The 56,753-nt window shown below is 73.5% G+C and carries 46 protein-coding genes (1 of these 46 running past the window's edge); 18 read left to right on the top strand and 28 right to left on the bottom strand.

Annotated elements, in window-relative coordinates:
* Positions 1-531: 531 nt before the first annotated feature.
* Both ACWCXC_RS32300 and ptsP read left to right on the top strand, forming a co-directional pair.
* Complete coding sequence (locus ACWCXC_RS32300) at positions 532-981, top strand: PTS sugar transporter subunit IIA (RefSeq protein ID WP_450683930.1); 450 nt, start codon at positions 532-534, stop codon at positions 979-981.
* A 76-nt stretch (positions 982-1,057) separates the two neighbouring features.
* Positions 1,058-2,728: a phosphoenolpyruvate--protein phosphotransferase gene (ptsP, locus tag ACWCXC_RS32305; RefSeq protein ID WP_450683929.1), complete on the top strand. Its 1,671-nt coding sequence runs from the start codon at positions 1,058-1,060 to the stop codon at positions 2,726-2,728.
* An 88-nt stretch (positions 2,729-2,816) separates the two neighbouring features.
* Here the strand turns inward: ptsP and ACWCXC_RS32310 are convergent, their stop codons facing one another.
* Both ACWCXC_RS32310 and ACWCXC_RS32315 read right to left on the bottom strand, forming a co-directional pair.
* On the bottom strand, positions 2,817-3,734 hold the full coding sequence (locus ACWCXC_RS32310) for a hypothetical protein (protein ID WP_450891378.1): 918 nt from the start codon (positions 3,732-3,734) through the stop codon (positions 2,817-2,819).
* Positions 3,735-3,801: 67 nt separating this feature from the next.
* Positions 3,802-5,778, bottom strand: a complete 1,977-nt coding sequence (locus ACWCXC_RS32315) for an acetoacetate--CoA ligase (RefSeq protein WP_450891356.1) — start codon at positions 5,776-5,778, stop codon at positions 3,802-3,804.
* Between the two features lie 251 nt (positions 5,779-6,029).
* On the opposite strand from ACWCXC_RS32315, the gene ACWCXC_RS32320 reads away from it, so the two are divergent.
* On the top strand, positions 6,030-8,381 hold the full coding sequence (locus ACWCXC_RS32320) for a glycoside hydrolase family 31 protein (RefSeq protein WP_450891357.1): 2,352 nt from the start codon (positions 6,030-6,032) through the stop codon (positions 8,379-8,381).
* 171 nt (positions 8,382-8,552) lie between these two features.
* Here ACWCXC_RS32320 and ACWCXC_RS32325 read toward each other — a convergent pair whose 3' ends face one another.
* Complete coding sequence (locus tag ACWCXC_RS32325; RefSeq protein WP_450891358.1) at positions 8,553-9,062, bottom strand: NUDIX domain-containing protein; 510 nt, start codon at positions 9,060-9,062, stop codon at positions 8,553-8,555.
* Positions 9,063-9,167: 105 nt separating this feature from the next.
* Here ACWCXC_RS32325 and ACWCXC_RS32330 point away from each other — a divergent pair, with 105 nt between their 5' ends.
* From ACWCXC_RS32330 to ACWCXC_RS32345, 4 genes are all read left to right on the top strand, one after another.
* Positions 9,168-9,974 (top strand): M15 family metallopeptidase, encoded by an 807-nt coding sequence (locus ACWCXC_RS32330; RefSeq protein ID WP_450891359.1) that lies wholly within the window; start codon positions 9,168-9,170, stop codon positions 9,972-9,974.
* A 121-nt stretch (positions 9,975-10,095) separates the two neighbouring features.
* On the top strand, positions 10,096-10,443 hold the full coding sequence (locus ACWCXC_RS32335; protein ID WP_450683924.1) for an Mpo1-like protein: 348 nt from the start codon (positions 10,096-10,098) through the stop codon (positions 10,441-10,443).
* Between the two features lie 48 nt (positions 10,444-10,491).
* A complete protein-coding gene (locus ACWCXC_RS32340; protein WP_450891360.1) occupies positions 10,492-10,956 on the top strand; it encodes a Zn-ribbon domain-containing OB-fold protein in 465 nt (154 codons plus the stop codon).
* Positions 10,953-12,143 (top strand): lipid-transfer protein, encoded by a 1,191-nt coding sequence (locus tag ACWCXC_RS32345; RefSeq protein ID WP_450891361.1) that lies wholly within the window; start codon positions 10,953-10,955, stop codon positions 12,141-12,143. Before ACWCXC_RS32340 ends, ACWCXC_RS32345 begins: the two co-directional genes overlap by 4 nt.
* Before the next feature lie 19 nt (positions 12,144-12,162).
* Here the strand turns inward: ACWCXC_RS32345 and ACWCXC_RS32350 are convergent, their stop codons facing one another.
* The 4 genes from ACWCXC_RS32350 to ACWCXC_RS32365 are packed head-to-tail and all read right to left on the bottom strand — an operon-like array spanning position 12,163 to position 16,443.
* On the bottom strand, positions 12,163-12,768 hold the full coding sequence (locus tag ACWCXC_RS32350) for a GTP-binding protein (RefSeq protein WP_450683921.1): 606 nt from the start codon (positions 12,766-12,768) through the stop codon (positions 12,163-12,165).
* Positions 12,749-13,171 carry a DUF742 domain-containing protein gene (locus tag ACWCXC_RS32355; RefSeq protein WP_383650974.1) on the bottom strand — a complete coding sequence of 141 codons (423 nt, stop codon included), beginning with the start codon at positions 13,169-13,171 and terminating at the stop codon, positions 12,749-12,751. Before ACWCXC_RS32355 ends, ACWCXC_RS32350 begins: the two co-directional genes overlap by 20 nt.
* Positions 13,172-13,180: 9 nt before the next feature.
* Positions 13,181-13,624: a roadblock/LC7 domain-containing protein gene (locus ACWCXC_RS32360; protein ID WP_450683920.1), complete on the bottom strand. Its 444-nt coding sequence runs from the start codon at positions 13,622-13,624 to the stop codon at positions 13,181-13,183.
* A complete protein-coding gene (locus ACWCXC_RS32365; RefSeq protein WP_450891362.1) occupies positions 13,621-16,443 on the bottom strand; it encodes a nitrate- and nitrite sensing domain-containing protein in 2,823 nt (940 codons plus the stop codon). The genes ACWCXC_RS32360 and ACWCXC_RS32365 overlap by 4 nt, the downstream gene beginning before the upstream one ends.
* A gap of 549 nt (positions 16,444-16,992) precedes the next feature.
* On the opposite strand from ACWCXC_RS32365, the gene ACWCXC_RS32370 reads away from it, so the two are divergent.
* Positions 16,993-17,340, top strand: a complete 348-nt coding sequence (locus ACWCXC_RS32370) for a hypothetical protein (RefSeq protein WP_450891379.1) — start codon at positions 16,993-16,995, stop codon at positions 17,338-17,340.
* A gap of 100 nt (positions 17,341-17,440) precedes the next feature.
* On the opposite strand, the gene ACWCXC_RS32375 is transcribed toward ACWCXC_RS32370, so the two are convergent.
* The 6 genes from ACWCXC_RS32375 to ACWCXC_RS32400 form a co-directional block, all read right to left on the bottom strand.
* Complete coding sequence (locus tag ACWCXC_RS32375; protein WP_450891363.1) at positions 17,441-22,177, bottom strand: hypothetical protein; 4,737 nt, start codon at positions 22,175-22,177, stop codon at positions 17,441-17,443.
* Positions 22,178-22,237: 60 nt separating this feature from the next.
* A complete protein-coding gene (locus tag ACWCXC_RS32380) occupies positions 22,238-23,167 on the bottom strand; it encodes a hypothetical protein (protein WP_450683917.1) in 930 nt (309 codons plus the stop codon).
* An 85-nt stretch (positions 23,168-23,252) separates the two neighbouring features.
* Positions 23,253-24,779, bottom strand: coding sequence for a hypothetical protein (locus ACWCXC_RS32385; RefSeq protein ID WP_450683916.1), 1,527 nt, complete (start codon positions 24,777-24,779; stop codon positions 23,253-23,255).
* Positions 24,780-24,873: 94 nt separating this feature from the next.
* Positions 24,874-28,530 carry a hydantoinase B/oxoprolinase family protein gene (locus ACWCXC_RS32390; protein WP_450891364.1) on the bottom strand — a complete coding sequence of 1,219 codons (3,657 nt, stop codon included), beginning with the start codon at positions 28,528-28,530 and terminating at the stop codon, positions 24,874-24,876.
* A gap of 150 nt (positions 28,531-28,680) precedes the next feature.
* Positions 28,681-30,102, bottom strand: a complete 1,422-nt coding sequence (locus tag ACWCXC_RS32395) for a HEAT repeat domain-containing protein (RefSeq protein WP_450891365.1) — start codon at positions 30,100-30,102, stop codon at positions 28,681-28,683.
* Positions 30,103-30,322: 220 nt separating this feature from the next.
* Entirely contained in the window at positions 30,323-30,715 is a 393-nt protein-coding gene (locus ACWCXC_RS32400) for an ankyrin repeat domain-containing protein (protein ID WP_450683913.1), read from the bottom strand.
* A gap of 298 nt (positions 30,716-31,013) precedes the next feature.
* On the opposite strand from ACWCXC_RS32400, the gene ACWCXC_RS32405 reads away from it, so the two are divergent.
* Positions 31,014-31,208, top strand: a complete 195-nt coding sequence (locus ACWCXC_RS32405; RefSeq protein ID WP_018103962.1) for a hypothetical protein — start codon at positions 31,014-31,016, stop codon at positions 31,206-31,208.
* A gap of 37 nt (positions 31,209-31,245) precedes the next feature.
* Positions 31,246-32,838, top strand: coding sequence for a hypothetical protein (locus ACWCXC_RS32410; protein ID WP_450683912.1), 1,593 nt, complete (start codon positions 31,246-31,248; stop codon positions 32,836-32,838).
* A 68-nt stretch (positions 32,839-32,906) separates the two neighbouring features.
* Here the strand turns inward: ACWCXC_RS32410 and ACWCXC_RS32415 are convergent, their stop codons facing one another.
* Complete coding sequence (locus tag ACWCXC_RS32415) at positions 32,907-34,406, bottom strand: SCO1417 family MocR-like transcription factor (RefSeq protein ID WP_450683911.1); 1,500 nt, start codon at positions 34,404-34,406, stop codon at positions 32,907-32,909.
* Between the two features lie 100 nt (positions 34,407-34,506).
* Between ACWCXC_RS32415 and yczE the strand changes: the two genes are divergently transcribed.
* The 4 genes from yczE (at position 34,507) to ACWCXC_RS32435 (ending at position 38,008) form a co-directional block, all read left to right on the top strand.
* The gene (gene yczE / locus ACWCXC_RS32420; RefSeq protein ID WP_450683910.1) at positions 34,507-35,169 is read left to right on the top strand and encodes a membrane protein YczE; all 663 of its coding nucleotides are present in this window, start codon (positions 34,507-34,509) and stop codon (positions 35,167-35,169) included.
* Positions 35,166-35,930 (top strand): glycerophosphodiester phosphodiesterase family protein, encoded by a 765-nt coding sequence (locus ACWCXC_RS32425; protein ID WP_450683909.1) that lies wholly within the window; start codon positions 35,166-35,168, stop codon positions 35,928-35,930. Before yczE ends, ACWCXC_RS32425 begins: the two co-directional genes overlap by 4 nt.
* A 45-nt stretch (positions 35,931-35,975) precedes the next feature.
* Entirely contained in the window at positions 35,976-37,358 is a 1,383-nt protein-coding gene (locus tag ACWCXC_RS32430; RefSeq protein WP_450891366.1) for an MFS transporter, read from the top strand.
* Between the two features lie 275 nt (positions 37,359-37,633).
* On the top strand, positions 37,634-38,008 hold the full coding sequence (locus ACWCXC_RS32435; RefSeq protein WP_003959706.1) for an RNA polymerase-binding protein RbpA: 375 nt from the start codon (positions 37,634-37,636) through the stop codon (positions 38,006-38,008).
* A 105-nt stretch (positions 38,009-38,113) separates the two neighbouring features.
* Here the strand turns inward: ACWCXC_RS32435 and fxsA are convergent, their stop codons facing one another.
* The 4 genes from fxsA to ACWCXC_RS32455 all read right to left on the bottom strand — a co-directional run bounded on the left by fxsA (position 38,114) and on the right by ACWCXC_RS32455 (position 42,209).
* On the bottom strand, positions 38,114-38,692 hold the full coding sequence (gene fxsA / locus ACWCXC_RS32440; RefSeq protein WP_450683907.1) for an FxsA family membrane protein: 579 nt from the start codon (positions 38,690-38,692) through the stop codon (positions 38,114-38,116).
* 63 nt (positions 38,693-38,755) lie between these two features.
* Positions 38,756-39,523, bottom strand: coding sequence for a polyprenol monophosphomannose synthase (locus ACWCXC_RS32445; protein ID WP_450683906.1), 768 nt, complete (start codon positions 39,521-39,523; stop codon positions 38,756-38,758).
* Positions 39,524-40,049: 526 nt separating this feature from the next.
* Positions 40,050-41,690, bottom strand: a complete 1,641-nt coding sequence (locus ACWCXC_RS32450; protein WP_450891367.1) for an amidohydrolase — start codon at positions 41,688-41,690, stop codon at positions 40,050-40,052.
* Between the two features lie 78 nt (positions 41,691-41,768).
* Positions 41,769-42,209 carry an Lrp/AsnC family transcriptional regulator gene (locus tag ACWCXC_RS32455; RefSeq protein ID WP_450891368.1) on the bottom strand — a complete coding sequence of 147 codons (441 nt, stop codon included), beginning with the start codon at positions 42,207-42,209 and terminating at the stop codon, positions 41,769-41,771.
* Between the two features lie 202 nt (positions 42,210-42,411).
* Here ACWCXC_RS32455 and ACWCXC_RS32460 point away from each other — a divergent pair, with 202 nt between their 5' ends.
* The gene (locus tag ACWCXC_RS32460) at positions 42,412-42,810 is read left to right on the top strand and encodes a hypothetical protein (protein WP_450683904.1); all 399 of its coding nucleotides are present in this window, start codon (positions 42,412-42,414) and stop codon (positions 42,808-42,810) included.
* 447 nt (positions 42,811-43,257) lie between these two features.
* On the opposite strand, the gene ACWCXC_RS32465 is transcribed toward ACWCXC_RS32460, so the two are convergent.
* Positions 43,258-44,430 carry an acyl-CoA dehydrogenase family protein gene (locus ACWCXC_RS32465; protein WP_450683903.1) on the bottom strand — a complete coding sequence of 391 codons (1,173 nt, stop codon included), beginning with the start codon at positions 44,428-44,430 and terminating at the stop codon, positions 43,258-43,260.
* A 382-nt stretch (positions 44,431-44,812) separates the two neighbouring features.
* Here ACWCXC_RS32465 and ACWCXC_RS32470 point away from each other — a divergent pair, with 382 nt between their 5' ends.
* Positions 44,813-46,075, top strand: coding sequence for a glycoside hydrolase family 18 protein (locus ACWCXC_RS32470; RefSeq protein WP_450891369.1), 1,263 nt, complete (start codon positions 44,813-44,815; stop codon positions 46,073-46,075).
* A 69-nt stretch (positions 46,076-46,144) separates the two neighbouring features.
* On the opposite strand, the gene ACWCXC_RS32475 is transcribed toward ACWCXC_RS32470, so the two are convergent.
* Both ACWCXC_RS32475 and ACWCXC_RS32480 read right to left on the bottom strand, forming a co-directional pair.
* Entirely contained in the window at positions 46,145-46,297 is a 153-nt protein-coding gene (locus ACWCXC_RS32475) for an SCO1431 family membrane protein (protein WP_450683901.1), read from the bottom strand.
* A gap of 114 nt (positions 46,298-46,411) precedes the next feature.
* Positions 46,412-47,773 (bottom strand): peptidase C39 family protein, encoded by a 1,362-nt coding sequence (locus ACWCXC_RS32480; RefSeq protein ID WP_450683900.1) that lies wholly within the window; start codon positions 47,771-47,773, stop codon positions 46,412-46,414.
* Positions 47,774-47,944: 171 nt separating this feature from the next.
* Between ACWCXC_RS32480 and ACWCXC_RS32485 the strand changes: the two genes are divergently transcribed.
* Entirely contained in the window at positions 47,945-48,574 is a 630-nt protein-coding gene (locus ACWCXC_RS32485; protein ID WP_450683899.1) for a hypothetical protein, read from the top strand.
* Between the two features lie 359 nt (positions 48,575-48,933).
* Positions 48,934-50,850 carry an AAA family ATPase gene (locus ACWCXC_RS32490; protein WP_450683898.1) on the top strand — a complete coding sequence of 639 codons (1,917 nt, stop codon included), beginning with the start codon at positions 48,934-48,936 and terminating at the stop codon, positions 50,848-50,850.
* Between the two features lie 62 nt (positions 50,851-50,912).
* Here ACWCXC_RS32490 and ACWCXC_RS32495 read toward each other — a convergent pair whose 3' ends face one another.
* The 7 genes from ACWCXC_RS32495 to ACWCXC_RS32525 form a co-directional block, all read right to left on the bottom strand.
* On the bottom strand, positions 50,913-52,052 hold the full coding sequence (locus tag ACWCXC_RS32495; protein ID WP_450891370.1) for a hemolysin family protein: 1,140 nt from the start codon (positions 52,050-52,052) through the stop codon (positions 50,913-50,915).
* The gene (locus ACWCXC_RS32500; RefSeq protein ID WP_450891371.1) at positions 52,049-53,413 is read right to left on the bottom strand and encodes a hemolysin family protein; all 1,365 of its coding nucleotides are present in this window, start codon (positions 53,411-53,413) and stop codon (positions 52,049-52,051) included. The genes ACWCXC_RS32495 and ACWCXC_RS32500 overlap by 4 nt, the downstream gene beginning before the upstream one ends.
* Positions 53,414-53,599: 186 nt before the next feature.
* Positions 53,600-54,052 carry a PH domain-containing protein gene (locus ACWCXC_RS32505; protein WP_450891372.1) on the bottom strand — a complete coding sequence of 151 codons (453 nt, stop codon included), beginning with the start codon at positions 54,050-54,052 and terminating at the stop codon, positions 53,600-53,602.
* Positions 54,053-54,074: 22 nt separating this feature from the next.
* Complete coding sequence (gene hisG, locus ACWCXC_RS32510; RefSeq protein WP_450683894.1) at positions 54,075-54,923, bottom strand: ATP phosphoribosyltransferase; 849 nt, start codon at positions 54,921-54,923, stop codon at positions 54,075-54,077.
* Positions 54,924-54,982: 59 nt separating this feature from the next.
* The gene (locus tag ACWCXC_RS32515) at positions 54,983-55,255 is read right to left on the bottom strand and encodes a phosphoribosyl-ATP diphosphatase (RefSeq protein WP_018524273.1); all 273 of its coding nucleotides are present in this window, start codon (positions 55,253-55,255) and stop codon (positions 54,983-54,985) included.
* A gap of 35 nt (positions 55,256-55,290) precedes the next feature.
* Positions 55,291-55,776, bottom strand: coding sequence for a 6,7-dimethyl-8-ribityllumazine synthase (gene ribH, locus ACWCXC_RS32520; RefSeq protein ID WP_360857857.1), 486 nt, complete (start codon positions 55,774-55,776; stop codon positions 55,291-55,293).
* 40 nt (positions 55,777-55,816) lie between these two features.
* Positions 55,817-56,753, bottom strand: partial view of a bifunctional 3,4-dihydroxy-2-butanone-4-phosphate synthase/GTP cyclohydrolase II gene (locus ACWCXC_RS32525; protein ID WP_450683893.1) — the 3' portion only. 362 nt of this gene lie beyond the right edge of the window; only the last 937 of its 1,299 coding nucleotides appear in the window; its start codon lies beyond the right edge, outside the window — the gene reads right to left on this strand; the stop codon is at positions 55,817-55,819.

The following is a 56,753-nucleotide window of genomic DNA, read 5'->3' on the forward strand; positions in this document are numbered from 1 at the left end:
CGGGGTATCAACATATCTGGCGTTGACTTTTGGCACGCTGTTGAGTTCTCAAGGAACGGACGCTTCCTTTGTACTCACCCCTGCGGGCTTTCCTCTGGGCGCTTCCCTTCGGTCTTGCGTTTCTGACTCTATCAGACTCTTTCGTGTCCGATTCCCGGTCGAAGCGGGTTCTACTTTTGCCTTTCAGGAATTTGCTTTCGCGCTTTCCCTTTCGGCTCGACCGACTGTATCAGGCTCTTCCGGGCCCTCCGACCAACCCCCCGCAGACATGCGTCTGCCCGATTTCGGGTTAGGGTTTGGACTCAATCGGTGCCGCCGACCCCCGACTCAAAGTCGCGTTGGGGCCAGGCAGGAGTACGACAGTACAGGGCGCCGGGAGTCGAGGCAAATCGTTTCCGGTGCACCCCTAGGTCCTCGAACCGCCATGAGTCAGGCGGAACCGGGACTTCTTATGACTTACGCTGCTGAGCAGTAAGGCCGTCCTCCACCAGTCGCGGCGGCGCCAACGAAGCTCCACTCTGGGAGGCCCCCATGACCACTGTGACGTCCCCTCTTGCCGGACGTGCCATCGGGCTCGCTGCCGTACCGGACCCGGTCTTCTCCGGAGCGATGGTCGGTCCCGGGACCGCGATCGACCCCGTGCGCGAGCGTTCCGAAGCCGTCTCGCCCGTCGACGGCATCGTCGTCTCCCTCCACCCGCACGCCTTCGTGGTCGTGGACAGTGAGGGACACGGAGTCCTGACCCACCTCGGCATCGACACGGTCCAGCTCAACGGCGAGGGCTTCGAGCTGCTCGTGAACAAGGGGGACACCGTCACCCGCGGCCAGGCGGTCGTCCGCTGGGACCCGGCGGCCGTCGAGGAGGCCGGCAAGTCCCCGATCTGCCCCGTCGTGGCCCTGGAGGCCACCGCCGACTCCCTCTCCGGCGTCGTCGAGGACGGCGAGCTCAAGGTCGGCGACTCCCTGTTCGCCTGGCAGTGACACGTTCGGCGCAGTGACAGCCGACTGGATATCCATCGCGGGGGCAGGGGCCGCCGCACGACCGGAGACGGGTGAAATGCAGACAACGCTGCGAGGCGTAGGCGTCAGCCACGGTGTGGCGATCGGCGAGGTACGGCACATGGGCACGGCTGTGCTCGAACCGCCGGCCAAGCAGATCCCCGCCGAGGAGGCCGAGCGCGAACAGGGCCGGGCCCGGCAGGCCGTGGAGGCCGTGGCCGCCGACCTGATCGCGCGCGGCAACCTCGCCGGGGGCGAGGCCCAGCACGTGCTGGAGGCCCAGGCCATGATGGCCCAGGACCCCGAGCTGATGGCGGACGTGGACCGGCGCATCGCCGTCGGGAGCACCGCCGAGCGGGGTGTGTACGACGCGTTCGCCTCGTACCGGGCGCTGCTCGCCGGGGCCGGGGAGTACCTGGCCGGGCGGGTCGCGGACCTGGACGACGTGCGGAACCGTATCGTCGCCCGGCTGCTCGGGGTGCCGATGCCCGGGGTGCCCGACAGCGACGAGCCCTATGTACTGATCGCGCGTGACCTGGCTCCGGCCGACACCGCGCTGCTCGACCCCGCGCTGGTGCTCGGCTTCGTCACGGAGGAGGGCGGGCCCACCAGCCACAGCGCCATCCTGGCCCGCGCGCTCGGGGTGCCCGCGGTCGTGGCGCTGCCCGGCGCCGGCGAGCTGGCCGAGGGCACCGTCGTCGCCGTGGACGGCAGCACCGGCGAGATCTTCATCGAGCCGAGCGCCGAGAAGCGCGCGGAGATGGAGGCGTCCGCCGCTGCCCGCAAGGCGGCGCTGTCCGCGTCCACGGGACCGGGCGCGACCTCCGACGGGCACAAGGTGCCGCTGCTGGCCAACGTCGGCGGGCCCGGCGATGTCCCGGCGGCGGTCGAGGCGGGCGCGGAGGGCGTCGGCCTGTTCCGCACCGAGTTCCTGTTCCTGGACGACAGCAAGCAGGCGCCGTCCGAGGAGAAGCAGGTCGCCGCCTACCGAGCGGTGCTGGAGGCATTCCCCGAGGGCCGGGTCGTGGTGCGAGTGCTGGACGCCGGTGCGGACAAGCCGCTGGAGTTCCTGACCCCGGCCGACGAGCCGAACCCGGCGCTGGGCGTGCGGGGTCTGCGCAGCCTGCTGGACCACCCTGATGTGCTGCGCACGCAGCTGACGGCGCTGTCCAAGGCCGCCGAGGGGCTTCCGGTGCACCTGGAGGTCATGGCGCCGATGGTCGCCGACCGTGCCGACGCGAAGGCCTTCGCGGACGCGTGCCGCGCGGCCGGGCTGCAGGCCAAGTTCGGGGCCATGGTCGAGATCCCGTCGGCGGCCCTGCGGGCCCGTTCGGTGCTGAAGGAGGTGGAGTTCCTGTCGCTCGGGACCAACGACCTGGCGCAGTACACCTTCGCCGCCGACCGTCAGGTGGGCGCGGTCTCCCGGCTCCAGGACCCGTGGCAGCCCGCGCTGCTGGACCTGGTCGCGTTCTCCGCCGAGGCCGCCAGGGCCGAGGGCAAGAGCTGTGGTGTGTGTGGTGAGGCCGCCTCCGATCCGCTGCTCGCCTGTGTGCTGACCGGGCTGGGTGTGACGTCGCTGTCGATGGGCGCCGCGTCCATCCCGTATGTGCGGGCGACGCTGGCCAAGTACACGCTCGCCCAGTGCGAGCGGGCCGCTTCGGCCGCGCGCGCCGCGGACTCCGCCGAGGAGGCGCGGGTCGCCGCGCAGGCGGTGCTCTCGGGCGAGTAGGACCGCCCGTTCCGGTCCGCGGGTCCCGCGGCCGGTGCGAGGGGAAGGGGCTTCCCGCCGATGGTGGCGGGGAGCCCCTTCCGTCGTCTCAGCGGTGTGCCTCCGGTTCGTCGGCTCCGATGTCGAATCCCGCGCAGTACTCCACGCCGGGCTCGGGGGAGACGGGTTCGCCGGTCTCGGCGTCGGTGCAGTAGGCGCTGAAGACCTCGCCGGCGGTGAGCGGGTGGAGGGCTCCGCCCGAGAGCCGCCAGCCGTGGACCCGGTCGGGGCCGTCCGGGGTGCTGGTCCGCAGGACCACTCCCCCGTGGCGGTCGAGTCCGATGCCGACGGCCAGGACCGTCACGAACTCGGCGCCCTCGGCCGTGTCGAGCTGGGCGGGGCCGGTGGTGTCGCGGGCGGTGTGCAGCGCGGCCAGCAGTTGTTCGTTGTCGGTGGGCGTGCTGCACACCAGGTGGTGGGTGCCGGGACCGGCCGCCGCGAGCAGCCGGAGCAGCAGATGGGAGGCGCGGTCGAAGGCCGCGCGGCCGATGTCCTGGCCGCAGTCGGCGCAGTCCCCCAGTCCGGCGAGGAGCACGGTGGCGTACTCCCAGGTGGCGCGGCGGGCGGCCCGGGAGACGAGCAGGGGGATCAGGGCGTCGAGTGGCTGTCCGGTGTAGGCGACGGTGGCGCCGCAGGCGGCGATCTCCGCGGTGAACCTGCTGCGGCCCATCGGGGTGTCGGGTGCGATGCCCGACTCGGTGCAGTACCGCGCGTACTCCTCGGGGTCGAAGAGGGCGACGGTGGTGTGCGTGCCCTGGGCGGCGAAGGTCTTGAGCAGGCTCTCCACCTGCTGCAGATAGACGGCGTGGTCGTCGAAGGTGAAGCTGCGGTAGCGCCGCATCGCCGCGAAGTCCTGCTCGTCGGCCAGCAGGCCGATGGTGCGTGGTGCTTCGCGGCGCAGCGTGCGTCGCAGGGTGGTGCCGGTCCGGCCCCGGGTGGTGGGCCGCTTATTCCTGGTCTGCGCCATGATGTCCCCCAGTACGCTGTCCAACTGTGCTCACTCAGCGTAACCACGGGCACTGACAGTGGTGGTTTCAGCGGCGGTCGCGGGCCAGCTTCTCGTAGAAGTGGAGGAGTTCCAGGTTGTCGATCGAGCCGGGGTTGACGGCCTTGGCCAGGGCCGTTCCCTGGAGCAGGCGTTTGACCGGAACCTCGATGCGCTTGCCGGTGAGGGTGTGCGGAATGCCCGGGACCTCGATGACCTCGTCGGGGACGTGGCGCGGGGAGAGGTTCTCGCGGATGGTCCGCTTGATGCTGTCGCGCAGGGCGTCGTCGAGCGTGGCGCCCTCGGCGAGGTGGACGAACAGCGGCATCCAGTAGCCGCCGTCGGGCTCCTCCAGGCCGATGACGAGGGATTCGCGGATCTCCGGCAGGCGCTCGACGGCCTCGTAGATGTCGGCGGAGCCCATGCGGACGCCCTGACGGTTCAGGGTGGAGTCGGAGCGGCCGTGGATGACGACGGAGCCCCGGTCGGTGATCGTGATCCAGTCGCCGTGCCGCCATACGCCGGGGTACATGTCGAAGTAGCTGTCGTGGTAGCGGCTGCCGTCGGGGTCGTTCCAGAAGCGGACCGGCATGGAGGGCATGGGCTGGGTGACGACGAGTTCGCCGACCTCGCCGGTGAGGGGTTCACCGGCCGGGTCCCAGGACTGGAGGTTCGTGCCGAGGCAGGGGGCCTGGAGTTCGCCGATGTGGACGGGGAGGGTGGGGACGGCTCCGGCGAAGCAGCTGCAGACGTCGGTGCCGCCGCTCACGGAGGCGATCCAGAGGTCGTCGGCGACCTCGTCGTGGAGCCAGCGGAAGCCGTCGGGCGGCAGCGGCGAGCCGGTCGTGGCGACGCACTGCACGCGCGAGAGGTCGAGGTCGCGGCCGGGGTGGATGCCCGCCTTGCGGCAGGCCATGACGTAGGCGGCGGAGGTGCCGAAGAGGGTGGCGCCGGTCTGTTCGGCTACGCGCCACTGGGCGCTGATGTCCGGGTGTCCGGGGCTTCCGTCGTACAGCACGAGGGTGGTGCCGGTGAGGAGGCCGGAGACGAGGAAGTTCCACATCATCCAGCCGGTGGAGGTGTACCAGAAGAAGCGGTCCTCGGGGCCGAGGTCGCAGTGGAGGCCGATCTGCTTGAAGTGTTCGAGGAGGATGCCGCCCTGGGACTGGACGATGGCCTTGGGCAGGCCGGTCGTGCCGGAGGAGTAGAGGACCCAGAGCGGGTGGTCGAAGGGAACCTGTTCGAAGAGCGGCTCGGTGGCGGCGGAGGTGAGGGCGGACCACTCCAGGGTGCCTTCGGGGGCCTCGGTGCCGAGCAGCGGGATGTGGACGACGGCGCGCAGCGTGGGCAGTTCGCGGCGCAGTTCCGCGACGGTGTCGGCGCGGTGGTGTTCCTTGCCGCCGTAGCGGTAGCCGTCGACGGCGAACAGGACGACGGGTTCGACCTGCTGGAAGCGGTCGAGGACGCTGCGGGCGCCGAAGTCGGGGGCGCAGGAGGTCCAGACGGCGCCGACGGCGGCGGTGGCGAGGAAGGCGACGACGGCCTGCGGGATGTTGGGGAGGTAGCCGCTGACCCGGTCGCCGGGGGTGACGCCGAGGGCGCGGAGTTCGGCGGCGAGGGAGCCGACCTGGTGGCGCAGCCGCGACCAGGAGACCGGGACCTGGGTGTGGGTCTCGTCGACGTGGAGCAGGGCGGGGGCGTCGGCCCGCAGCGGGTCCTCGGCGGTGCGCAGGGCGTGTTCGGCGTAGTTGAGGGTGGCTCCGGGGAACCACTGGGCGCCGGGCATGGTCCGGTCGCCGATGACCGTCTCGTACGGGGTGGAGAAGCGCACGTCGAACCATTCGGCGACGGCTTTCCAGAAGGTGTCGAGTTCCTCGACGGACCAGCGGTGCAGGCTCGCGTAGCCGCCGTCGGCCGGGGCTCCGTGGTGCTCGGCCGCCCAGCTCTGGAAGCGGGTGACGGCCGCGGCCGCGATGCGGTCCGGGCCGGGCTGCCACAGAGGGGCTTCGTCGGCTGCTGAGGTCATGGGGCTGCTCCCTGACGGTACGGGTACGCGGAGTGTGCGTCTGTCGCGCGCACGGGCCGGGGTGTGCGCGTGAGGCGGCTTCACGGACGATGCCATGTGATCGTCCTTCGCACCAGGGCCGCCGGACCGTGACCGCGTGTCCCGGTGTGCGGCCCCGGGCACGTGCCGGGTGGTGGTGACCTGCCGGACGGCGGGTGAACGGAAGTTGAACAGAACCCGCTCCCGGATCACCGGGTGGCAGGGTGAGCCGCATGGACGGTCGTGACCTGGTGCGCTCGGTGAAATTGGTCGGTTCGAGGCGGGGGCTGCGCACGGTGCGCTCGGCGTGGCGGCGGGCCCGGACGGACGCGCGGGCGCTGCCCGCGCGGGGGCCGGAGCGGGCCCGGGTGCCGGGCGGCGTCGTGGACGCGGAGCCGGGGCCCGGGGGCGGCACGGTGCGGTTCGCCCGGTCGGAGCTGCGGATCCGGGTGGCGGTGGGCGGGGCGGTGTTCTGGGGCTGGGACGGGGCGGAGCCGCTGCCGTCGTACGCGCTGCCGGACGAGGCCCCGGAGGCCGATCCGCGCGCGGTGCTGGAGCCCGACAAGGACGGCGGCTGGCAGGTGGTGTCGGAGCGGCTGACGGTGGCGGTGTCGCGGCACGGCGCGGTGGAGCTGCGCACGCCGGGCGGGGTGGTGCTGCGGCGGGAGCTGCCGCCGCGGTGGTGGGAGCCGGTGGCGGGTGGCCCGGCGCGGTGGGTGCAGCGGTCGGAGGTTCCGGCGGACGCGCGGTTCTTCGGGCTGGGCGGGCGCGCTTCGGGGCCCCGGCTCGGGGACGGGGTGTACACGCTGTGGAACACCGATCCGGGCGGGCGGTTCGGGCCGGAGGACGATCCGCTGTATCTGACGATGCCGGTGCAGGTGGTGGTCTCGGACGCGGGGACGCATCTGGCGTTCCACGACAATCCGTGGGCGGGCCGGGTGACCTTGCGCGAGGGCGAGGAGGGGGCGGGTTCGGGGCACGACCGGCCGGGCGCGTCCGAGGTCCGTATGGAGGGCGGGCCGCTGCGCTGCTGGGTGGTGGCGGGCACGCCGGCCCGGGTGCTCCAGGGGTGGACGGCGCTGACGGGCGCGCCGGCGGTGCCGCCGTCGTGGGCGCTGGGTCCGCAGCACGCGCGGTGGGGGTTCGGGAGCGAGCGGGAGGTGCGCCGGGTCGCGGCCGGCTACCGCGAGCGGGGGCTGCCGTTGTCGGGGCTGCATCTGGACATCGACCACTTCGACGGGCACCGGGTGTTCACGGTGGACCGGGGGCGGTTCCCCGATCTGCCGGGGCTGGCGAAGGAGTTGCGCGAGGACGGGGTGCGGCTGGTGTCGATCGTGGATCCGGCGGTGACGGCGACGCCGGGCGATCCGGTGTTCGATTCCGGTGCGGCGGTCGGTACGGCGGGGGCGTTCGTGCGCGACGCGCGGGGGCGCAGGGTGCGCGGGGAGGTGTGGCCGGGTGAGTGCGTCTATCCGGACTTCACGGATCCGCAGGTGCGCGCGTGGTGGGGCGGGTGGTACGAGGAGCGGCTGGCGCAGGGGTTCTCCGGTGTCTGGCACGACATGAACGAGCCGGTGTCGTTCGCCGCGTTCGGGGAGGCGACGCTGCCCCGGTCCGCGCGGCACGTCCTGGAGGGGCGGGGCGGCGACCACCGCGAGGCGCACAACGTGTACGGCCTGGCCATGGCCCGCGCCGGGTACGAGGCACTGGCCCGGCTGCGTCCCGCCGAGCGGCCGTTCCTGTTCTCGCGTTCGGGGTGGGCGGGGATGCAGCGGTACGGGGGCACCTGGTCCGGTGATGTGGCGACGGGGTGGCCGGGGCTGCGGGCCTCGCTGGCGCTGGTGCTGGGCCTGGGGCTGTGCGGGGTTCCGTATTCCGGGCCGGACGTGGGCGGTTTCGACGGTTCGCCGTCGCCGGAGCTGTATCTGCGCTGGTTCCAGCTGGGGGCGTACCTCCCGCTGTTCCGCACGCACGCGGCGATCGACGCGGGGCGCCGGGAGCCGTGGGAGTTCGGTCCGCTGGTCCTGGAGGGGGCGCGGGCGGTGCTGGCGGAGCGGGAGCGGCTGCGTCCGTACTGGACGACGCTGGCCCGGCTGGCGTGGCTGACGGGCTCCCCGTACGTGCGTCCGCTGTGGTGGTCGACGCCGGGCGACCGCCTGCTGCGGGAGTGCGGCGACGCGTTCCTGCTGGGCGAGGCGCTGCTGGTGGCGCCGGTGCTGGAGCCGGGGGTGTCGAGGCGGCCGGTGCGGCTGCCGCCGGGGCGGTGGTACGACACGGTGAGCGGCGCGGTGTACGAGGGGCCGGGGCGGGTGGAGGTCGAGGCGCCGCTGACGCGGGTGCCGGTGCTGGCGCGGGCGGGTGCGGTGCTCGCGGTGCGGGGCGCGGACGGCGGGACGGAACTGGAGGTGTGGGCGCCGGCGCGAGGGCGTACGGGAGGTGGTTCGGTGGTGCGCGACGCGGGCGACGGCTGGGAGACGGCGGTGGTCGAGCGGTACACCTCGCGGTGGTCGGGGGGCCGGGTCGTCGTGGAGCGGGACGGCGAGGGGACGGGGGTGGACCTGCCGGTCCGGGTGCGGGGGGTGTGAGGCGTTCGGGCGGACGGTCCGGGACGGGTGGAGGCACCCTCGGCGGGGCGACCGGGGTCGGCAGGGGCGAGGTTCTGGCGGTCCGGCGCCATCAGGGGTAGCGGCTCGCACGGGTGCCGGCGAGGGGCGAGGTTCTTCCACTGACGGACCGGTCCGGCGACCCGGCCCCCGTCAGTGGTAGCGGCCCGTGAACCAGGCGTCGGCGGCCTCGGTGTGGAGGGGGAAGGCGAGGGGGGCGGGGGCGCGGAGGATCGCGTAACCGGAGGTCTCGTCGGTGGGGGCGGACGGCGGGAGGGCGGCGAGCGGCCGGGCGGGGAGCAGTCCGAAGAGGAGCAGGTACCCCTCGGTGTCGCTGAGGGCGTCGGCGAGGCGGACCTCCCCGGCGGGCGCCTCGATGCCGGTCTCCTCGCGGAGTTCGCGGACGACGGCGTGCTTCCAGTCCTCGCCGTGGTCGACGAAGCCGCCGGGCAGGGCGGTGCCGCCGATATGCGGCGGGACGGTGCGGGTGATGACGACGAGTCCGGTGCCGTCCGGGCCGGTGACGGGGAGCAGGGCGACGGCGACCGGCAGCGGGTTGCGGTAGGCGGTGGTACCGCAGGCGGCGCAGGTGCGGGGCCAGGTGCCGGGGGACGGGAGCCCGGTGTAAGGGGTTCCGCAGCTGCCGCAGTGGGAGTGGACCACGGGTTTCTCCGCCTTCCTCGTGTCCGGCCGCCGCGTCGTCGCGGGGACGCGCGGACTGTATCCGATCTCCCTCCGGACGGCGCCCGGCTGGTGTTCGATGTGCTCATGACAGGCATTGCTTCCGCCCTCCGCGCCCTGGCCACCGCTGCCGCCGCCCTGCTCGCCGCCACCGCCGCCACCCCGGCGGCGCAGGCGCGACCCGAACCGAAGGCCCCCGACGCGTTCGTGGCGCTCTCCTCCGTGGACCCCACGATCATCCAGGAGATGCGCTATCCGACCGACCACACCTTCATGGGCGTGCCGGTGGACGGCTACCGGCAGCCGCTGTGCGTCCTGACCCGCCCGGCCGCCGAGGCCCTGCACCGCGCGCAGCTCCGGCTGCGGCCCCAGGGCTACTCGCTCAAGGTCTACGACTGCTACCGGCCGCAGCGGGCCGTCGACCACTTCGTCCGGTGGGCGAAGGACCTCGACGACGAGACGATGAAGGGCGAGTTCTATCCGCGGGTCGACAAGACCCGGCTGTTCGCCGACGGTTACATCGCGGAGAAGTCCGGGCACAGCCGGGGCAGCACGGTGGATCTGACCCTGGTCCGGCTGCCCGCGGCCCCGACGCGGGCGTACCGTCCCGGTGAGCCGCTGGTCCCCTGCTACGCGCCCCGGCCGGAGCGTTTTCCGGACAACTCGATCGACATGGGCACCGGCTTCGACTGCTTCGACACCCTCTCGCACACCGACGATCCGCGGATCCAGGGCGTCCAGCGCGCCAACCGCCAGTTCCTCAGGCGGACCCTCACGGACCTGGGCTTCGTGAACCTCGCCGAGGAGTGGTGGCACTACACCTTCAAGCCGGAGCCCTTCCCGGACACCTACTTCGACTTCCCGGTGGCCCGCAGGTCGGTCGCCGGCCACTGAGTCCGGCCGGCTCCGGTGAGCGGGCGGCCGGGACCACCCCCGTGGGTTCCGGCCGCCCGTTCTTCTACTCGGACGCGGATCGGCCGTATCCGGTTGCCGGTCCAGCCGTTACGGTGCCCCCATGTCACAGCAGACGTTCGATTCGTACGAAGAGTTCTGGCCCTACTACGTCGCGATGCACTCCCGCGCGGCGACCCGCTGGGTCCATCTGACCGGCACCCTGACCGGTCTCGCCCTCACCGCCTACGGGCTGGCGCGCGGCCGGAAGCGGTACGCGCTCGCGCTGCCCCTGATCGGGTACGGGACCGCCTGGCCCGCGCACTTCCTGATCGAGAAGAACAACCCGGCGACCTTCGGCCACCCCGCGTGGTCACTGCGCGGCGACGCCCAGATGATCGGCATGATGCTGGCCGGCCGGGACCAGGAGCTGGCCGATACCGCTGCCAAGTGGCTCGCCGACAACAGCTGACCGTGGCACACTTCTGACGTTCCATCAGATCCAGTGCCGGGAGGGGCTTTGCCGCGCGAGCGCATACCTGTGGTGGCCGGGTGGTTCACCACGGACGGTCCGGAGGAGGAGTTCCGGCTGCTGGGCACCCGCTGCCCGAGCTGCTCCTCGGTGTTCTTCCCGCCCCATCGGGGCTTCTGCCGCAATCCCGGCTGTACGGGGGAGGAGCCGGCCGAGGTGGCGCTGTCGCGGCGCGGCACCGTCTGGTCGTACACCGACGGCCGCTACCGGCCGCCCGCTCCCTACCCCTCGGCCCCGGACGCGCCCTGGGAGCCGTACACGCTGGTCGCCGTGGAGCTGGCGGCCGAGCGGATGGTGGTGCTGGGGCAGGCCGCGCCGGGCATCCGTCCCGCCGATCTCGCGGTCGGCATGACGGTCGAGGTGGTCCCGGGCGTCCTGGGCGCCGGAACCGGCGACGAACGCGCCACCTGGCACTGGCGCCCCGTACCGGCTCCCGGGGAGGGCGCGACATGAGCGGGGACGTGGCCGTCCTCGGGGCGGGAATGCACCCCTGGGGCAAATGGGGCCGCGGTTTCGTCGAGTACGGCACGGTCGCGGCCCGCGCCGCCCTCGCGGACGCGGGCGTCGAGTGGCGGGACGTACACTCCGTCGTCGGCGCGGACACCGTGCGCGGGGGCTATCCCGGCTACGTGGCGGGGGCCACCTTCGCCCAGGCGCTGGGGTGGCAGGGGGCCAGGGTCACGAGCGTCTACGCGGCCTGTGCCTCGGGCGCCCAGGCCGTCGCCACCGCCCGGTCCCAGATCCTGGCCGGCCAGGCCGACGTGGTGCTGGTGGTGGGCGCCGACGCGGCGCCCAAGGGCTTCTTCGCCCCTGCGGGCGGCGAACGGCCCGACGATCCCGACTGGCTGCGCTTCCGGGTGCTCGGCGCGACGAACCCCGCGTACTTCGGTCTGTACGCCCGCCGCAGGATGACCCTGTACGGGGACACGCCGGAGGACTTCGCCCGGGTCAAGGTGAAGAACGCGGCGGCCGGGGCGCTGAACCCGGACGCCCGCTACCGGGCCCCGGTCACCGCCGAGGAGGTCGCGGCCTCCCCCGTGGTGGCCGATCCGCTGCGGCTGCTCGACATCTGCGCCACCTCCGACGGGGCGGCGGCCCTGGTGCTGTCCAGCATGGAGTTCGCCCGGCGCCACGGGGCCGCCGACCCGGTCCGCGTCCGCGCCGTGGCGACGATGACCCCCGCCTATCCCAGGACCGTCCTCGACCTGCCCGACATCGCGACGGACTCCGCCGTCGCCGTGGAGCCCGCCGCCACCGGCTTCCGCGCCTCGATCGCCCGGTCCGCCTACGAGGAGGCCGGCCTCGGCCCCGAGGACCTCTCGCTGGCCGAGGTGTACGACCTGTCCACCGCGCTGGAACTGGAGTGGTACGAGGACATCGGGCTCTGCGCGCCGGGCGGCGGCGCGGCGCTGCTGCGGTCGGGGGCCACCGCGCTCGGCGGGCGGGTGCCCGTCAACCCGAGCGGCGGCCTGGCCTCCTTCGGCGAGGCGGTGCCGGCCCAGGCCATTGCCCAGATCTGCGAGCTGACCCGGCAGCTGCGCGGCACGGCGGGCGAGCGGCAGATCCCCGGCGCCCGGACCGGTCTGGCCGTGAACCAGGGGCTGTTCGGCCACGGATCGGCGATCGTGGCCGTGCGCTGAGGCCGGCGCACCGCCCGTCTCAGGTGGCGGCCGGTTCGCGTACCGCCTCCACCTGGGCCACCGCGTGTTCCACCACCGCGACCAGCACGTCGCGGACCGAGGCGCGGTCGCGGGCGTCGCACATCAGCACCGGAACCTGCGGGTCCAGGTCGAGTGCGGCACGCACGGTCCGTTCGGGGAACCGCTCGGCGCCCTCGAAGCAGTTGACGGCGACGGCGAAGGGGATCGCGCGCCGTTCGAAGTAGTCGACGGCGGCGAAGCAGTCCGCCAGCCGTCGGGTGTCCGCGAGGACGACGGCTCCCAGCGCGCCCTGGGCCAGTTCGTCCCAGAGGAACCAGAACCGGTCCTGCCCGGGGGTCCCGAAGAGATAGAGGACCAGGTCCTCGCGGAGGGTGATCCGGCCGAAGTCCATCGCCACGGTCGTCGTGGTCTTCGCCTCGACGCCGTCCAGGTCGTCCACCGGGCGCCCCGCCTCGGTCAGCCGCTCCTCGGTGCGCAGCGGTCTGATCTCGCTGACCGCCCCGACCAGGGTCGTCTTGCCCACGCCGAAGCCGCCCGCCACCAGGATCTTGAGGGTCACCGGCTCCACGGGCCGCCTGTTGCGGCTAGAGCGCCCGAAGACCATTGATCACCTCGCGAAGAATGTTCACGTCCGGCAGTTCGGCCGGCGGAACGGGACGGGTCACGTGCACCAGTTCGTCCTCGACGAGGTCACCGACCAGGACCCGGACCACCCCGACGGGAAGGTCCAGTCCGGCCGCCAGCTCGGCGATCGACTGGGGCATCGCACTGCACAGTTCGACGATCTCCACATGCTCGGGAGAGAGCATCTGGTCCCGTCCGGGATCGTCGGCCGCGGGTTCGGGCACGACGATCGCGATCAGGTCGAGGCGGTGACGCGACGCACTGCTGGTGCGTCCCCTCGTCATCGCGTACGGGCGGACCACCGGCCCCGCGTCGGCGTCGTACCAGCGCGAGGACTGCGGGTCGCCCGGGATGTCCGGGGTGCCGGATCGGCCGGCGCTCATTGCGTCCACTCACCCTCCGGAGGACGTACCGGGCGTGCGGGGCGCGTTGGCCAGATGGGCGCCCACGCGCTTGACCATGAGGGTCATCTCGTACGCCACCAGACCCACGTCCGAGTCGGAGTCGGCCAGCACGGCCAGACAGCTGCCGTCGCCCGCCGCGGTGACGAAGAGGAACGCCTCGTCGAGTTCGACGACCGTCTGGCGGACCCGGCCGGCGTCGAAGTGCCGGCCGACTCCCTTGGCCAGGCTGTGGAACCCGGAGGCGACGGCGGCCAGGTGCTCGCCGTCCTCGCGGGTCAGGTCCTGGGAGGCGCCGGTGGGCAGTCCGTCGCTGGAGAGCACGAGCGCCTTGCGGACGCTGGTGACGCGCGCGACCAGTTCGTCGAGCAGCCAGTTGAGCTCACCCGACCCCTGACGTGCGGTGTTGAGTGCTGAGGCGTGCGGTGCGGTCATGGACCGTCCCCTCCTGGTGTGGTTCCTCGTGCGGGGTCGCCGGGGCGGGTCGTGTCCTCGGCGTTCTGCCGGCGTCCGCGCTGCCAGCCGCGCTGGAGCGCCGCCATGCGGTCGCGTACCTCGTCCGCGTCGCGCTCGATGTCCTCGATGCTCTCCACCCGGTCCGGTACGGCCGTGCGGGCGTCCGGTTCGTCGCGGAGCTGCGGGGCGAGGCTGGCCTGCCGGACCCGGCGGGGCAGTCCGCCCACGGTGTCGGACGCGGCGGGCGGGGGCGGCAGGGGGGCCGCGGCCGGTGCGGCGGACCGGGGCGCCTGGACCGGCGGCTGCGCCGGGGGCCCGGCGGGGCGGCGCGCGGTCTCGGCCGGCACGGGTCCGGTCGCGGGGCGCGGGGCGTCCCGGTCACCGCCGGTGGGGTGGGCGCGGCCGTCCTCGTCGACCCGCCGGCCCCGGTCGCTGACCAGGGTCGGGGGCGTCCGGCGGGGCAGCGGGCGGATGCCGCCCGGGCGCAGGGGACGCACCGCGTCCGGGCCCCCGGTGCGGTCGGCGGCCTGCTGGTGCTGGTCCCGGTCGCCGTCGCGGCGCAGTTCGCGGGCGCGGAAGATGCCGCCGCGCTCGCTCTCGGTGTCCTCCAGGTCGTGGACGCCGTCCTCCGCCCGCGAGGCACTCCGGCCCGCGACCGCTTCGAGCAGCGGGTCGCGGTCGAAGTCCAGGGGCGGGACCGGGCCTTCGAGCTCCACCGGGCCGTCGAGCAGGCCGCTGGGAACGGGCGAGAGGCTTCCGGCCCGGTCGTGCGCGCCGACGGGCCTCGGGCGGCGGGGGCCCGCGGGGTCCTCGTCCCCGGCCGCCGCCTCGCCGCCGGGCCTGCTGCTGGCGATCGCCTTCTCGGACCTGCGGTCGAGGCGGAAGCCGGTGCCGTGCGACTCCGGGGCGTCGGTGAGCAGCGCCGCGGGGATGAAGACGACCGCGGTGGTGCCGCCGTAGGGCGAGGTCTGGAGGGAGACCCGGACGTTCTGGCGCTGGGCGAGGCGGCTGACGACGAAGAGGCCGAGCCGGTCGGTGTCGGAGAGTTCGAACTCGGGCGTCTCGGCCAGCCGGAGGTTGGCGTCCAGCAGCGCTTCGGGGGGCATGCCGAGGCCCCGGTCGTGGATCTCCAGCGTGAAGCCGTTGGCGACCTGTTCGCCGTGGACCTGGACGGCGGTGTGCGGGGGCGAGAACACCGTGGCGTTCTCCAGCAGTTCGGCGATGAGGTGGGTGAGGTCGGCGACGGCCGGGCCGCCGACGCCGAGCCTCGGCAGCCGGCGCACCTCGATCCGCTCGTAGTCCTCCACCTCGGCGACGGCCGCGCGGACCACGTCCATGAGCTGGATCGGCTTGCGCCACTGCCGGGACGGGGCGGCTCCGGAGAGGATCACCAAGCCCTCGGCGTGGCGGCGCATGCGGGTGGTGAGGTGGTCGAGGCGGAAGAGGTCGGCGAGTTCGTCGGTGTCCTCGGTGCGGCGTTCCATCGCGTCCAGGAGCGTGAGCTGGCGGTGCAGCAGGACCTGGTTGCGGCGGGCGAGGTTGACGAAGACCTCGGAGACGCCGCGCCGCATGTCGGCCTGTTTGACGGCCGCCTCGACGGCGGCGCGCTGGAGGGTGTTGAGGGCCTGGCCGACCTGGCCGATCTCGTCCTTCTCGTAGGTGAGGTGCGGCGATTCGGTCTCGACGTCGATTTGTTCCCCCGCGGCGAGGCGGCGCATCACGCTCGGCAGCCGGACGCCGGAGACCTCGTGGGCGTCCTTGCGGAGCCGGGCGAGGTCGCGGACGATCTCCCGGCCGATCCGTACGGAGACGAAGACCGAGACGAGCAGGGCGAGGAAGCCGAGGACGCCGGCGATGCCCGCCTTGATCAGGACCCCGTAGCCGGCGGGCCGGCCGCGGTCCTGGAAGCGGCTGTTCATCTCGGTCGAGTCGTTGGCCAGCCGGTCCAGGACCGGCGGCGCCACCTCCTGCCAGCGCGCGGCGTCCACGGCGCGGGAGTTCTGGGTGGGGCCCTGGGCGAGGAGCTTCTCCTCGGCGGTGCGCAGCGGCTCGCTGTCGGGGCCCGACCAGTACTGCTGGACGCGTTCGCGCTCGGAGGCGGGGAGCACCTGGAGGTTGATCTCGTAGAGGAGCTTACGACTGGCCACGAGGTCGGAGATCCGGCGCAGTTCGGCTGCGGTGAAGCGTCCGGCAAGAAGTCCGGAGGCGACGAGGGCGTCCTCGCGGGCGAGCATCTCGCGGGCCTGGGAGACGCCGGTGAGGGCCCGGACCTGCTTGTCCATGGAGACGTTCTCCATGGTGTGCAGGCCGTTCAGGAAGCGGTAGCAGGGGTCGATCAGACGGTTGTAGTAGTCCATCGCCCGGTCCCGGCCGATGCCCCGCCGGTCGATGGAGTCGCGGAGCGCGCCGAGTTCCTCGACGGCGCCCAGGATGGAGGCGAGCTGGGCGGCCGCGTCACTGCTGAGCGCGTCGCGGATGTCCTTCTGGTGGGCACCCGAGGTGACGCGGGCCACGACCCGGTCGGTGGCCGTGCGCTGGCGGCGCAGGACGGGCAGGGCGTCGGAGGCGCGGGGGTCGGCGAGGAAGACCAGGGTCTGGCGGCGTTCGTTCTGGACGGCCCGGACCGTGTCCTCCAGGGGATGGCCGACCTTGTCGACCACGGCGCTCGCGCTCAGCAGCTGTCCGGCCTCGCGGCCGGTGAGATAGGTGGCGAAGCCCCAGAGTCCGGTGAGCGAGACGAGCGGCACCAGGAGCAGGGCCACGATCTTCCTGCGGATGGACTTTCCGCGAAAGCGCATGGTCTCCCCCAGCTCGACCCCGGTGGGCGGGGACGGTGTTCCGTCAACAAACGGCGCGAGCCTACTACCGACGCGCAGACAACTCGAAGGCATGTCCGGACGATTTTCGGCCGCCTTACTGGGAGTTGACCTTGTGTTGTCCGCGTATTCCGGGAGATGAAATTCGCGAATACGACAGAAGAGGCCCGCCGGAGCGACAATTTCCGCGCGCTCCCGGTTGGCTGGAAGTATGCGTTCCATACCGCTTCGGGGGAATCTTCACGGTCCGCCACTCGTCATTCCGTACGAGGCGGAAGTGGTGCACGGTGCCCCCGGACACGGCCGGGGCGGCCCGGCGGCGTAGAAAGGGTGCATGCGGGGCAGCAACCCTGAAGTCGGACACATGGTGGGGAGTTGAAGACCTTGGACACGCAGGCGCGTCACGGCGCGGTGGAAGTGCCACCGGCCCGGACGTCGACGGAGACGGGAGTCCCGGCGGCTCGGCCGCCCGGCCCGCCGCAGCAGCCCCGGCCGCAGCTCTGGGTCGAGGAGCCGGCCGCGCGGCGGCGGATGCCGGACCCGGTGCGCAGGGCCGCCGTGCGGGCGGTGCTCATCCTGGCGCTGACCCTCGTCCAGGCCATGGTCGCGTTCCTGTCGTCGCTGGCGGGGTCCTGGCTGGCCTTCCCGATGGTGCTCAGCAGCGTGGCCAGCACGGTGGTGGCCACCTGGTCGGTGCTGGACGTCTGGGTCACCCGCCAGGTGTGGAACCAGCGCAACGGCGTGGTGTCGGTGCCCAGCAGTTCGGCCCGGCGGCTGCGCCGGGAGCGGCGGAGGGCCAGGCACGCGGAGCGGGCCGCCCGGCGGGACGGCACGGCGATACGCGGGCGGGACACCGGTCACCGCCTCTCGCGGGCCTGACCGGCGCCCCGCCCCGGGAGACCGCGCTTCTCGTTCCGTGTGACCGCCGGGGCTTTCGTCCGGACCGGGCGCGAGCCCGGCACGGTCCGGACGAGAGACCCTATGCCTCGGACGGCACCGTGCGCGGGTCGCTTCCGCTGCGTGCCGCCGGCACGTCCGCGGTCTGCGCCGAGCGCTTGAACATCCGGGTGGCCGTGATCTCGCCGTGCACGGTCTCGCCGTCCGGGTCCTGATCGGGCAGTCCGGGACGCAGGTGCTCCTCGACGCTGATGTACTTCAGCCCGGCCCTCAGGTCGGCGTCATTGCGGAGCCTGATCACGAGCGGGAATTCGGCGAGCGCCGTCGTGTCGAACAGACCCGTGGTGTACAGCAGCTGAACACCGAGTGCGTCGGATACCGCCCGCTGGAGTTCGAGCAGATAGGTCGCATTGGCGCGGCCGATGGGGTTGTCCAGGAACAGCGTCCCGGCATGGCGGTGCTCGTGCCGGTCACGGCCCCGGTCATTGCTGCGCAGCGCCGCCATCGTGCAGTACAGGGCGATCGCCGCGGTGAGCAGCTGGCCTCCGGAGAAGACGTCGCCCATCTGGCCGACGGGCACCCGCTCGGCGCGCAGCACCGCGTCCGGCTTGAGGATCTCCACGGCCACGTCTCGGGGCTCCAGGGCGGCCTGCACCCCGCGCAGCAGCAGGGACATGCCGTCCCTGCGCAGGTCCGAGTTCTTCCGCAGGGCCGCCCTGGTGGCCTCGTCGACGACCTCGCCGAGCCGTTCGGTCAGGGTGGCCTGGTCGGGCTCCTCGAAGCGGATCCGCAGGAATTCCTGGCCCGACCACTCCCCCAGGCCCTCGGGCAGCCGGGAGAGCCGCTGGGCCGAGCGCAGCGTGGTGAGCGCCGACTCCACCAGGCCGCGCAGCCGGTCGACGATGGAGTCGCGGTTGCGTTCCAGCTGGGCCAGTTCGTCGGTGAGGACGCGGAGCCGGGGCGCGAAGGCGGCAGCCCACTTCTCCGCGTGCTCGGGCAGGGCGGCGGCGGGCAGTTCGCGGATCTGCTGGCGGGCCGGGGTGCGGACCTGTTCGTACCGGGTGGAGTTGGCGTGCCGGACGAGGACGTCGCTCGACTCGCGGACGGCCGCCTCGGCGGTGGACAGATCGGCCGCGCAGCCGCGCAGGGAGCGGCGGGCCTCGGCGGCCGACGTGCGGGCCTCCTCCAGTGTCCCCGGATACGGCTCGGGGGCCTCGGCGTCCTCCTCGGGGGCGTGGTCACGCAGCAGATCGCGCAGGAGGGCCGCGGTCTCGTCGAAGCCGCCGGCGGAGTCCTCCGCGGTGCGGTGGGCGCGGAGCAGTTCGGCGTGGGCGGCCCGGGCGGTCTCCAGGGCGGCGGTGGCGGCGGCCAGCTCGCCCGTGGCGGTCCTCAGCAGCGCCTGGGCCTGTTCGGCGTCGGCCGGAACGCGGTTCTCGGGCAGCTCGGTGTGCAGGCTCTCGCCGTCGGCCGGGGCGAGCCGCTCGGCCTCGCCGCGCAGCCGGCCCAGTTGCTCGCTGGCCGCGGAGGCGCGGGTCTCCAGGAGCTGGACCAGGGACTCGGCGCGGGCGGCGGCCGCCTGCCGGGACGGGCCGTCGGCACCGTCCGTGCCCTCCAGGAGCTGGGCGGCCCGGGTGCGGACCTTGTTGGTCAGCCGGTCGAGCTCGGCCAGGGCGGCGCTCTCGTCGCTCTCCGCGCGGGCCTGCTCGGCGCGCAGGTCGGCGCCGACGCCGACCTTCTCGTACAGCTGGGAGGCCGCGCGGTACGCCTCGCGCAGGGCGGGCAGCGCCTGACGCGGGGCGTCCGTGTCCGGCTCGGGAAGGTGCTCGGGGGCCCCGGCGATCTCGGCCCGTTCGGCGCGCAGGGCGCGGGCGGTGCGGCGGGCGTCGTCGGCCGCGCGCTGGGCGGCCCTGCGGTCCTCGTCGGCCGCGCGGGCCCGCTCCAGGAAGGCGGTGGCACGGGCCTCGGACTCCGTCGCCTCGTCGGCCAGTTCGCGCAGCTTCGCCTGCCAGCCCGCCCGTTCGCGCAGCCGGAAGGCGAGCCCCGCCAGGGCGTCGGCGGCGCGGCGGGCCCGCTGGGCGGCCTCCTGGCGCTCGTCGCGGACGCGGGCGGTGTCCGCCGCCGCCTCGTCGGCCTCGGCCCGCGCGGTGCGGGCCTCGGTCAGCGCGGCCGTGGCCGCCTCGGCGGCGGAACGGGCGGCGGCGGCGGCTCCGGCCAGTTCGGCGAGCATGCCGGGCGGGCAGTCGGCGCGCCAGGAGGCGATCCGGGCGGCGAGCGCGCGGTCGGCGGCCAGGCGGGCGGCGAGCGCGCGGATGTCCTCGTCGCGGGCGGCGGCCCGGCTGCGCAGCGCCTGCCGCTCCTCGTCCGCCGCGTGCTCGTCGTGCATGGCCGGGTTCGGCGGGACGAGGAAGACGTCCTCGCCGTCCGGGAGGGTGCCGGTGCCGGTCTCGGGGACCGGGGCGAGCAGGGCGGCGGCGGTGCCCACGGCCACGGCGGAGCGGGGCAGCAGGGCCGCGGCGCCCAGGACCTCGCGGGCGCGGGCGTGGGCGTCCGGGTCGGTGATGACGACGCCGTCGACGAGTTCGGGACGGGCCGCGAGCACGGCCGCGTGGTCGGCGGGGTCGACGGCCTGGGCGAGGTAGCGCCAGCCGGGCAGGGCCGGGATGCCGTGCTCGCCGAGGTACTCGACGGTGGCGAGGACGTCGGGGCCGGGGGGCAGCAGTCCTCCGTCACCGAGGGCGCCGAGGATGCGGGCGTCGTCGGCGGCGGCGGTGCGCAGTTCGAACAGGCGGCGCTCGGCGGCGGTCACGCCCTGGTCGAGGAGGTCGCGCAGTTCGTCGGCGTTGCGGTCGAACGCGTCGGCGGTGAGCGGCGCTCCGGCCTCGGCGGTGTCGGCCCGGCCGGTCTCCGGCTGCGTCCGGGCCGCTCCGTCGGGGCCGTCCTGGGCGCCGCGCGGGGTGCCGGGCACCGCTCCCGCGTCGGGCAGGCCCAGGAGGTCAGCGAGGCGCTGGTCGGCGGCGATGGACTCGGCTGCCCGCAGCTCGGCCTCGTACGCCTGCTCGGCCGCGCGGGCGGCGTCGGAGGCGCGGGCCTCGGCCAGCTCGGCCCGGCTCTCGGCGGCTGCCGCCTGCCGGGAGCGTTCGGCGGCGGCGGCCGCCGCCTCGCGTGCGGTGTCCCAGGCGGCCACGGCGGCCTGTTCGGCGTCGTTGGCGGCGAGCGCGGCGCGGGCCGGGTCGGCGTCGGGGGCGGTGTCGTCCAGCCAGCCCGCGCGGACGGCCTCCGCGGTCTCCTGCTCCACCTCGGCCAGGCGCTGGCGCAGATGGCCGGCCTCGCTCCGGGCACGCTGGGCCTCGGTGGCTGCGGTGGTGGCGTCCCGGTGGGCGGCCTCGCCCGCGCTCTGCAGGGCGTCGGAGCGCTCCTCCTCCTCGTTGGCCACCTGCTCGCCCGCCTCGGCGGCGGTGTGCAGCGCACGGACGAGGTCGGCGGCGGCGGTGGCGCGGGCGGCGAGGGCCGGGGCCGCGTCCCGTTCGGCCTCGCGGATGGCGGCGGCGACGCGGGCGGAGCGGTCGGCGGCGGCGCGGTGGCGCAGCACGGCCTCGGCGGCCTGCCAGGCGGAGTGCAGGGTGCGGGCGTCGCCCAGTTCGCGGCGCTGGGCGGCGGCGCTCTTCTCGGCGGCGGTCAGGGCCAGGGAGGCGTGCCGGTAGGCGAGTTCGGCGGCGATCAGGGCGCTGCGGCCCCGGGCCTCCTCGGCGTCGGTGACGGTGTGGGCGGCGGCCGTGACCTGTTCGGCGAGTTCGGCGGTGCGGCCGCGTTCCTCGCCGGCCCGGGCGGAGAGCCGGCGGGCCAGGGTGCGGGTGCGGCGTTCGGCGCCGGCGTGGATGTCCCGGGCCGTGGCCCGGGACCGCGCGGCCTCGACGATGCGGCCGAGCAGATCGACGGAGCCGGCGGTGAAGTCCCGTTCGGCGGTCAGCTCGGCCCGGCGGCCCAGCTTGTTCCCGAAGCCGCCGACGAGGTCGGCCAGGCCGTCGGTGTCGCGGGTGTCGGTGACGGCGCGCAGCAGCAGATCGGTGAAGTCGGAGTCCTTCTTCACCGCGAAGAGGCCGGCGGCCTCGCCCTCGTCGGCGTTCATCTCGCGCTGGTAGCGGAAGAGTTCGGGGTCCAGGCCCAGATCGCCCAGGTGCTCGTTCCAGCGGTCGTGGATCTCCTCCCAGTGCACGTCGAGGTGCTGGTAGAACTTTCCGGCCTCGGTGAGCGCGTCGCGGAAGCCCTTCATGGTGCGGCGCCGGCCGCGGGCCCCGGAGGCTCCTTCGGCGGGCCGGCCCACGGAGCCGGCCTCGGCCACGGGCAGCGAGTCCAGGCTGAGCCCGGGGCCGGGCCGGAAGGAGTACCACGCCTCGGCGAACTTCCTGGGGTCGTTGGAGACCTGGCGTCCGCGCCACTCGCTGACCTTGCCGACGACCACGCACTCGCCGGTCAGGGTGTGCTGCCACTCCAGGGCGACATGGCCGCAGTCGTCGGCCAGCAGGAACTTGCGCAGGACGCCGGAGCTGGCCCCGCCCAGGGTGTTGCGGTGGCCGGGCAGCATCACCGAGAAGATCAGCTTCAGCAGGACGGACTTGCCGCCGCCGTTCTCCAGAAAGAGCACCCCGGCGGGGGCGGGGCGGCGGGGCGGGCCGACCGGCTCGTCCTCGAAGAACTCCGCCTGGGCCGGCGCGGGACGGGGCACGGGCTCACCGACCCCGCGCAGGTCGAGCACGGTGTCGGCGTAGCGGGCGCCGGCCGGTCCGATGGAGTAGAGGCGGACCCGGGACAGCTCGTACATGGCGGCGGACTCTCGTCGTTCGTGCGGCGGAAGGAAGGCGTCGTGGGGCGGGGCTGCGGGTCAGCCGTGGAACGGCAGGCCGGCGCCGGCCGCCAGTTCCATGCCGTCGGGGTCGGGCGGCGGCAGCAGGGTCGCCGAGCCGTCGGTGACGGGGACCACGCCGAGCTCCAGCAGTTCGGCCATGGCGGCGCTGCCGGCCATGTCACGGACCTGGAGCTGGTAGCGGGCGGTGGTGCGGTAGGCGCCTCCGGCGTCGTCGCCGGTGCGCTGGAGGAAGCCGGAGTCGGTGAGGAAGGCGACGGCCTTGCCGACGATGCCGGTGGTGGAGCCGGCCAGCCGCCGGGCGTCCTTGGTGGCGCCGGTGGCGCTGCGCCGGGCGTAGATCCGCCAGCCGGCCTCCAGCCCGGGGGCGTCGCTGGCCGGGTCGCTGTTGTCGCCGTCCTGGGCCGCCCGCTCCTCCAGCCGGTGGCAGGCCTGGCGGACGAAGGCATCGACGCCGTTGACCGTGATCCGGCCGATGTAGGCGTCGTCGGCCAGGTCCTCGGGGCGCGGGAAGGCCATCGCGGCGACGGCGAGATGCGCCAGGCCGTGCAGGAAGCGGTCGGCGGAGTCCGAGGAGGCGCGGCGGGCGTAGTCGCCCATGCGGACCGCGAAGACGGAGTCCTCGCCCGCCGTCACGGCCATGCCGGCGCGGGTGGACACCTCCAGCACGACGAGTCCGAGCCCGGTGGCCACCGCGTCGGCGAGGCGGGCGAAGGCGGGCTCCTCTCGGTAGCGGCGCAGCAGTTCGGCGTACTCGGCGTCGCGGGCGGGCAGCAGCTTGGGCTGGAGTCCGAAGGCCACGAGCCGGGCGGCGTCCGCCGCGTCGGCCGGGGTGACGGCGGCGGGCGGGGCGGGGCGCTCGGCGCCGTATCCGGACGGGGTCCGGTCGGCCGGGTGCGCGGTCGGTTCGCTCCAGGCGTCGGTGTGCTCTGCGCGGTGGTCGCTCACGACGCGTGCTCCTTGCTGCGGGACGTCTTCGGTACGGGGTGGCCGGGCACGGCGATCGGCGGGCCGGGGGCGGGCCGGGGGGTCGTCATGTCGCCTCGGACCGGTCCGAGGCCATGCCCGCGGCGTCCAGCAGGGCCGTGCCGACGATGAGGTCGGCGCCGCCGAACTCGGGGTCCTCCAGCGGGGTGCCGTCGTCGACGGAGAACAGCAGGCGGCGCTCGCCCTGCCGGTAGGCGGTGCCGACCGGGGGGCTCGCGGCGTGCACCGCGAGCAGGGCGACGAGGTAGGGCAGATCGGGGTCCCGGAGGCGGGCCTCCGCCAGCAGTCCGGACAGCCGGCGCGGCGCGTCGTGCTCCAGGTCGAGCAGGTCCATGGCCCAGGCCAGCTGCTCCTCGCTGAAGCGGCTGTCGTCCGGGGTGGCGATCAGGTCCGGTTCGGGCATCTCGGCGCCCAGGTGCTCGCGTTCGAGCGGCGGGGTGAGCAGCAGCTCGACGAGGTCGCCGAGGCGGACGGAGGCCGGGGTGCGCAGCCCGGTGCCGTGGCGGAAGAAGGCGTCGGTGGCGCGGATGGACTGTTCGACGGGGAGCGGCAGCAGCGGGGCGAGGAGCTGTCCGTAGAGGTCGAGGCCGGTGCGGGCGGCGGGGGCGGCGAATGCCTGGCGGTCCTGTTCGGCGCGGAAGAGCGGGCCGGCCTCCAGCAGGCGGGACTGGAGCTGGGTGTGGCGGCGGATGCAGTCCTTGACGATGTCGACCAGCTCGGCGGCGCGCCGCTTGTGCTCGGGCTCCTCGGCCTCGTCGCGGGCCTTGCGGATGTTGGTGAGGATCGCGTTCTCGTGGCGGTAGCGGTCGGCCACGTGGTCGAGGGCCTCGGCGATCATGTCGGGCACGGCGTTGAGCCAGTCGACCGCGCGGACGTTGCGGCGGGTGGCGTCGAGGGTCTTGCGGAGCGTTTCCGCGTACTGCACGGTCCGGTAGCGGGCCTGTTCGGCGGCGAGCTGGGCGTCGGCGAGGCGGCCCCGGCTGATCAGGACCTCCAGCTTCACCTCGGCGGCGATCTGGGCGCTGGTGACGTCCGTGTCGAGGGCGCCGACCAGGACGTTGACCGCTTCGTCGGTGGCCCTCAGATAGACGCTGCCGCCGTGGCCGGGGACCTCTTCGATCAGTTTGAAGTCGTAGTCCCGGCGGACGTAGACGCCGTCGGGGCCGAAGGTGCCGTAGACCGCGCGGAAGCCCCGGTCGACGCTGCCGACGTTGATCAGGTTCTCCAGGACCCAGCGGGCCACCCGCTCGTGCTCGGCGGCCGGGCGGGCCGGGGCCTGGGCGGCGACGCGGGGAAGCAGTCTGGCCACTATCTGGTCGTGGTCGGCCCCGGTGTCGAAGTCCATGTTGAGCGTGACGTGGTCGATCGCGGCGAGGGCCACCTCGGCCATCGCGTAGACCGTGTACTCCCCCGCGAGGTTCGCCTTGCGCACGTCCAGGTCGTGCAGCGGCGCCGTGCAGGCGAGCGCGCGCAGCCGCCGCGAGAGCCCCTCGTCGGCGGCCGGGCCCGGGGCGGGCCGCGGTCCCGCGCTGAGCTGGGGCGCAGCGGTGTCCGTGTAGGCAGGCGAAGTCACGCTGCACAGATTAGGTCCTCGGACTGACAACGGTCGAAACGGCGCAGATGCGACCCGTTGCCCCGGACTCGGTCAGGCCCCGCCACCCGGTTCGTCAGGCCCCGCCACCCGGTTCGCCAGGCACCCCGCCCGGTTCGTCACGCGGCGGTGTCCCGTACCCGCCGCCGCCGGGGGTGCGGACGACCAGGACGTCACCGGCCGCCAGTTCGACGGTGTCGCAGCCGTCCAGCGGGGTGCGGGTGCCGTCGGCCCGTTCGACGTGCTGGCTGCCCAGGGCTCCCGGTTCCCCGCCCGCCATGCCGTACGGCGGGACGCGGCGGTGCTGGGAGAGCAGGGTGGCGGTGACGGGTTCGAGGAAGCGCATCCGGCGCTCCACGCCCCGCCCGCCCCGGTGCCGCCCCCGCCCGCCGCCGTCCTCGCGGATCTCGAAGGAGTCCAGCCGGACCGGGTAGCGCCACTCCAGGATCTCCGGGTCGGTGAGGCGCGAGTTGGTCATGTGGGTCTGCACGGCGTCGGTGCCGTCGAAGTCGGCTCCGGCGCCGGAGCCGCTGGCCACGGTCTCGTAGTACTGCACGCGGTCGTTGCCGAAGGTGAGGTTGTTCATGGTCCCCGAGCCCTCGGCCTGGACGCCCAGGGCGGCGTAGAGCGCCCCGGTGACGGCCTGGGAGGTCTCCACGTTCCCGGCGACGGTGGCCGCCGGGGGCAGCGGCGAGAGCATGGAGCCCTCGGGGATCCGGATGTCCAACGGGGTGAGGCAACCGCTGTTGAGAGGGATGTCGTCGTCCACCAGGGTCCGGAACACGTACAGCACCGCGGCCATGACGACGGACTTGGGGGCGTTGAAGTTGCCGGGCTGCTGCGGCGAGGTACCGGTGAAGTCGACGACCGCGCTGCGGGCCTCGCGGTCGACGGTCAGGGTCACTTCGATGACCGCGCCGTTGTCGGTCTCGTAGCGGCAGTGGCCGTCGTGGAGGCCGGCGAGGATGCGGCGTACGGACTCCTCGGCGTTGTCCTGCACGTGACCCATGTAGGCGCGGACGGCGTCGGCCCCGAACCGGTCGGTCATCCGGCGCAGTTCGGCGATGCCCTTCTCGTTGGCGGCGATCTGGGCGCGGAGGTCGGCGAGGTTGGTCCCGGGGTCGCGGGAGGGGTGCGGGGCGGTGGTGAGCAGGTGCCGGGTCTCCTCCTCGCGGAAGGTTCCGTCGCGGACCAGGAGCCAGTTGTCGAAGAGGACCCCCTCCTCGTCGACGGTGCGGCTGAAGGCCGGCATGGAGCCGGGGGTGATGCCGCCGATCTCGGCGTGGTGGCCGCGCGAGGCGACCAGGAACCGCAGGACGGGCGCGCCGTCCGTCTCGTCGAAGACCGGGGTGACCACGGTGACGTCGGGCAGATGGGTGCCGCCGTGGTACGGGTCGTTGATGGCGTACACGTCGCCGGGGCGCAGGTCGTCGGCGTCGCGCCGCAGCACCTCCTTGATGGACTCGCCCATGGAGCCCAGGTGCACGGGGATGTGCGGGGCGTTGGCGATCAGATTCCCCTCGGCGTCGAACAGGGCGCAGGAGAAGTCGAGCCGCTCCTTGATGTTGACGGAACGGGCGGTGTTCTCCAGGCGCACGCCCATCTGCTCGGCGATGGACATGAAGAGGTTGTTGAAGACCTCCAGCATCACCGGGTCGACGCGGGTGCCGACGGCCCGGCGCTCGGGGCGGGGTACGGCACGGGTGAGGACCAGATGTCCGTTGTCGCCGAGGACGGCCTGCCAGCCGGGGTCCACGACGGTGGTGGCGTCCGGTTCGGCGACGACGGCGGGTCCCGTCACGGTGTCCGCGGGCCGCAGGTCCGCCCGGCGGTGGAGCGCGGCGTCCCGCCAGCGGTCCCCGGCGTACATCCGCGCGGTTTCGGGAGGTCGCGGGCCGGGGCCGTCGTCCGGTCCGGGGCCGGGTGTGCGCGGTGCGGACCGCTCCCCCGCCCTGCCGGTCGCCTCGACGGAGACGGTCTCGACGACCAGCGCCCGGTCCATGGTGAAGCCGTAGCGTGCGCGGTGCTCGTCGGTGAACGCCCCGGTCATGGCGGCCGGGGTGCCCAGGTCGACGGGCAGGCTCGCGTCGGTGCCCTCGTAGCGCAGCAGGACGCGGGTCCGGGTGGTGATGTCCCGGTCGGGTACGCCGTCGGCCCGCAGGTCGGCGCGGGTGCGGGCGGCCAGCTCCGCGTCCAGCGCGGACAGCCGGTCCGGGGCGGCGTGGTCCAGGGGCGCCTCGACGGATCGCTCGCGCATGGCGGTGGCGTCGGCCAGGCCGATGCCGTACGCGGAGAGGACGCCGGCCAGCGGGGGGACGAGGACGGTGTCGATGCCGAGGGCGTCGGCGACGGCGCAGACGAGCTGGCCGCCGGCGCCGCCGAAGCCGGTGAGGGCGTAGCGGGTGATGTCGTGGCCGCGCTGCACGGAGATCCGTTTGACCGCGTTGGCGGTGTTCAGGACGGCGATCTCCAGGAAGCCCGCGGCGGTGGCCGCCGCCGACCGCCTGGTCCCGGTGGTGCGGGCGACCTCGTCGGCCAGCTCCTCGAAGCGCTCGCGCACGAGCCCGGCGTCCAGCGGCAGGTCGCCGTCCGGGCCGAAGACGGCGGGGAAGTGGGCGGGCCCGATCCGGCCGAGCATCACCTGGGCGTCGGTGACGGTGAGCGGTCCGCCCTTGCGGTAGCAGGCCGGTCCGGGGTCCGCGCCCGCCGAGTCGGGTCCGACCCGGAAGCGGCTGCCGTCGAAGTGGAGGACGGAGCCGCCGCCCGCGGCGACGGTGTGGATGCTCATCATGGGGGCGCGCATCCGGACGCCCGCGACCTCGGTGCCCAGTTCGCGTTCGAAGGCGCCGGCGTAGTGGGAGACGTCGGTGGAGGTGCCACCCATGTCGAAGCCGATGACCCGGTCGTGGCCGGCCTGTCCGGAGGTCCGGGCCATGCCGACGACGCCTCCGGCCGGTCCCGAGAGCACCGCGTCCTTGCCCCGGAAGTGGGCGGCCTCGCGCAGACCGCCGTTGGACTGCATGAACATCAGGCGGATGCCGTCGAGTTCGGCGGCGATCCCGTCGACGTACCGGCGCAGGATCGGCGAGAGGTAGGCGTCCACGACGGTGGTGTCGCCGCGCGGCACCAGCTTGATCAGCGGGCTGACCTCGTGGGAGCAGCTGACCTGGGGGAATCCGGCCGCGCGGGCCTCGGCGGCGACGGCCTTCTCGTGGGCCGGGTGGCGGTAGCCGTGCAGGAGGACGACGGCCGCCGCGGCCATGCCGTCGGCGCGTGCCGCCCGCAGCCGTTCGGCGACCGGGCCCGGGTCGAGCGGCCGGACGGTCTCGCCGCGCGCGCCGACGCGTTCGGGGACCTCGATGACCCGCTCGTAGAGGGCCTCCGGGAGGAGGATGCGCCGGTCGAAGAGGCGGGGGCGGTTCTGGTAGGCGATGCGCAGCGCGTCGCGGAAGCCCTGGGTGATGACGAGGACGGTGGGTTCGCCGCGCCGCTCCAGCAGGGCGTTGGTGGCGACGGTGGTGCCCATCTTGACGGCGGAGACCCGGTCGGCCGGCACGGGTTCGCCGGGACCGATGCCGAGCATCAGACGGATTCCGGCCACCGCGGCGTCGCGGTAGCGGTCGGGGTCGTGGGAGAGGAGCTTGCGGGTGACCAGGCGGCCGTCGGGGTCTTTGCCCACCACGTCGGTGAACGTGCCGCCGCGGTCGATCCAGAACTCCCAGCGTCCGGTCATGCCTCCATAGTGGCGCCGCCGTCGTCGGTCCGGGCGCAGGAGCGGTGGGGCGGGGCCCGGGTGTCGCGGGCCGCAGGGGTGGTACGGAGCGGGGCGGCGCGCCCCCGACGCGCTGCTCCTCGTACGGTTCCCGGCCGGTGTCCGGGGCGGTCAGACGGCCGGGGCGTCCGGCCCGATCCTGCTGCGCACCGCAGACTGGACCTCGGCCTCCTCGGCGGGATCGGCGGCCAGTCGGCGCAGTCTTTCGGCCACCCTGATGTCGCCGGTCTCCGCGTGGCGGGCGGCGACCTCGCGGGTCGTCTCCTCGCAGTCCCAGAGGCATTCGACGGCGAAGCCGGTGGCGAAGGAGGGGTCGGTGGCGGCGAGGGCGCGGGCGGCCCGGCCGCGCAGCTGGGAGGAGGAGGTCTCCCGGTAGACGTGGCGCAGGACGGGTGCGGCGCAGACGATGCCGAGCCGTCCGGCGCCGTCGACGAGGGTCCACAGCCGGGGCGCGTCGGGGCCTTCGCCGCGTACGGCGTCGCGCAGGGCGCCGAGGACGAGCGGGGCGTCGGCGGCGGTGCCCCGGCCGGCCAGCACCCCGGCGGCGGAGGCGCCCAGCGCGTCGGGGCGGCGGGCCCAGCGGCGGGCCCGTTCCACCGCGGCGTCGCCGCACATCCGCTCGAAGGCGGCGACGGCCGCCTCGGCGACGGTGCGGGAGGCGTCGGCGGCCGCCGTCTCGATCAGGTCGAGCACGGCCGGGTCGCGGACCTCGGCGGCGAGGTAGTGGAGGGCGGCGCAGCGGGCGCCGTCCGGACCGCTGCGGGCGGCCTCCACGATCACGGGCCGGTCCTCGGGGCCGGCGACGGCGGAGAGGCAGCGGGCGGCGGGGACGTGGAGCGCGGCGCCCCGGTCGAGTCCTTCCTGCGCCCAGTCGAGGACCGAGCCGACGCTCCAGCCGGGGCGTGGCCCGCCGGGACGCATCTGGCGCTGCCAGCGGTCGAAGGAGCCCTGTTCGGACGCGGCGCGGACCCGGGCGCCCACGAAGGGGCGCGGATCGTCGGCCCACAGCCGCCAGGGGCGTGGCTCGTAGGCGTCGCGGACGGTGGCGGCCAGTTCGGCGCGGCCCTCGTCGGTGTCGGGGAAGCGGCCGAGGACGGGGGCGGCGAGCGAGCGCAGTCCGGCGTCGTCGTCACGGAGCGCGAGCTCGTCCAGGGCCCAGGCCCAGTTGGCGCCGGTCGCGGTGTAGCGCCGCAGCAGGGCGAGGGCGTCCTCGCGTCCGTACGAGGCGAGGTGCCCCAGGACGGACAGCGCGAGGCCGGTCCGTGAGTCCTCCGTGTCGAGGTGGTCGTCGGCGTCGAACAGGTGCCGCTCGATCTCCTCGATCCCGCCGTCGAGGTCGAGATAGAGGCGTGCGTAGTACAAGGAGCGGTTCTCGACCTGCCAGTCGTGGCGCGGGTCGCTGAGGACGCAGTGGTTGAGGGCCGCCAGGGCCTCGGGGCGGGGTGCGGCGAGCGCGTGCAGGGTGCCGTCGCCGCGGCCCCTCTGCAGCAGGCCGAGCAGGGTGCCGCTCGGCGCTATGAACGGATCGAACATGGGAAAGGCCTCACATCAAGCTGTCGACGCAACCGGGACTGTGCAGTTCCACGTGCCGGGTGGGCACTAGGCAGCGCAGCAACATGATCGGCCGACCGCCGTCTTCCGCTTGGTGTAGAGCATCTTCCTCTGCCTCTCGTCGAGTGACCCTGATCGGGCCCGCGACGTCATGATGACCCAGCCATTTCGCCACCGCGACCACATTTACGGCGAACCCCCTTCAGCGCGTACCGAAGAGTTCCAGCAGGTCGGCCTTGCCGAACATGCGGGCGGTGTCCACGGCGGAGGGGGTTCCGGCCGCCGGATCGGCGCCCGCGTCGAGGAGGGCCTTGATCACCTCGTCCTCGCCCTTGAAGACGGCTCCGGCGAGCGGTGTCTGGCCGCGGTCGTTGGCACGGTCGGGGTCGGCGCCGCGGCCGGCGAGGGCGACGACGGCGGGGGCGTGGCCGTGGTAGGCGGCGAGCATGAGGAGGGTGTCGCCCCGGTCGTTGCAGAGGTCGGCCGGGACTCCGGCGTCGACGTAGGCGGCGAGCGCGTCGGCGTCGCCCTTGCGGGCCAGGTCGAAGACCTTGGCCGCCAGTTCGATCACCTCGGGATCGGGTGCTTCGCTCATCGTGGACCGCCTTCCGTTGACCGTGGACATCCCGGGCCCCGCCCCGTGCGGGGCCGGACGAGTGAATCGACAGGGTACTGCCCGCAGGCTCATCTACCCCGGCCCGCCCATGGCAAAAGATCACGTCGGGTGACGACGGCGGGCGCACGGCCCCGCACCCCGCCCCGAGCCGCTCACCCGTACGCCACTCCAGTGAAAAAACCGACTTTTCACCCGATTGCGACTTTTATCCTATAGATACTTCCGGTGAGCTTGGAAGGACTCATGGTGACTGTCCCCCCAACCAGGAGAACCACTCATGATCCTTTCCATGTCAGGCGTCGTCATCCTCGGCATCATCGTCTTCCTGTTCTTCAGGAAGGACGGGCTCAAGGCGTCGCACGCCCTCGTCACCGCCCTGTTCGGCTTCTACCTGGCCGGAACCGCCATCGCACCGAGCATCACCGCGGGCGGCGCGAGCCTGGCCGGACTCCTGGGCGGGATCAAGTTCTGATCCTCAACCCCCGTTCCCACCCCCTCAGGAGACAGACGTGGCCCGGCGACCACTCCCCCGCATTCTGAGCAGCGGCAGCGCTTCGATCACTCGCGGTCGCGAGTTCGCGCGCACGGCCGCCGACAGCGCCACCGACGTGCTCCATCCGCTGATCATGATCACGCGTGGTCTGCGGCTGCTGGCCGGTGCAGGACGGCAGAAGTGGGCCGCGACACCCAAGGACCGGCGTGGCCCCACGCTGTTCCTCGTCGCGGCCTGCGTCCTCGTGGTCGCGCTCGTCCCGTACGGACCGTTCTTCGCCCTGGCCGCGGTGATGGGCGCCGCCGCGTGGACGGGCCGCGAGCGCACCCCCGTGAAGACGGGTCCCGACGAGGCCGAGACCGGACGCCTGCGGGCCCTGTACGAGGCGCTCGTCCCCTCGTTCTCCACCCCCGACGACCCCGGTCCGCTGTTCGCCCACGGCGGAGACTGGGAGCAGGTCTTCAGCGACTACGCCTTCGACGGCGACGGCCGGATCAGCCGGCTGCGGGTCGCCTACCCCGCCTACTTCCCCGACAGCGAGCCCGCCTCCCGGGCCCGGATCGAGCAGTTGCTGCACGCCAAGTCCGGGCGCGGCCGGGAGTACCGCTTCGACTGGGACGAGGAGGGCAACCGGCTGGTGATGAGCGTGCTCGACCCGCTGCCGACCTCCGTCACCGCCCAGCGCTTCGTCACCGCCCCCGGCGAGACCGTCCTCGGCTTCACGGACGACGACGCGGCACCGCGCACCGTGCCGGTCACCGACGGCGAGGGCACCCGGGACGCGCCCGGCGTGGTCTGGCGCACCGGACTGCGCTCCACCGAGCCCCATCTGCTCGTCGTGGGCCAGCCCGGCAGCGGCACCAGCACCCTGCTGCGCTCCGTCGCCCTCCAGGCCCTCCAGCACGGCGACATCCTCATCGTCGAGGGCAGCGGCACCGGTGAGTACGCCTGCTTCACCGGGCGCGAAGGGGTCCTGGCCGTCGAATGCGGGCTGGCCGGGGCGCTGTCCACACTGGAGTGGGCGGCCACCGAGACCGAACGGCGGCTGATCGAGGCCGACCGCGCCCGGCAGGCCGGCCGGCCCGCCCCCGAGGACATCCGCCGCCCGCTCTGGATCCTGCTGGACCGGCCGAGCGTGCTCGGCCACCTCGCCTCGGCCGACGGCGGCCCCGACCCGCAGGAGCTGCTCCAGGTCCCGCTGCGGCACGGCCGGGCGGCGGGCGTCACCGTGGTGATGACCGAGCAGTTCGACGGCCTCGACGGGCTGAACGCGACCGTCCGCTCCCACACCAGGGCCCGGGTGGTGCTGGGCCACTGCACCCCGGACCAGATCGAGTCCGTCCTCGGCCTCGGACCGCACACCACCCCGCCCCCGGACGTCCCCCCGGGCCGTGGCTACGCGCGCCTGGGCACCGGCCCGGTGCTGCGCGTCCAGGTGCCGGCCACGCCCGACCCGTACGACGACGCGACGAGCGAGGCGCAGCGCCGGGCCGTCCTCGATCTGCTCCCCGCGCGCCGCACGGCCGTCGAGGCGAGCCTGCCCGACCCGGCCACCGGCGACTCCGTCACCGCCTCGGTCGGCGTGGAGGGCCTGGCCCTCAGCGACTGAATGGTGGGCGAAGAGGCCCGAGGACCGTACGGTCCTCGGGCCTCTTCGCGTGCAACGCGCTCACACCCTCAGGCCACGAACGTACGGGGCGACTCCGCGCCCGCGCCCGCTCCGGAGCCCACCAGCCGGGCGGCGGCCGCCAGCCGCTGCGCGGCCTCGTCGGCCACCGGCCCGCCGACGGTGAACGGCAGCCGGACATAGCCCTCGAAGGCCCCGTCGACCCCGAACCTCGGCCCGGACGGCACCCGGACCCCGACGCGCTCCCCCGCCACCGCGAGGCGCGAGCCGGAGAGGCCGCCGGTGCGGACCCAGAGCGTCAGCCCGCCGCGCGGCACGGCGAACTCCCAGTCGGGGAGCTCCCGGCGCACCGCCGCCACGAGCGCGTCGCGGTTCTCGCGCGCCTGCTCCCGGCGCAGACCCACGGCCTGCTCCCAGCCCCCGGTGCGCATCAGCCAGTTGACGGCCAGCTGCTCCAGGACCGGGGTGCCCATGTCGGCGTACGCGCGGGCGGCCACCAGGCTGCGGATCACGTCCGGCGCCGCGCGCACCCAGCCGATGCGCATGCCCGCCCAGAACGCCTTGCTGGCCGAACCCACCGTGAGGACCGTGCTCCCCGCCGGGTCGAAGGCGCAGACCCGGCGGGGCATGTCCACGTCCTCGTCCAGATACAGCTCGTTCATCGTCTCGTCGACGACCAGCACCGTGCCGGCCGAGCGGGCGGCGTCCACCAGCGCGCGGCGGCGGTCCTCGTCGGCCAGCGCCCCGGTGGGGTTGTGGAAGTCGGCCACGACGTACGCGAGCCTCGGGGCCGCGTCGCGCAGCACCTGGCGCCAGCGGTTCATGTCCCAGCCGCCGAGCCCCTCCTCCATGGCCACCGGCACCAGCCGGGCACCGGCCTCCCGCATCAGCTGGAGGATGTTGGCGTAGCTCGGGGACTCCACCGCGATCCGCTCGCCGCGCCCCGCGAACAGATGGCAGATCGCGTCGATGGCGCCCATCGCCCCGGTGGTGACCATGATCTGCTCGGGCATGGTCGGGATGCCGCGCTCGGTGTACCGGTCGGCGATCATCTGCCGCAGCGCGGGGAGCCCGGCCGGATAGTCGCCGTGGGTGTGGGCGTACGGGGGCAGCTCCTCCAGGGCGCCCTGGACGGCCCGGGTCAGCCAGGGCTCCGGGGCGGGCAGTGAGGCGCAGCCCAGGTCGATCATCGAACCCAGCGCCTCGGGGGGCAGCGGTTCGAGCCCCCGGGCGGGCAGCGGATTGCCCGCGGGCACCGCCGTCCAGCTGCCGGCGCCGCGCCGCGACTCCAGGAAGCCCTCGGAACGCAGCGCCTCGTAGGCGGCGGCGACCGTGGTCCTGCTGACGGAGAGCGCCAGGGCCAGTTCGCGCTCCGCGGGCAGCCGGGCGGCGACCGGGACCCTGCCCTCCAGGACGAGCAGCCGGACACCGTCGGCGAGCGCCCGGTAGGCGGGCGGCCTGCGGGTGCCGGGGCCGGCGGGCCGGGGCTGCTGGGCGTGCAGCTGACGTGCGAGCTGTGCCGCGCCGACGGCCGAGGTCCACTGCGCCATATGAATCAGTCCACCTTCCTCGGATTGGCCGTATTCGGCAGCCAATCCCCTGCCACAGAGTGACATGCGGCAGTCCACGACCACCACACCAGGGGGCACCATGTCCAGTTCCGCTCCACCGCGCGGGAGCCACCTCGCCAGGCGGCTCGGTCAGCTGTACGCCGGACTGGCCCTGTACGGGGCGAGTTCGGCGCTGCTGGTCGTCGCCGGGCTCGGGCTGGAGCCCTGGGGGGTCCTGCACCAGGGCATCGCGGAGCGGACGGACATCAGCATCGGCGCCGTCTCGATCGCCGTCGGGGCGGTCGTGCTGCTGCTCTGGATACCCCTCAGGCAGCGGCCCGGCCTCGGCACCGTCTCCAACGTCTTCGTCGTCGGCCTCGCCATGGACGGCACCCTCGCCCTCGTGCCCGAGGCACACGGGACCCTCGCGCGGACCGGGGTGATGGCCGCCGGGATCGTCCTCAACGGGGTGGCGACGGGCCTCTACATCGCCGCCCGGCTGGGGCCCGGCCCCCGCGACGGCCTGATGACCGGGCTCCACCGGCTCACCGGCCGCTCGATCCGGCTGGTCCGCACGGCGATCGAGATCGCGGTCGTGGCCACCGGCTTCCTGCTCGGCGGCTCGCTGGGCGCGGGCACCGTCCTGTACGCCCTGGCCATCGGACCGCTCGCCCAGTTCTTCCTGCGGTTCTTCGCGATCTCCGACGGCGGTGGCACCGCGGTCGCCGGCCGGACACCGGGAGGGGCCATACTGCCGCGGTGACCGACCAACGCCACCCCTACCTGGACCACCCGGGCCCCCTCCCGTTCGCCCACCGCGGCGGGGCCGCCGACGGCATCGAGAACACGGCGGCCGCCTTCCGCCGCGCCGCCGGCGCCGGATACCGCTACTTCGAGACCGATGTGCACACCTCGGCCGACGGCCGGCTCATCGCCTTCCACGACACCACCCTCGACCGGGTCACCGACGCCCGGGGCCGGCTGGCGGAGCTGCCCTGGAGCGAGATACGGCGGGCGCGGGTCGCCGGGCGCGAGCCGCTGCCGCTGTTCGAGGAGCTGCTGGAGGAGTTCCCCGGCGCCCGGTGGAACGTCGACATCAAGGCGGAGTCCGCGCTCGCCCCCCTGGTGGAGCTGATCCGCCGGACGGGCTGCTGGGACCGGGTGTGCGTCGGCTCGTTCTCGGAGGCGCGGGTGGCCAGGGCCCACCGGCTGGCGGGCCCCCGGCTGGCCACCTCCTACGGCGTCCGGGGCGTCCTCGGGCTGCGGCTGCGCTCGTACGGCGTCCCGGCCGCGGTCCGGGCGGGAGCGGTCTGCGCGCAGGTCCCGGAGAGCCAGGGCGGCATCCGGGTCGTGGACCGGCGGTTCGTGCGCGCGGCGCACGCGCGCGGGCTCCAGGTGCACGTGTGGACGGTGAACGAACCGGATCGGATGGCGGCGCTCCTGGACCTCGGCGTGGATGGCATCATGACCGATCACATCGAGACGCTGCGCACGGTGCTGAGCGACCGGGGGGCCTGGGCCTGACGCCGGCCCGGTGACGTCTCCACGGGCAGCGACGAGGGGTGGGCGATGAGCGCCGAGACCGCGGACACCGCCGCAGGGGCGGACACGGGGGCCGGGGCGGCCGAGGACCGCAGGCGCGAGCAGCGCGGCTGGTACTTCTACGACTTCGCCTGCTCCGTCTATTCGACGAGCGTCCTGACGGTGTTCCTCGGCCCCTATCTCACCTCGGTCGCCAAGGCCGCCGCCGACGCCGACGGGTACGTCCACCCGCTCGGCATCCCGGTCCGGGCCGGCTCGGTGTTCGCGTACGGGGTCTCCGCCTCGCTCGTGGTCGCGGTGGTCCTGATGCCGATCGCGGGCGCGGCGGCCGACCGCAGCGGGCGCAAGAAGCCACTGCTCGCGGCGGCGGCGTACACGGGCGCCACGGCGACCGCCGCGATGTTCTTCCTGGACGGCCACCGCTACCTGCTGGGCCTGCTGCTCCTGATCGTGGCCAACGCCTCGATCTCGGTGTCGATGGTGCTCTACAACGCCTATCTGCCGCAGATCGCCGGGCCCGAGGAACGGGACGCGGTCTCCTCCCGGGGCTGGGCCTTCGGCTACACCTCGGGGGCACTGGTCCTGGTCCTGAACCTGGTCCTCTACACCGGCCACGACTCCTTCGGCCTGTCGGAGTCGGAGGCGGTACGCATCTGCCTGGCCTCGGCCGGGGTGTGGTGGGGCGCCTTCACGGTGATTCCGCTGCGCCGGCTGCGCGACCGCCGCACCGGACCCGAGGGCGGCCGCCCGGCGGGCACGGGCGGGGTCGGATCCGGCTGGAAGCAGGTGCGGGCCACGCTGCGGGACATGCGGAACCACCCGCTCACCCTGGCGTTCCTGCTGGCGTACCTGGTCTACAACGACGGGGTGCAGACGGTGATCTCGCAGGCGTCCGTGTTCGGCTCCGAGGAGCTGGGCCTCGGCCAGACGACACTGATCACGGCGGTCCTGCTGGTCCAGATCCTGGCGGTCGCCGGGGCGCTGGCCATGGGCCGGCTGGCCCGGGTGTACGGCGCGAAGCACACCGTCCTCGGCTCGCTGGCCGTCTGGACCCTGATCCTGGTCGCCGGGTACTTCCTGCCCGCGGAGTCACCGGTCTTCTTCTATGTGCTGGCCGCGGCGATCGGCCTGGTGCTGGGCGGCAGCCAGGCGCTCTCCCGCTCGCTGTTCTCGCATCTGGTGCCGCGCGGCAAGGAGGCGGAGTACTTCTCGGCGTACGAGATGAGCGACCGCGGGCTGAGCTGGCTCGGGCCGCTGGTCTTCGGGCTCGCCTACCAGCTGACCGGCAGCTACCGGGACGCGATCATCTCGCTGGTGGTGTTCTTCCTCGTCGGTTCGGTCCTGCTCGCCAGGGTGCCGGTCCGGCGGGCCGTGGCGGCGGCGGGGAATCCCGTACCCGAACGGATTTAGACGTTGAAGTGAAAGGCCGGTAGTGTACGCCTTTGGCCTGTCCGGAGGAGCGTTACTGCGAGGGGAAGAACCCGAAACACCGGGTGACAACTTCCGCCAGAGGTGACAAACCGGGCATGGGCGGGTACGAGAACACTCGCAGACCTGAAACAGCTAGCGGCACGACGGGCGACGCATGACCGGCAACGGGAATCTTTGCCGCCGACCGGACGTTGACCGGATGACGACGACAGCGACACCTGTCCTGTGGGCGACAAGCCCGGGAGGCACGATTCATGAGTGAGCGAGCTCTCCGCGGCACGCGACTCGTGGTTACCAGCTACGAGACGGACCGCGGCATCGATCTGGCCCCGCGCCAGGCGGTGGAGTACGCATGCCAGAACGGACATCGATTCGAGATGCCGTTCTCGGTAGAGGCGGAAATTCCGCCGGAGTGGGAGTGCAAGGCGTGCGGCGCCCAGGCACTCCTGGTGGACGGGGATGGCCCCGAGGAGAAGAAGGGCAAGCCTGCGCGTACGCACTGGGACATGCTCATGGAGCGGCGCACGCGCGAGGAGCTGGAGGAGGTGCTGGCCGAGCGGCTGGCCGTCCTGCGCTCCGGCGCCATGAACATCGCCGTGCATCCGCGGGACAGCAGGAAGTCCGCCTGACCGGGCGGACCGACCGCGACGACAGAGCCGAGGGCCGCGACACACACCGTGTCGCGGCCCTCGGCTCGTTGCCGCTCCCAAGCCCTCGGCGGGCCCGCGAGCCGTTCAGCGGGTGAGCGGCGGCCGTGGCTCGTCGTCCGGGCGGGCGGGCTCGTCGCGGACGACCTCTCCCGGGACCACCTTGCCGTCCGGGCGGTGCATCCGGGCCTGCTGGAAGGCGCCCGGGAAGCTTCCGGCGGGAGCCGCGTTCATCCGGCGCTCCAGGGAGCGCTCCGCGTACCGGCTGAGGGCCGAGCGGACCGGCGGGATCAGGAGCAGCAGCCCGGCCACGTCCGAGATCATCCCCGGAATCATGATCAGCAGCCCGCCGAGCATCAGGAAGCCGTTGCCCCGGGTGCCCGACGCCGGAGCGGGGGTGGAGCCGTCGGCACCCGGCTGCCCCGGCATCCGCTGGAGCGTCTCGGTGAGGTTGCGGAAGGCCCGGCGGCCCGCCCGCTTCATCACCGCCGCGCCCAGCACCACCCCGGCGGCCAGGAGCAGCAGCACCGTGAATCCGCCGGCCGCGTCGGCCACCACGATGAGCAGCCAGATCTCCAGCACCGCCCAGGCGGCGACGGCGAGCGGGACGAATGTGCGGGCGCGCGAACGTCCACGGGTGGGCGAGGGCGGGATACCGGTCGTCATGTCCCCAGTGTGCCTGGACTCACGTCCGGACGCGGTAAGGGGGCCTGGCGGCCGGCCCGGCGCTCAGGACGGGCGGCGGCCGAGCACCTTGTTGGCGCGGGTGGTGACGCCCCAGGCCGTCACGCGCCAGAGCGCCTCGACGAGGATGTCGCGGCTCATCTTGGAGTCGCCGACCTCGCGGTCCACGAAGGTGATCGGGACCTCGACGACGTGGTAGCCGGCCTCGATCGAGCGCCGGGCCAGGTCGACCTGGAAGCAGTAGCCCTGCGAGGCGACCTCGTCCAGCCCGATGCCCTTGAGGGTCTCCGCGCGGAAGGCCCGGTAACCGCCGGTCACGTCCCGGGTGCGCAGCCCGAGCAGCAGCCGGGAGTAGGTGCTGCCGCCGCGGGAGATCATCTCGCGGGACTTGGGCCAGTTGACCACGCGACCGCCGGGGACCCAGCGGGAGCCGAGCACCAGGTCGGCGCCCTTGAGGGCGGTCAGCAGCCGGGGCAGTTCCTCGGGCTGGTGGGAGCCGTCGGCGTCCATCTCGACGAGGACGCCGTAGTCGTGGTCCATGCCCCAGCGGAAGCCCGCCAGATAGGCCGCGCCGAGGCCCTCCTTGCCCTTGCGGTGCAAGACGTGGACCTGGTCGTCGGCCGCCGCGATCTCGTCGGCGAGCTTGCCGGTGCCGTCGGGGCTGTTGTCGTCGGCGACCAGGATGTCGGCCTCCGGCACGGCGGCGCGCACCCGGCTGACGATCGGCTTGATGTTCTCGGCCTCGTTGTAGGTCGGAATGATCACCAGGGTTCTGCCGAGCGGGCCGTATCGCCTCTGACCGCCGTCGTTCACTTACTGCCCCTTAAGTCCGTACGCAGATGCACACCATATCGAGCGCGGCGCGGTCACCGGCCGACCCGGTCGGGCGAGGCGGCGGGCTCCGGCGGACAGAAGAGCCGAAGTACGGACAGAACTGCGGATCGGGGCCCGGCGCCCTTCGGGCCGACCTGGGACCCGCTGGCTGCGGGTCGACCTAGAGCCGTTGTCTACTGAACGTCCGGGCCCCACCCGGGTCGCACCTCCGTCCGGCTGAAACCTTCCCTCGCCCCCGAGGCGCGGGCGCTGAACCTGGCTGTCAGTGATGGTGCGCCGGTGCGGCACACCACCCCGTGACCCAGCGGCGTTCGACGACTGCGTGGAGGCCCAACCGGTCGGACGTCCTGTGGTGGACTCGGCCGAACCTACCGGCCGATGGGCACATCCTGTCAATAGGTGTCTGACCTGCACCATTGACCGAAACTCCCTGGTCAGTCCCGAAGATCCCCAGGTCGCGGGAGAGCCGGGGCGCGCTCGGCCGGCGGTACGGAATGTCCCGACGTCACTCGTTCGGTCGTACGTAGACCGTTTGTCCGAAGACAACCGTGCGCAGGCAGACCGGGAGTTCGGCACCCGGGGTCAGGTCCGGGAGACCGGGCGTCCCCGACCTCGGGTCGGTCGACCAGCGGGCCACCCGGTCGTCCGGCGCCTGGACCACCAGCTCGTCGGTCCGCCAGACCGCGTAGTCGGCCGGGGCGCCCGGCACCAGGGTCCCGGCGTCGTCGCGGCCCAGGGCCCGCCAGCCGCCGCGCGTATGGGCGGTGAAGGCGGCGCGTACGGAGATCCGGTGCTCCGGCGTGCGGTGGAAGGCGGCGGCGCGCACGGTCCCCCAGGGGTCCAGCGGGGTCACCGGGCTGTCCGAGCCGAACGCGAGCGGCACACCGGCCCTCAGGAGCGCGGCGTACGGGTTGAGCGTCCCGGCCCGCTCGGCGCCCAGCCGCGCGGCGTACATCCCGTCCGAGCCGCCCCAGGCCGCGTCGAAGGCCGGCTGGACGGAGGCGGTGAGCCCCAGTTCCGCGAAGGCGGCCACGGTCTCGGGGGTGAGCATCTCGGCGTGCTCGACCCGGTGCCGGGCGGCCCGGACCCGGGCGAGGCCGACCTTCGCGGCCGCCGTCCTGACCCCTTCGACCACCGCGGAGAGCGCCGCGTCGCCGATGGCGTGGAAGCCGGCCTGGAGCCCGGCCTCGGTGCAGGCCGCGGTGTGGGCGGCGATCTGCGCGGCGTCCAGATGGGCGGTGCCGGTGCCCGGCGCGTCCGCGTAGGGCGCGTGCAGGCAGGCCGTGTGCGAGCCGAGGGAGCCGTCGACGAAGAGGTCGCCGGCCGCGCCGACGGCGCCCAGTTCCCGTACCCGCCGCGCGTCCTTCTCGTCCCCGACCCGCTCGGCCCAGTAGCCGAAGACCCGGGGGCCGGGGTGTTCGGCGGCGAGGCGCAGCAGGGCGGTGAAGTCCTCCTCGTCGGAGATGTCCGGGCCGCCGCACTCGTGCACCGTGCCGATGCCGAGGGACGCCGCCCGGTCCAGCGCGGCCCGCTGGGCGGCGGCGCGCTGCGCGGGCGAGACGGCGGCGTGCGCGGCGGCGCGCACGGCGTGGTGGGCGGCGCCGGTCAGCGGCCCGTCGGGCCGGTAGCCGGTCATCGAGGCGACACCGGGGACGAGGTCGAGCAGCGCGGTGGTCACGACCGCCGAGTGCACGTCGATGCGGGGCAGATAGACCGGCCGGCCCGGAGCGGCGGCGTCCAGTTCGGCGCGGGAGGGCGCGCGCCCCTCCGGCCAGCGCGTGGCGTCCCAGCCGTGGCCGAGGACGACCCGGTCGGCGGGGTGCGCCGCCGCATGGGCCGTGACGCGCTCCAGCGCCTCCGCCAGGCCGCGGGTGCCGGAGAGGTCGAGACCGGTCAGGGCCAGCCCCGTCGAGGTGGTGTGGACGTGCGCGTCGGTGAACGCCGGGGTCACCAGGGCGCCTTCGAGGTCGATCACCTCGTCCACGCCGCTCGCGAAGGCGTCGGCGGCCCCTTCGGAGCCCACCCAGGCGACATGGCCGCGTTCGACCACCATGGCGGTGGCGAAGGGGTCGGCGGGGCTGTGGACGTCTCCACCGCGCAGCAGCACGGTGCGGTGTTCGCTCTGGGGGGCGGTGCTCTCGGTCATGGGCACCAGTCTCCCGCCTGCGGGGGCGCGCGCCGTGCGCGACCCCCTCGTGGGCCCGCCGCCGGTCCCCCGAGGGGCTCAGATCCGCGGCGGCCGCGCCTCGTAGGGCGTCGAGAGGACGACGGTGGTGCGGGTGGAGACGCCGGCCAGCGAGCGGATCCGGGTGAGCAGGTTCTCCAGCTCCAGGGGGCTGGCCACGCGCACCTTGAGGATGTAGTTCTCGTCGCCGGCGACGCTGTGGCAGGCCTCCAGCTCCGGGACGCCCGCGAGCCGGTCCGCGATGTCGTCGGGGGCGCTCGGGTCGAAGGGCTTCACCGAGATGAACGCGGTCAGGGGCAGACCGACGGCCTCGGGGTCGACGACCGCGGCATAGCCGCGGATCACCCCGCGCTGCTCCAGCCTGCGGACGCGCTGATGAACGGCCGAGGTGGACAGGCCGGTGGCCTTGCCCAGGTCGGTGTAGCTCATCCGCCCGTCCTTGACGAGCAACTCCACGATGTGACGGTCCAGCTCCTCCATATGGATCAATCTATGGCCCAGGGCCCTCCAGGCACAGCCGTGAGCGGCCGGGAGGGGCGCCTGCGGCAGCGGTGTGACGAATGCCACAGGTTTACGGGTCGGTAGCCGGGCGCCTCGCGATTACGGCGGATTCCCGACGGGAAGTGCTTGCTGTGGTCGCGGCCGCGGCGCCATGTCGGCCCACCCGAGGGGGGAACATCCCATGCAGAGCATGAAGCTCACCGGACGTACTGAACCGGAGCCTGTTGATCCGTTCGAGGACACGGCTCCCGACGCGTACGACACGTTCGAGATCTACCGGGTGGTCTGCCCGGACTGCGCGCAGCCCATCGCGCTCCTCGCGGACGAGGACGTGCTCCCCGAGCACGCCCTGTGCCCGACCGCGTGGAACCCGTTCGTCCTGACCGTGTGCGCCGGTACCGGCCGCGCCGCGTCGGAGGCGCGGCCCGCGGACGAGTCGGCGGGGGCGCAGCCGGAGGCGGCCCAGCTGCTGACGCTGCCGCAGGGGCTCGACTGGAGGATGCAGCCGTTCTCGCACGCCGGGGGCGCGGGTTCGCGCCCGATCCGGGTGCCGCGGCAGCTGCGGCGCGAAGCCGCCTGAGACCCGCCCCGTCCTCCGGCGGCCGGTCCGGCCACCGGCGAGCGGACCATCACCGGGGCCCTGTGCCTCCGCGGCCGCGCCGGCACGGAGGGCTTCGGCGCTTTCCGCTCCACGGCGAACAGCCGCTCGATTCGGCCGGGCAGTGACCCGGCCCTGTCGCGCGGCGTTGGCCCGGTATGACCCCGCTGCACTCCACGGCCGGTCCGGGCCGTCGCCGGCTCGCCGCTTCCGCCTCCGAAGAATCGGTTCCTCAGACCCGGATCGCCTCCGCCTCCCCCGAGGTGCGGCGCCCGGAGCGGCGCGCGGCGCCGCACCCTGCCGATCCGCCCCTCTACCGCGCGCTGCTGCGGCACTGGGAGAAGGCGGGCAGGACCCTGCCGGGCCGTCACGACCAGGAGTGGAACCGGATCATGACGACGCCGGTCTGGGCGGACCGGCCGCCCTCGGTCAGCGCGTCTCCGGACCCGCGAGATGACGGGCGATGACCATCCGCTGGATCTGGTTGGTGCCCTCGACGATCTGCAGCACCTTCGCCTCGCGCATCAGCCGTTCGACGGGGAAGTCCAGGGTGTAGCCGTAACCGCCGAGCACCTGGACGGCGTCGGTGGTGACCCGCATCGCCGCGTCCGTGCAGAACAGCTTGGCCATCGCCGCCTGGCGCGAGAAGGGGCTCCCGGCGTCACGCAGCCGGGCGGCCTCCAGATACAGCGCGCGGCCCGCCTCGATCTGGGTGGCCATGTCGGCCAGCATGAACCGCAGTCCCTGGAAGTCCGCGATGGGCCGGCCGAACTGCTTGCGGCCGGTGGCGTAGGCGACGGCCTCGTTCATCGCCGCCTGGGCGACCCCGATGGCGCAGGCGGCGATGCCCAGCCGGCCGGAGTCGAGCGCGGACAGGGCGATGGCGAAGCCCTGGCCCTCCTCACCGATCCGGCGCGCGTCGGGGACCCGCACCCCGTCGAAGTGCAGTTGGGCGGTGGGCGAGCCCTTCATGCCCATCTTCTTCTCGGGAACGGCCGCGCTCAGGCCCTCGGCGTCGCCCGGGACGAGGAAGGCGGTGATGCCCCGGGGGCCGTCGACGCCGGTGCGGGCCAGGACGGTGTAGAAGTCGGCGATGCCGCCGTGCGTGATCCACGCCTTGGTCCCGGTGAGGACCCAGTCGTCGCCGTCGCGCACGGCCTTGGTGCGCAGCGAGGCGGCGTCGGAGCCCGAGGCGGGCTCGGAGAGGCAGTACGCGCCCAGCAGACCGCCCGCGAGCATCGGCTGGAGGTGCGCGGCCCGCTGCTCCTTGGTTCCGTAGCCGGCGAGCGCGTGGCAGGCGAGGGAGTGGACGCTGACGCCGAGCCCGACGGTGAGCCGGGCGGCGCTCAGCTCTTCGAGGACCTGGAGGTATACCTCGTACGGCTGGTCGCCGCCGCCGTGGGCGGAGTCGTAGGGCAGTCCGAGCAGGCCGGACTCGGAGAGCAGGGTGAAGATCTCGCGCGGGAAGCGGCCCGCGTCCTCCTCCTCCGCCGCCTTCGGCGCGATCTCGCGCTGGGCGATGTCGCGGACGAGCGTGAGGAGTTGCCTGGACTCCTCGGTGGGCAGACGGCGTTCCACCGATTGCGGGGCACGGTCGGACATGACGGCGCTCTCCTCCCTGTCGGGCGTTGCGGCGGTCGCGCGCGCGGGGTGTGCGCGGGCGCTGCCGGGGGGATCTCCGGACGATGCCCGGAAAACACGGGGCCCAGCCGATGGTGCCCTCCCGGGTTGCGGGACGCGGCGGCAGGCGGCTGTGGCGGGTCGAGTATGCCCGATCGGACGGCATCCGTCACCGGGTGATCGAAAACGCCGGGGACCGACCGGAGACGACCGGGTCGATCATCGGGCTTGGTCCGCACCATTGACCCAACTGGTCTAGTCCATCTACGGTTCCGAGCGGACCGACTTTGCGCGTTCATGCCAAGTTTGCGACGCGCGGGCCGGTCGTCCACCGGCACGTCCCCTCCCCCACGAGGAGCAACCCATGACCGGATCGCACCGCACGGGAGCCCGTCTCCGGGCACTCGCCGCCACCGCCTGTACCGCCGCCCTCGGCGCCGCCCTGCTGGGCGTCGCGGGCACCGGACAGGCAGGCGCGGCACCCGCAGCCGCACCGGCAGCAGCACCGGCCGCCCCCACAGCGGCCGGTGGGAAAGTGGTCGGATACTTCACCAACTGGGGTGTCTACCAGCGCGATTACCACGTCAAGAACATCGAGACCTCCGGCTCGGCCGACAAACTCACCCACATCAACTACGCCTTCGGCAACGTCCAGGGCGGCAAGTGCACCATCGGCGACTCCTACGCCGACTACGAGAAGGCGTACACCGCCGACCAGTCGGTCGACGGCGTCGCCGACACCTGGGACCAGGAACTGCGCGGCAACTTCAACCAGTTGCGCAAGCTCAAGAAGCTGCACCCGGACCTCAAGGTGATCTGGTCGTTCGGCGGCTGGACCTGGTCCGGCGGCTTCGGCGAGGCGGCGAAGAACCCGGCCGCGTTCGCCGAGTCCTGCTACAACCTGGTCGAGGACCCGCGCTGGGCCGATGTCTTCGACGGCATCGACATCGACTGGGAGTACCCCAACGCCTGCGGCCTCACCTGCGACACCAGCGGCCGCGACGCCTACGGCGGACTGCTCTCGGCGCTGCGGAGCAGGTTCGGCACGGACAACCTGGTCACCTCGGCCATCAGCGCGGACGGCTCCGACGGCGGCAAGCTCGACGCCGTCGACTACGGGGGCGCGTCCCAGTACGTCGACTGGTACAACCCCATGACGTACGACTTCTTCGGCGCCTGGGACGCGAAGGGCCCGACGGCCCCGCACTCCCCGCTCACCTCGTACACCGGCATCCCCAAGGAGGGATTCACCAGCGAGGCGGCCATCGAGAAGCTGAAGGCGCAGGGCGTCCCGGCCTCGAAGATGCTGCTCGGCATCGGCTTCTACGGCCGCGGCTGGAGCGGCGTCACCCAGGACGCTCCGGGCGGCACCGCCACCGGCGCGGCCCCCGGCACCTACGAGGCGGGCATCGAGGACTACAAGGTCCTCAAGAACACCTGCCCCACCACCGGGACCGTCGCGGGCACCGCGTACGCCCACTGCGGCACCGACTGGTGGAGCTACGACACCCCCGCCACCATCGGCACCAAGATGGCGTACAAGAACCAGCAGGGCCTGGGAGGCACCTTCTTCTGGGAGCTCAGCGGGGACACGACGAACGGTGAGCTGATCAGGGCCATCGACTGACCGCGACGCCGGACGGGCACGAGGGGCGGGGAGCCGGACCGGCTTCCCGCCTCCGCCGTGCCCGGCGGGTCACATCAGCCCGAGCCGGGTGACCAGCATCGCGACGGCGACGACCAGGATCCAGCCGAGCACGTTCTCCAGCAGCTTCGAGCGGTCGTCGGGCCCGCCGGTGCGCGCGCGGCGACGGGCGGAGGTGGTGAGGGCGGCGGCGGTCGCGGTCATGGCATCTCGTTCGGTAGGCCGGAGGTGGTGTCCCCCGAGGACGGATCCACAGTGCCAGCCCGACGGGCCCCGGGGTAGAGACGCTCGTCACTCCCCCGGGGCCGCCGCCCCGGCTCAGTGGATGCCGACGGCCGCCAGGGCCCGGCGCTGGGCGGGTGTGGGGTGGGCGGGGAAGTAGACGTAGGCGACGCCGCCTGTGCCCGACACCACAGTGCCGCTCGCGTTGCGGCGCTTGGTGCGCAGCCAGATCGTCTCCCACTCGTGCCGCGGATAGACCCGGCGCACCGCCTCGTTGCTCGGGGAGGCCGGGTCGTTGGCGATCACGTCGCCGTTCGCGGTGAAGCCGATCACCGTCATCAGATGGCCGGAGGTGCCGTAGCCGGCGCCCGTCAGTTCCTCCTTGAGGAAGGACTGGGAGGTGATGACGGGGATGCCGGCCCGGATCAGGGTCTCGACGTCGCCCAGGGAGCCCAGCCGGGTCACCACGGCGCTCATGTCCGGGTAGGTGGCGGCGTACGCGGCGTTGAACGGCCAGTTCCCGCAGCCCTCGTACTGGTAGTCGTAGGTGTACCGCGCGGCGTGGCAGACCTGCGGGTCCGGGAGGGCGGGGTCGACCCAGGACAGGTCCTCGGGGGTGGGCCTGCGGCCCCAGTACTCGATGATCATCTGCGAGGAGGTGGGGCTGCACCAGGCCTCGCCGCCGTTGTCGTACTCGGGGTACTGCCCGACGTGCACGTTCTGCGAGTAGCGCGGCACCGGCAGTTCCCGGGCGAGCCGGGGCGCGGAGGCGGGGACGGTGAAGCGGTCGGGGATGTCCGAGGCCATCGCGCCCAGCCGCCAGACCGTGGGGGTGAGCGTGGTGCCCGGCGTGCGGTGGAGCGTGAGGCGCAGACGGTAGGAGAGGAGGCGCAGGCCGCTCGCCGCGTCGTCCACGGAGAAGGTGTCGGTCCACACGGAGCTCTTGCCGTCGCCCTGGTCGTCGACCGAGGTGCGGCGGATGTCGCCGTCGCCTGCGGCCCAGCGGCCCATGACGTACCAGGGGGTCTCCGTGCCGTCCGAGTAGGTGCCGCGCAGTTCGACCTGGATCCAGGTCCCCGCCGGGGTGTGCGCGTTCCAGGAAGCGATCACCTCGGTGGCGGGGACGCGCGAGCGGTGCACCGGGGAGGTCCAGGTGGCGTAGTCCCAGGCGGCGGTGGTCCCGGTGTGCGGGTCGGTGTACTCGGTGCGGCCCTGCGGATGGCCGATGACCAGTCCGGCCCGGCGGCCGGCGACCGCGCGGGTGCCCGCGCCGGAGCCGCAGCGCCAGTCGGTGTAGCTGCTCCAGAATCGGTTGTCCACGAGGGGGGCCGCCGGGGAGGCGTCGGGCCGGGCCGGGGACGCCGCGACGGAGGCGGCGGAGGCCGCGACCGTTCCGGCTCCGGCGGCCGCCGCGATCGCGGCGGTGAGCAGGGTTCTGCGTGAGGTCGGACTGGGCATGGCGGGACTCCCGGTCGTCGGTGGAGGGGGCTGCGGTGCACGACAGTGCGCCAACTATCGCGGTTCGCGCCCCGGTTCTGCCACCGATTCGTCTCGCGCCGAAGAACCAATATGGGACTGGACCACTGGCGTGACCTGCGGCTGCCGCGCCACGGCTCGTAGGCTGGGGCCATGAACGACCTCTCCCGCCACGCCGCGCGGCTGCGCGCCCTGCCGCCGTCCTGCGGACCGGTCCGGCTGATCGCCGTCGACGGCCACGCGGGATCCGGCAAGACCACCTTCGCCGCCCGGCTCGCCGCCGCGCTCGACGGGGCCCCCGTCCTCCATCTGGACGACCTCGCCTCCCACGAGCAGTTGTTCGACTGGACCGGCCGGTTCCACGCCCAGGTGGCCGGGCCGCTCTCCCGGGGCGAGAGTGCCCACTACACCCCGTACGACTGGACCGTCCGTGCCTTCGGTCCGCCGCGCGCGCTGCCGGCCGCCCCGGTGGTCGTCGTGGAAGGGGTGGGCGCGGGCCGCCGGGCGCTGCGCCCGCTGCTCGCCCGGCTGCTGTGGATGGATCTGCCGGCCGCCGCGGCCTGGGAGCGCGGCCGACGACGGGACGGACCGGCGCAGCGCGCCTTCTGGGACGGCTGGACGGCGGCCGAAACGGACCACTTCGCGGCAGATCCCTCACGGCCTTCGGCCGATGCTCTGATACGGCAGTTGCCTGTGGGGTACGAGTGGCTGGAGAGACCCGGCACAGAAGCAGGAATGAACCATTCCGTCACCCACCGTGATCACCCCGGACCGGCATACTGAGCAGTCGGAAATCGCTCGGGAAGTACCCCAACTCCGCTTGACCCGGGGGCGGTACAGGTCTTACGTTCTCAATGTGCGGCTTTTCGGAGCCCCCACAGACGCGAAGCCCCCGGTTGTTCCCCCGTGATCGGGGGCTTCGTCCTGTGCTCCGCCCGTCGTCCGCGCCGCCCGCCACCGCCCGCCGCTCACCGTGGGTCACGGTCCTTCTTCGGCCTGCGGCGCCCTTCGTCGCACACTCCCTGCGCAGGTACGATGCCTCTCGGTGCGGTCAATTCCCGTCCATTGCACAGTGATTCGGCGCGCCCCGGCGGGCCGTCGCACGGCGGGACATCCTGGGGGCACGGCTTGTGGGGGGCCTGATGGACATCGGCACGCAGGGCGCACAGACCCCGGCCGATCTCGCGTGGCTGCGTGGCGTGGACGCCTACACCATGGGCGCCTATCCGCAGGCCGAGGAGGAGTTCGCGACGGCGGTACGCCTGGATCCCGGCATGGCGGACGCCTGGCTCGGCCTCCACGCGCTGCGGGTGGACACGACGACCGCGCTGCTGCGGATGTACCGGCACCGCGACCGCTTCGGGGACCAGCGCGCCCGCCACCGCCGTACGCTCAACTCCTGGTACTGGCTGGGTTGGTGGGTGCAGCCGGTGCTGGAGAGTCCGCGCGACCTCTTACTGGCCCACGCCTCGCACTGGCTGGACGGCCGGCACGTCCCCGAGCTCGACCGCGCGCTCGCCGGACTCCCCCCGGTCGACACCGACCCGCAGGTCCGCTTCCTGCACGCCTGCCGCTCCTACCTGGTCAAGGACTGGGACCAACTCGTGCGCCACACCGAGCCCCTGATCGACGATCAGCTCCTCGGCATCGAGGCGGGGCTCTTCGGCGGCATGGCCCGGGTGCGGCTGGAGATGTACGGGCAGGCCGAACCGCTGCTCGCCACCGCGCTGATGCGCTGCCGCAGCGAACAGCCGCAGCGCAAGGAGCTGCGCTACTGGCTGGCGCGCGCCCACGAGGGCACCGGCCGCAGCGCCGCCGCCCTCCCCCTCTACCGGGCGGTCCACCGGATCGACCCCGCGTTCATGGACACCTCCGCCCGGCTCGCGGCGATCGCGGACTACGACGGGCTGGAGGGCCCGGACGAGGCGGCGGGCCTGGCCACCGTGGCGATGGGCGGCCCCGGCGCGGACAGCGCCTTCGCCGGGGCGCAGCCGGACGCCGACGGACCGGTGGGCACCGATCTGGTGGACGGCCGGGAACTGCGGCCGGGCGGCGAGGAGCCGGAGCTGCCGGGGCTCGGGCGGGTGCCCGCGCCGGCCGGTGCCCGGCGCAAGACCGCCGTCCCGGGCCAGTCGGCTCCCCAGCCCTTCCCGGCCGGCCCCAGCGACCCCGTCCTGCTGGCCGAGGCCCTGGCGGAGCTGGAGCGGATGGTCGGCCTGGAACCGGTGAAACGGCAGGTCAAGGCGTTGTCCGCGCAGCTGAACATGGCCCGGCTGCGGGCCGGGCAGGGGCTGCCCGTCCAGCCCCCGAAGCGCCACTTCGTCTTCTCCGGGCCGTCCGGGACCGGCAAGACGACCGTGGCGCGGATCCTGGGCCGGGTCTTCTACGCGCTCGGACTGCTGGGCGGCGACCATCTGGTGGAGGCCCAACGGGCGGACCTGGTCGGGGAGTTCCTCGGGCAGACCGCGGTCAAGGCCAATGAGCTGATCGACTCCGCGCTCGGCGGCGTGCTCTTCGTGGACGAGGCGTACAGCCTCGCCAACACGGGGTACAGCAAGGGCGACGCGTACGGCGACGAGGCGCTTCAGGTGCTCCTCAAGCGCGCCGAGGACAACCGGGACCATCTCGTCGTCATCCTGGCGGGCTATCCGGAGGGCATGGACCGCCTGCTCTCCACCAACCCGGGGCTCTCCTCCCGGTTCACCACCCGGGTGGACTTCCCCAGCTACCGCCCGCTGGAGCTGACCGCCATCGGCGAGGTGCTGGCCGCCGAGAACGGGGACGTCTGGGACGAGGAGTCGCTGGAGGAACTGCGCTCGATCAGCGGCCATGTCGTCGATCAGGGCTGGCTCGACGAACTGGGCAACGGCCGCTTTCTGCGCACCCTGTACGAGAAGAGCTGCGCCTACCGCGATCTGCGGCTCTCGGGCTGTACGACGGTCCCCACCCGCGACGATCTGGCGACGCTGCGGCTGCCGGACCTGATGCAGGCCTACGGCGAGGTGCTGTCGGGCAGGGGCCCGGTGGGCCGGGGCCGGACCGAACCGCCCGAGCTGTGAGATGCCCCGGCCCCCGCCGGGCGGGCGGGGGCCGGGGAACGGGACAGGACGACCGGGCGCGGTCAGACCGCCAGGACCGGGCGGTCGTCGGAGCCGGCCGGGCGGTCGTCGGAGCCGGCCGGGCGGTCGTCGGAGCCGGCCGGGCGCTCCTCGGTGCGGCGGGGCTCCGCGACGCGGTGCGCCGGGTCCCGTACCTCACCGACCAGCGTCTCCAGCACGTCCTCCATCGTGACCAGGCCGAGGACCCGTCCCGAGGCGTCGGAGACCTGCGCCAGGTGCGTGGCCGCGCGGCGCATCACGGTCAGCGCGTCGTCGAGCGGCAGCTCGGCCCGTACGGTCGCCATCGGGCGCCACACGTGCTGCGGTACGGCCCGCTCCCGGTCCTCCAGGTCCAGGACGTCCTTGACGTGCAGATAGCCCATGAACGGGCCGCCGCCCCCGGCGCAGACCGGGAAGCGGGAGAAGCCGGTCCGCACGGTCAGCTCCTCCAGTCCGCGCGGGGTGACGGAGGGGTCGACCGTGATCAGGCTCGGGCGGGGAAGGAGCACATCGGTGACCGGGCGGCTGCCCAGCTCCAGGGCGTCCTCCAGCCGTTCCTGCGCCTCCGGCTCCAGGAGCCCTGCCTGTCCGGAGTCCTCGACCAGACGGTTGAGCTGCTCGCTGGTGAAGACGGCCTCCACCTCGTCCTTGGGCTCGACCCCGAAGAGCCGGAGCACCAGCCGGGCGCAGGCGCCCAGGGCCGAGGTGACCGGGCGGCAGAGCCGGGCGAAGCCGACCAGCCCGGGACCGAACCAGAGCGCGGTCCGCTCCGGCGCGGCCATCGCCAGGTTCTTCGGGACCATCTCGCCGATGACGAGGTGGAGGAAGACGACCAGGGCCAGGGCCAGCACGTAGCCCAGCGGGTGGACCAGCCCCTCGGGCAGGTGCACGGCGTGGAAGACCGGCTCCAGCAGATGCGCGACGGTGGGCTCGGCGACCGCTCCCAGCGTCAGCGAGCAGATGGTGATGCCGAACTGGGCGGCCGCCATCATCTGCGGCAGGTTCTCCAGCCCGGACAGCACCTGGCGGGCCCGGCCCGAACCCTCGGCCGCCAGGGGTTCGATCTGGCTGCGGCGCACCGAGACCAGGGCGAACTCCGCACCGACGAAGAAGCCGTTCGCCAGGACCAGCAGTCCGGCGAAGAGGAGTTGGACGAGGCTCATCGCGCCGCCTCCAGCACTCCGTGGGACGACGCGCGGTCCCCGGACGGCACCTCGGCCGTACGGACGAAGCGGACCTTCTCGGCCCGGTAGTGGCCGACCTGGCGGACCGAGATCCGCCAGCCGGGCAGCTCGGCCCGGTCGCCGGGGGCGGGGATCCGGCCGAGCAGGTCGGCGACCAGACCGGCCACCGTCTCGTACGGCCCGTCGGGCACGTCGAGTCCTATCCGGCGCAGGGTCAGGACCCGGCAGCTGCCCTCGGCGTCCCAGGCGGGACGCCCGTCCTCGGGAGCGGCGGGGGCCAGCTCGGGGCGGTCGGCGCCCTCGGCGTCGTGCTCGTCGCGGACCTCGCCGACGAGTTCCTCGATGATGTCCTCCAGGGTCACGACCCCGGCGGTCCCGCCGTACTCGTCGACCACGACGGCGATCGGCTGCTCCTTGCGCAGCCGCTGGAGCAGCTGCTCGACGGGCAGGGTCTCGGGGACCAGCAGCGGTGGTACGGCGATGCGCCCGGCCGTGGTCCGCGGCCGGTCCCCGGCGGGCACGGCCAGCGCGTCCTTGAGGTGGATCATGCCGATGACCTCGTCGATGCGCTCCCGGTAGACGGGGAAGCGGGAGAGACCGGTGGCGCGGGTGAGGTTGAGGACGTCCGCCGCGGTCGCCGAGGACTGCAGGGCGCTGACCTTCACCCGGGGCGTCATGACGTGCTGGGCGGTGAGCCCGGCCAGCGACAGGGTCCGGACGAAGAGGTCGGCGGTGTCCTGTTCGAGGGTGCCGGCCTCGGCGGAGTGGCGGGCGAGCGAGACCAGCTCGCCCGGGCTGCGGGCGGAGGCCAGCTCCTCGGCCGGTTCGACGCCGAGCAGGCGCACCAGCCGGTTGGCGACCGTGTTCAGCAGGCCGATGACCGGGCGGAGCACCCGGGTGAACACCTGCTGGGGGCCGGCGACGAACCGGGCGACCTGGAGCGGCCGGGAGACCGCCCAGTTCTTCGGGACGAGTTCGCCGATGACCATCTGGACGGCGGCTGCCAGCAGCATGCCGATGACGACGCTGACGCCGGAGACCGCGCCGGCCGGCAGTCCGGTCAGGGCGAGGGGGCCGTCCAGCAGCTGGGCCAGGGCCGGTTCGGCGAGCATGCCCACCACCAGGGAGGTGATGGTGATGCCCAGCTGGGTGCCGGAGAGCTGGAAGGAGAGTTCGCGCAGGGCGTCGACGACGGTGCGGGCCCGTCGGTCGCCCCGGGTGGCGGCGCTCTCGGCGTCCGCCCGTTCCACGGTGACGAGGCCGAATTCAGCCGCCACGAAGAACCCGTTGGCGAGGATGAGAAGGAATGCCGCGCAGAGCAGCAGCAGGGGGGTGGTCATGCCGCCGCCTCCGTCGATGGGGCGGCGCAGGTACTACCGGACGATCCGTCCATTGCTGGAAGGAGTCACTCCTCGGGTCGAAGGAAAGCCCCGCCGGCCTCGGGGGCCGTGCGACGCGGGGCGGGGCGCACCTGGGCGCCGCCGTCCTCCAGAGTAGTCAACAACGGGCCCGGCGGGGCAGGGGGCTCAGCCGTTGTCCGTGCCGGTGCCGCGGTTCTCGGCGAGCGCGCGCAGCGTGCGGGCGTCCCGGATGGCCTGTTCCTTGGCGATACCGGGCTGGATGCCGAGGACGGGCATGCTGGTGCCGTCGCTCAGGTCGAGATAGACCCACGGGTCGCCGGCCCGCAGGTTGACGCGCACGATCTCGGGCCAGGAGAGCCGGCGGGTGCGGGTGAGATTGACCACGGTCACCCCGCTGTACTCGGCGACCACCTTGGGGCGGCTGAGCAGGGCCAGCACCCCGAGGAAGAGCGCGGCGGTGAAGACGAAGCTGACCCGCTCTCCCCCGCTGAGCTGTTCGAGGGTGAAGGCGACCGCGGTGATCACGGCGAACATCACCACGCCGACCCCCAGCAGCACCACCCGGGTGCGGGTGGGCCGGAAGGTGACGGGCAGGGCGGGGAGAGCGGGGGCCGGCATGGTTCTCTTCTGTCTCCGGCCGTCAGAGGCGGCAGGCGTGGATGGCCGTGGTGAGGATGGCGCGGGCGCCGAGGTCGTACAGGTCGTCCATGATCCGCTGCGCCTCGCGGGCGGCGACCATGGAGCGGACGGCGACCCAGCCCTCGTGGTGCAGCGGAGAGATGGTCGGGGACTCCAGGCCCGGGGTGAGGGCGACGGCGCGCTCCAGGTGCTCGACGCGGCAGTCGTAGTCCATCATCACGTAGCTGCGGGCGACCAGGACGCCCTGGAGGCGGCGCAGGAACTGCTGGACCTTGGGGTCGTCGCCGGGGGCGCCGGTGCGGCGGATGACGACCGCCTCCGAGGTCATGATCGGCTCGCCGATGACCTCGAGGCCGGCGTTGCGCAGGCTGGTGCCGGTCTCGACGACATCGGCGATGATCTGGGCGACGCCCAGCTCGATGGCGGTCTCGACCGCGCCGTCGAGGTGGACGACGGAGGCGTTGACGCCGGTCTCGGCCAGGTGCTTGGCGACGATGCCCTCGTAGGAGGTGGCGATCGTCATGCCGTCGAAGTCCTGCGGGCCCTCGGCCGTGCCGGGCTTGGTGGCGTAGCGGAAGGTGGAGCGGGCGAAGCCGAGCTGCAGGATCTCCTCGGCGTCCGCGCCGCTGTCCAGCAGCAGGTCACGGCCGGTGATCCCGATGTCGAGGCGGCCGGAGCTGACGTAGATCGCGATGTCGCGGGGGCGCAGGTAGAAGAACTCGACCTGGTTCTCCGGGTCGACCAGGACGAGTTCCTTGGACTCCTTGCGCTGCTTGTAGCCGGCCTCATGGAGCATCGCCATCGCAGGCCCGGAGATAGCACCCTTGTTGGGGACGGCGATGCGCAGCATGAGGTCGGGTTTCCTTTGCGAAGGGGGTCTGGGGCGTCGGGCGGGTGCGGAGGTCGTGCTCAGAGGTGGGCGTAGACGTCGTCGAGGCTGATTCCGCGCGCCACCATCATCACCTGGACGTGGTAGAGCAGTTGCGAGATCTCCTCGGCGGCGGCGTCCTTGCTCTCGTGCTCGGCGGCCATCCAGACTTCGGCGGCCTCCTCGACGACCTTCTTGCCGATGGCATGCACGCCCTTGTCCACCAGTTCGGCGGTACGGGAGGTGGAGGGGTCGCCGTTGGCGGCCTTGAGCTGGAGCTCGGCGAAGAGCTCTTCGAAGGTTTTGTTCGCCATGATGCCCTCAAGAATACGGGGTCCGGGACCCCCGGTCAGCGCCAGGGTTCGCTGACCGAGCGGAGTGTGGCGGCGGTGGCGACGGCGGCGGTGACCGCTTCGTGCCCCTTGTCCTCATTGGACCCTTCCAGGCCCGCCCGGTCGAGGGCCTGCTCCTCGGTGTCGCAGGTGAGGACGCCGAAGCCGACGGGGACACCGGTGTCGACGGCGACCTGGGTGAGGCCGTTGGTGACGCCGTGGGACACGTACTCGAAGTGGGGGGTGCCGCCGCGGATGATCACGCCGAGGGCGACGATCGCGTCGTAGCCGCGGCCGGCCAGCACCTTGGCGACGACGGGGAGTTCGAAGCTGCCGGGGACCCGGAGCAGGGTCGGCTCGTCGATGCCCAGCTCGTGCAGGGCGCGCAGCGCGCCGTCGACGAGTCCGTCCATGACCTTCTCGTGCCACTGGGCCGCGACGACCGCGACGCGCAGGTCGCCGCAGTTGCGTACGGACAGTTCGGGTGCGCCCTTGCCGCTCATGTCTCTCCTGGCTTCTCTGTACGGGTGACTGCCGGTGGTGCTACTGGTTGCCGCAGGTCGACGCGGTGGCGGCGTCGAGCCAGGGCAGATCGTGCCCCATGCGGTCGCGCTTGGTGCGCAGATAGCGGAGGTTGTGCTCGCCGGCCTGGACGGGCATCGGCTCGCGGCCGGTGACGGTGAGGCCGTGGCGCACGATCGCCGCGGTCTTGTCGGGGTTGTTCGTCATCAGCCGCAGGCTGCGCACGCCGAGGTCCTTGAGGATCTGCGCGCCGGCCGCGTAGTCCCGGGCGTCGGCGGGCAGTCCGAGCTCCAGATTGGCGTCGAGGGTGTCGACGCCGCGCTCCTGGAGTTCGTACGCGCGCAGCTTGGAGAGCAGGCCGATGCCCCGGCCCTCGTGGCCGCGGAGGTAGACGACGACGCCGCGGCCCTCCTCGGTGATCCGGCGCATGGAGGCGTGCAGCTGGGGGCCGCAGTCGCAGCGCTGGGAGCCGAAGATGTCGCCGGTCAGGCATTCGGAGTGGACCCGGACCAGGACGTCCTCGCCGTCCCCGACGTCGCCGTGGACCAGGGCGACGTGTTCGACGCCGTCCACCGTGGAGCGGTAGCCGTACGCGGTGAAGGCGCCGGAGTCGGTGGGCAGCCGCACCTCGGCCTCGCGGCGCACGGTCGGCTCGGAGCTGCGGCGGTAGGCGATCAGGTCCTCGATGGAGATGATCGTCAGTCCGTGCTTGCGGGCGAAGGGGACGAGCTGGGGCAGCCGCAGCATGACGCCGTCCTCGCCCGCGATCTCGACGATCGCCCCGGCGGGGCGCAGTCCGGCGAGCCGGGCGAGGTCCACGGCGGCCTCGGTGTGGCCGTTGCGCACGAGGACGCCGCCGCTGCGGGCGCGGAGCGGGAAAACATGGCCGGGCCGTACGAAGTCGCCGGGGCCGGCCGTGCCCCCGGCGAGCAGCCGGAGCGTGGTGGCGCGGTCGGCG

Source organism: Streptomyces sp. NPDC001515 (assembly GCF_053597115.1).

Coding starts and splice junctions, on each gene's coding strand:
- ACWCXC_RS32470 (WP_450891369.1), top strand. CDS start 44,813: ATGACCGGATCGCACCGCACGGGAGCCCGTCTCCGGGCACTCGCCGCC.
- ACWCXC_RS32450 (WP_450891367.1), bottom strand. CDS start 41,690: ATGACCGAGAGCACCGCCCCCCAGAGCGAACACCGCACCGTGCTGCTG.
- ACWCXC_RS32355 (WP_383650974.1), bottom strand. CDS start 13,171: ATGAGCGCCGGCCGATCCGGCACCCCGGACATCCCGGGCGACCCGCAG.
- ACWCXC_RS32415 (WP_450683911.1), bottom strand. CDS start 34,406: ATGGCGCAGTGGACCTCGGCCGTCGGCGCGGCACAGCTCGCACGTCAG.
- ribH (WP_360857857.1), bottom strand. CDS start 55,776: ATGAGCGGCAAGGGCGCACCCGAACTGTCCGTACGCAACTGCGGCGAC.
- ACWCXC_RS32300 (WP_450683930.1), top strand. CDS start 532: ATGACCACTGTGACGTCCCCTCTTGCCGGACGTGCCATCGGGCTCGCT.
- ACWCXC_RS32485 (WP_450683899.1), top strand. CDS start 47,945: ATGAACGACCTCTCCCGCCACGCCGCGCGGCTGCGCGCCCTGCCGCCG.
- ACWCXC_RS32370 (WP_450891379.1), top strand. CDS start 16,993: ATGCCGGACCCGGTGCGCAGGGCCGCCGTGCGGGCGGTGCTCATCCTG.
- yczE (WP_450683910.1), top strand. CDS start 34,507: ATGTCCAGTTCCGCTCCACCGCGCGGGAGCCACCTCGCCAGGCGGCTC.
- ACWCXC_RS32330 (WP_450891359.1), top strand. CDS start 9,168: ATGACAGGCATTGCTTCCGCCCTCCGCGCCCTGGCCACCGCTGCCGCC.
- ACWCXC_RS32475 (WP_450683901.1), bottom strand. CDS start 46,297: ATGACCGCGACCGCCGCCGCCCTCACCACCTCCGCCCGTCGCCGCGCG.
- ACWCXC_RS32430 (WP_450891366.1), top strand. CDS start 35,976: ATGAGCGCCGAGACCGCGGACACCGCCGCAGGGGCGGACACGGGGGCC.
- ACWCXC_RS32505 (WP_450891372.1), bottom strand. CDS start 54,052: ATGCCGGCCCCCGCTCTCCCCGCCCTGCCCGTCACCTTCCGGCCCACC.
- ACWCXC_RS32495 (WP_450891370.1), bottom strand. CDS start 52,052: ATGAGCCTCGTCCAACTCCTCTTCGCCGGACTGCTGGTCCTGGCGAAC.
- ACWCXC_RS32310 (WP_450891378.1), bottom strand. CDS start 3,734: ATGGCGCAGACCAGGAATAAGCGGCCCACCACCCGGGGCCGGACCGGC.
- ACWCXC_RS32375 (WP_450891363.1), bottom strand. CDS start 22,177: ATGTACGAGCTGTCCCGGGTCCGCCTCTACTCCATCGGACCGGCCGGC.
- ACWCXC_RS32460 (WP_450683904.1), top strand. CDS start 42,412: ATGCAGAGCATGAAGCTCACCGGACGTACTGAACCGGAGCCTGTTGAT.
- ACWCXC_RS32360 (WP_450683920.1), bottom strand. CDS start 13,624: ATGACCGCACCGCACGCCTCAGCACTCAACACCGCACGTCAGGGGTCG.
- ACWCXC_RS32395 (WP_450891365.1), bottom strand. CDS start 30,102: ATGTTCGATCCGTTCATAGCGCCGAGCGGCACCCTGCTCGGCCTGCTG.
- ACWCXC_RS32345 (WP_450891361.1), top strand. CDS start 10,953: ATGAGCGGGGACGTGGCCGTCCTCGGGGCGGGAATGCACCCCTGGGGC.
- ACWCXC_RS32515 (WP_018524273.1), bottom strand. CDS start 55,255: ATGGCGAACAAAACCTTCGAAGAGCTCTTCGCCGAGCTCCAGCTCAAG.
- ACWCXC_RS32405 (WP_018103962.1), top strand. CDS start 31,014: ATGATCCTTTCCATGTCAGGCGTCGTCATCCTCGGCATCATCGTCTTC.
- ACWCXC_RS32315 (WP_450891356.1), bottom strand. CDS start 5,778: ATGACCTCAGCAGCCGACGAAGCCCCTCTGTGGCAGCCCGGCCCGGAC.
- ACWCXC_RS32320 (WP_450891357.1), top strand. CDS start 6,030: ATGGACGGTCGTGACCTGGTGCGCTCGGTGAAATTGGTCGGTTCGAGG.
- ACWCXC_RS32500 (WP_450891371.1), bottom strand. CDS start 53,413: ATGACCACCCCCCTGCTGCTGCTCTGCGCGGCATTCCTTCTCATCCTC.
- ACWCXC_RS32390 (WP_450891364.1), bottom strand. CDS start 28,530: ATGACCGGACGCTGGGAGTTCTGGATCGACCGCGGCGGCACGTTCACC.
- ACWCXC_RS32490 (WP_450683898.1), top strand. CDS start 48,934: ATGGACATCGGCACGCAGGGCGCACAGACCCCGGCCGATCTCGCGTGG.
- hisG (WP_450683894.1), bottom strand. CDS start 54,923: ATGCTGCGCATCGCCGTCCCCAACAAGGGTGCTATCTCCGGGCCTGCG.
- ACWCXC_RS32350 (WP_450683921.1), bottom strand. CDS start 12,768: ATGGTCTTCGGGCGCTCTAGCCGCAACAGGCGGCCCGTGGAGCCGGTG.
- fxsA (WP_450683907.1), bottom strand. CDS start 38,692: ATGACGACCGGTATCCCGCCCTCGCCCACCCGTGGACGTTCGCGCGCC.
- ptsP (WP_450683929.1), top strand. CDS start 1,058: ATGCAGACAACGCTGCGAGGCGTAGGCGTCAGCCACGGTGTGGCGATC.
- ACWCXC_RS32400 (WP_450683913.1), bottom strand. CDS start 30,715: ATGAGCGAAGCACCCGATCCCGAGGTGATCGAACTGGCGGCCAAGGTC.
- ACWCXC_RS32480 (WP_450683900.1), bottom strand. CDS start 47,773: ATGCCCAGTCCGACCTCACGCAGAACCCTGCTCACCGCCGCGATCGCG.
- ACWCXC_RS32465 (WP_450683903.1), bottom strand. CDS start 44,430: ATGTCCGACCGTGCCCCGCAATCGGTGGAACGCCGTCTGCCCACCGAG.
- ACWCXC_RS32435 (WP_003959706.1), top strand. CDS start 37,634: ATGAGTGAGCGAGCTCTCCGCGGCACGCGACTCGTGGTTACCAGCTAC.
- ACWCXC_RS32365 (WP_450891362.1), bottom strand. CDS start 16,443: ATGCGCTTTCGCGGAAAGTCCATCCGCAGGAAGATCGTGGCCCTGCTC.
- ACWCXC_RS32455 (WP_450891368.1), bottom strand. CDS start 42,209: ATGGAGGAGCTGGACCGTCACATCGTGGAGTTGCTCGTCAAGGACGGG.
- ACWCXC_RS32335 (WP_450683924.1), top strand. CDS start 10,096: ATGTCACAGCAGACGTTCGATTCGTACGAAGAGTTCTGGCCCTACTAC.